The sequence below is a fragment of the Nostoc sp. FACHB-280 genome (genome assembly GCF_014697615.1).
GTDB lineage: Bacteria > Cyanobacteriota > Cyanobacteriia > Cyanobacteriales > Nostocaceae > Nostoc_B.
In genome coordinates, this window is sequence record NZ_JACJSD010000056.1 from 1 (window position 1) to 42,765 (window position 42,765).

39 protein-coding genes and 2 pseudogenes are annotated in these 42,765 nt (G+C 42.0%); 22 read left to right on the top strand and 19 right to left on the bottom strand.

The genetic code is table 11. The features are described 5' to 3' along the window. Positions 1 to 262: 262 nt before the first annotated feature. From H6G75_RS33235 to H6G75_RS33645, 7 genes are all read left to right on the top strand, one after another. Positions 263 to 448 (top strand): hypothetical protein, encoded by a 186-nt coding sequence (locus H6G75_RS33235; protein ID WP_242051666.1) that lies wholly within the window; start codon positions 263 to 265, stop codon positions 446 to 448. Positions 449 to 586: 138 nt separating this feature from the next. Continuing rightward, complete coding sequence (locus tag H6G75_RS33240) at positions 587 to 1,045, top strand: transposase (RefSeq protein ID WP_313934916.1); 459 nt, start codon at positions 587 to 589, stop codon at positions 1,043 to 1,045. A 71-nt stretch (positions 1,046 to 1,116) separates the two neighbouring features. After that, positions 1,117 to 2,562: a F0F1 ATP synthase subunit beta gene (atpD, locus tag H6G75_RS28110; RefSeq protein ID WP_190983193.1), complete on the top strand. Its 1,446-nt coding sequence runs from the start codon at positions 1,117 to 1,119 to the stop codon at positions 2,560 to 2,562. A 93-nt stretch (positions 2,563 to 2,655) separates the two neighbouring features. Continuing rightward, a complete protein-coding gene (gene atpC, locus H6G75_RS28115; RefSeq protein WP_190983194.1) occupies positions 2,656 to 3,069 on the top strand; it encodes an ATP synthase F1 subunit epsilon in 414 nt (137 codons plus the stop codon). A gap of 239 nt (positions 3,070 to 3,308) precedes the next feature. After that, positions 3,309 to 3,545: a hypothetical protein gene (locus tag H6G75_RS28120; RefSeq protein WP_190592924.1), complete on the top strand. Its 237-nt coding sequence runs from the start codon at positions 3,309 to 3,311 to the stop codon at positions 3,543 to 3,545. A gap of 3 nt (positions 3,546 to 3,548) precedes the next feature. Continuing rightward, complete coding sequence (locus tag H6G75_RS33640) at positions 3,549 to 3,671, top strand: hypothetical protein (protein WP_277880547.1); 123 nt, start codon at positions 3,549 to 3,551, stop codon at positions 3,669 to 3,671. Between the two features lie 111 nt (positions 3,672 to 3,782). Then, a complete protein-coding gene (locus H6G75_RS33645; protein ID WP_277884114.1) occupies positions 3,783 to 3,905 on the top strand; it encodes a hypothetical protein in 123 nt (40 codons plus the stop codon). A gap of 68 nt (positions 3,906 to 3,973) precedes the next feature. On the opposite strand, the gene H6G75_RS28130 is transcribed toward H6G75_RS33645, so the two are convergent. Continuing rightward, positions 3,974 to 4,369, bottom strand: a complete 396-nt coding sequence (locus tag H6G75_RS28130; RefSeq protein ID WP_190983195.1) for a type II toxin-antitoxin system VapC family toxin — start codon at positions 4,367 to 4,369, stop codon at positions 3,974 to 3,976. Next, positions 4,366 to 4,605, bottom strand: coding sequence for a hypothetical protein (locus H6G75_RS28135; protein WP_190870903.1), 240 nt, complete (start codon positions 4,603 to 4,605; stop codon positions 4,366 to 4,368). The genes H6G75_RS28130 and H6G75_RS28135 overlap by 4 nt, the downstream gene beginning before the upstream one ends. A gap of 56 nt (positions 4,606 to 4,661) precedes the next feature. Here H6G75_RS28135 and H6G75_RS33650 point away from each other — a divergent pair, with 56 nt between their 5' ends. Genes H6G75_RS33650 through H6G75_RS28145 form a run of 3 tightly spaced genes read left to right on the top strand, consistent with a single transcriptional unit; the run spans position 4,662 to position 5,310 of the window. Then, positions 4,662 to 4,784, top strand: a complete 123-nt coding sequence (locus H6G75_RS33650) for a hypothetical protein (RefSeq protein WP_277880548.1) — start codon at positions 4,662 to 4,664, stop codon at positions 4,782 to 4,784. Beyond that, positions 4,785 to 5,060: a BrnT family toxin gene (locus H6G75_RS28140; protein WP_190983196.1), complete on the top strand. Its 276-nt coding sequence runs from the start codon at positions 4,785 to 4,787 to the stop codon at positions 5,058 to 5,060. Beyond that, positions 5,044 to 5,310 (top strand): BrnA antitoxin family protein, encoded by a 267-nt coding sequence (locus tag H6G75_RS28145; RefSeq protein WP_190983197.1) that lies wholly within the window; start codon positions 5,044 to 5,046, stop codon positions 5,308 to 5,310. Before H6G75_RS28140 ends, H6G75_RS28145 begins: the two co-directional genes overlap by 17 nt. Before the next feature lie 256 nt (positions 5,311 to 5,566). Here H6G75_RS28145 and H6G75_RS28150 read toward each other — a convergent pair whose 3' ends face one another. Beyond that, the gene (locus H6G75_RS28150; RefSeq protein ID WP_190983198.1) at positions 5,567 to 8,620 is read right to left on the bottom strand and encodes a tetratricopeptide repeat protein; all 3,054 of its coding nucleotides are present in this window, start codon (positions 8,618 to 8,620) and stop codon (positions 5,567 to 5,569) included. A gap of 235 nt (positions 8,621 to 8,855) precedes the next feature. On the opposite strand from H6G75_RS28150, the gene H6G75_RS28155 reads away from it, so the two are divergent. The 5 genes from H6G75_RS28155 to H6G75_RS28175 all read left to right on the top strand — a co-directional run bounded on the left by H6G75_RS28155 (position 8,856) and on the right by H6G75_RS28175 (position 13,606). After that, entirely contained in the window at positions 8,856 to 10,187 is a 1,332-nt protein-coding gene (locus tag H6G75_RS28155) for an AAA-like domain-containing protein (RefSeq protein WP_190983199.1), read from the top strand. 151 nt (positions 10,188 to 10,338) lie between these two features. Then, complete coding sequence (locus H6G75_RS28160; RefSeq protein WP_190983200.1) at positions 10,339 to 10,809, top strand: hypothetical protein; 471 nt, start codon at positions 10,339 to 10,341, stop codon at positions 10,807 to 10,809. 188 nt (positions 10,810 to 10,997) lie between these two features. After that, positions 10,998 to 13,085, top strand: a complete 2,088-nt coding sequence (locus H6G75_RS28165; RefSeq protein ID WP_190983201.1) for a flotillin family protein — start codon at positions 10,998 to 11,000, stop codon at positions 13,083 to 13,085. A gap of 135 nt (positions 13,086 to 13,220) precedes the next feature. Further along, a complete protein-coding gene (locus tag H6G75_RS28170) occupies positions 13,221 to 13,421 on the top strand; it encodes a hypothetical protein (RefSeq protein ID WP_190983202.1) in 201 nt (66 codons plus the stop codon). After that, positions 13,418 to 13,606 (top strand): hypothetical protein, encoded by a 189-nt coding sequence (locus tag H6G75_RS28175; protein ID WP_190968577.1) that lies wholly within the window; start codon positions 13,418 to 13,420, stop codon positions 13,604 to 13,606. Before H6G75_RS28170 ends, H6G75_RS28175 begins: the two co-directional genes overlap by 4 nt. Positions 13,607 to 13,695: 89 nt before the next feature. On the opposite strand, the gene H6G75_RS28180 is transcribed toward H6G75_RS28175, so the two are convergent. Beyond that, positions 13,696 to 14,265, bottom strand: coding sequence for a hypothetical protein (locus H6G75_RS28180; protein WP_190983203.1), 570 nt, complete (start codon positions 14,263 to 14,265; stop codon positions 13,696 to 13,698). Between the two features lie 309 nt (positions 14,266 to 14,574). Here H6G75_RS28180 and H6G75_RS33245 point away from each other — a divergent pair. Further along, positions 14,575 to 14,697: pseudogene (locus H6G75_RS33245) on the top strand (Uma2 family endonuclease); the annotation flags it as partial. A gap of 10 nt (positions 14,698 to 14,707) precedes the next feature. Here the strand turns inward: H6G75_RS33245 and H6G75_RS28185 are convergent. Then, positions 14,708 to 15,946 (bottom strand): acetate kinase, encoded by a 1,239-nt coding sequence (locus H6G75_RS28185; protein ID WP_190983204.1) that lies wholly within the window; start codon positions 15,944 to 15,946, stop codon positions 14,708 to 14,710. A 307-nt stretch (positions 15,947 to 16,253) separates the two neighbouring features. Between H6G75_RS28185 and H6G75_RS28190 the strand changes: the two genes are divergently transcribed. Further along, on the top strand, positions 16,254 to 17,825 hold the full coding sequence (locus H6G75_RS28190; protein WP_190983205.1) for an adenosine deaminase: 1,572 nt from the start codon (positions 16,254 to 16,256) through the stop codon (positions 17,823 to 17,825). A gap of 314 nt (positions 17,826 to 18,139) precedes the next feature. Here H6G75_RS28190 and H6G75_RS28195 read toward each other — a convergent pair whose 3' ends face one another. From H6G75_RS28195 to H6G75_RS33255, 7 genes and pseudogenes are all read right to left on the bottom strand, one after another. Continuing rightward, positions 18,140 to 19,132 (bottom strand): transaldolase, encoded by a 993-nt coding sequence (locus H6G75_RS28195; RefSeq protein ID WP_190983206.1) that lies wholly within the window; start codon positions 19,130 to 19,132, stop codon positions 18,140 to 18,142. Positions 19,133 to 19,281: 149 nt separating this feature from the next. After that, complete coding sequence (pyk, locus tag H6G75_RS28200) at positions 19,282 to 20,712, bottom strand: pyruvate kinase (protein ID WP_190983207.1); 1,431 nt, start codon at positions 20,710 to 20,712, stop codon at positions 19,282 to 19,284. Positions 20,713 to 20,717: 5 nt separating this feature from the next. Next, positions 20,718 to 20,870, bottom strand: a complete 153-nt coding sequence (locus H6G75_RS28205; RefSeq protein ID WP_190983208.1) for a hypothetical protein — start codon at positions 20,868 to 20,870, stop codon at positions 20,718 to 20,720. A gap of 237 nt (positions 20,871 to 21,107) precedes the next feature. Further along, entirely contained in the window at positions 21,108 to 22,145 is a 1,038-nt protein-coding gene (gap, locus tag H6G75_RS28210) for a type I glyceraldehyde-3-phosphate dehydrogenase (protein ID WP_190983209.1), read from the bottom strand. A gap of 207 nt (positions 22,146 to 22,352) precedes the next feature. Next, positions 22,353 to 24,734 (bottom strand): phosphoketolase, encoded by a 2,382-nt coding sequence (locus H6G75_RS28215; protein ID WP_190983210.1) that lies wholly within the window; start codon positions 24,732 to 24,734, stop codon positions 22,353 to 22,355. 540 nt (positions 24,735 to 25,274) lie between these two features. Beyond that, positions 25,275 to 25,475: pseudogene (locus tag H6G75_RS33250) on the bottom strand (IS630 family transposase); the annotation flags it as partial. After that, on the bottom strand, positions 25,476 to 25,676 hold the full coding sequence (locus H6G75_RS33255) for a helix-turn-helix domain-containing protein (protein ID WP_190983211.1): 201 nt from the start codon (positions 25,674 to 25,676) through the stop codon (positions 25,476 to 25,478). Between the two features lie 150 nt (positions 25,677 to 25,826). Between H6G75_RS33255 and H6G75_RS28225 the strand changes: the two genes are divergently transcribed. The 3 genes from H6G75_RS28225 (at position 25,827) to panB (ending at position 28,207) form a co-directional block, all read left to right on the top strand. Further along, positions 25,827 to 26,105 carry a hypothetical protein gene (locus H6G75_RS28225; RefSeq protein WP_190983212.1) on the top strand — a complete coding sequence of 93 codons (279 nt, stop codon included), beginning with the start codon at positions 25,827 to 25,829 and terminating at the stop codon, positions 26,103 to 26,105. 124 nt (positions 26,106 to 26,229) lie between these two features. Continuing rightward, entirely contained in the window at positions 26,230 to 27,354 is a 1,125-nt protein-coding gene (locus tag H6G75_RS28230) for a two-component regulator propeller domain-containing protein (RefSeq protein WP_190983213.1), read from the top strand. A gap of 82 nt (positions 27,355 to 27,436) precedes the next feature. Continuing rightward, entirely contained in the window at positions 27,437 to 28,207 is a 771-nt protein-coding gene (gene panB, locus H6G75_RS28235) for a 3-methyl-2-oxobutanoate hydroxymethyltransferase (protein ID WP_190983214.1), read from the top strand. Positions 28,208 to 28,321: 114 nt separating this feature from the next. On the opposite strand, the gene lepB is transcribed toward panB, so the two are convergent. The 3 genes from lepB to metH all read right to left on the bottom strand — a co-directional run bounded on the left by lepB (position 28,322) and on the right by metH (position 33,458). Next, positions 28,322 to 28,894 (bottom strand): signal peptidase I, encoded by a 573-nt coding sequence (lepB, locus tag H6G75_RS28240; protein WP_190983215.1) that lies wholly within the window; start codon positions 28,892 to 28,894, stop codon positions 28,322 to 28,324. Positions 28,895 to 29,168: 274 nt separating this feature from the next. Then, the gene (locus tag H6G75_RS28245; RefSeq protein ID WP_190983216.1) at positions 29,169 to 29,579 is read right to left on the bottom strand and encodes a hypothetical protein; all 411 of its coding nucleotides are present in this window, start codon (positions 29,577 to 29,579) and stop codon (positions 29,169 to 29,171) included. A 345-nt stretch (positions 29,580 to 29,924) separates the two neighbouring features. Next, positions 29,925 to 33,458: a methionine synthase gene (gene metH / locus H6G75_RS28250; protein WP_190983217.1), complete on the bottom strand. Its 3,534-nt coding sequence runs from the start codon at positions 33,456 to 33,458 to the stop codon at positions 29,925 to 29,927. Between the two features lie 471 nt (positions 33,459 to 33,929). Between metH and H6G75_RS28255 the strand changes: the two genes are divergently transcribed. Then, on the top strand, positions 33,930 to 34,274 hold the full coding sequence (locus H6G75_RS28255; protein WP_190983218.1) for a hypothetical protein: 345 nt from the start codon (positions 33,930 to 33,932) through the stop codon (positions 34,272 to 34,274). 207 nt (positions 34,275 to 34,481) lie between these two features. On the opposite strand, the gene trxA is transcribed toward H6G75_RS28255, so the two are convergent. From trxA to H6G75_RS28275, 4 genes are all read right to left on the bottom strand, one after another. Further along, the gene (trxA, locus tag H6G75_RS28260) at positions 34,482 to 34,814 is read right to left on the bottom strand and encodes a thioredoxin (RefSeq protein WP_190983219.1); all 333 of its coding nucleotides are present in this window, start codon (positions 34,812 to 34,814) and stop codon (positions 34,482 to 34,484) included. Positions 34,815 to 35,294: 480 nt separating this feature from the next. Beyond that, on the bottom strand, positions 35,295 to 38,414 hold the full coding sequence (locus tag H6G75_RS28265) for an MFS transporter (protein ID WP_190983220.1): 3,120 nt from the start codon (positions 38,412 to 38,414) through the stop codon (positions 35,295 to 35,297). Between the two features lie 424 nt (positions 38,415 to 38,838). Next, complete coding sequence (locus H6G75_RS28270) at positions 38,839 to 40,389, bottom strand: metallophosphoesterase (RefSeq protein ID WP_190983221.1); 1,551 nt, start codon at positions 40,387 to 40,389, stop codon at positions 38,839 to 38,841. Positions 40,390 to 40,416: 27 nt separating this feature from the next. Continuing rightward, complete coding sequence (locus H6G75_RS28275) at positions 40,417 to 41,472, bottom strand: YegS/Rv2252/BmrU family lipid kinase (RefSeq protein WP_277884115.1); 1,056 nt, start codon at positions 41,470 to 41,472, stop codon at positions 40,417 to 40,419. Positions 41,473 to 41,836: 364 nt separating this feature from the next. Here H6G75_RS28275 and H6G75_RS28280 point away from each other — a divergent pair, with 364 nt between their 5' ends. Further along, positions 41,837 to 42,499 (top strand): phytochelatin synthase family protein, encoded by a 663-nt coding sequence (locus H6G75_RS28280; protein ID WP_190983222.1) that lies wholly within the window; start codon positions 41,837 to 41,839, stop codon positions 42,497 to 42,499. Positions 42,500 to 42,765: the final 266 nt, after the last annotated feature.

Consider the following 42,765-nt stretch of genomic DNA (forward strand, 5'->3'; position numbering starts at 1 on the left):
GCGCTTCCATCTCCACCTTTTTTTTTAAGCAAACGTCGCAGACGATCTGGACTCAGTTGTACATTCCTGTTTTGAGCCAACTTTGCTGATAACTGCACACTGTTATAGGTACGGGGTTCTACCTCTATACATTGCTCTAAGTATGTCTTGTTCACAGGGTTAAAACAGCTACCCCAGGAAAAACAGAATCAGTATTAGAGTTTTGGGACTTGATGTCAGCAAGTCCTCAGTTTCGGCTTGTCTGTTGGAGACTAAGCCAGTTTTGCCACGTCAATTTTACTACGAGTGCCAGTGTCATCACTTTAATGCCAACGCCTCTGGCGTTAAAGCGATGTTAGAACTAAACCCCACTGTTGCAGTACTTGAGCCAACAGGGGTTAACTATGCCCGTCTTTGGGGATGGTTAGCGGGCGAACGTTCCTCAGTTCGTTACGATACCATGTACTAAAATTCGGTAGGTTTAAGCATTACCAGCACAGTTAAATATCACGCTCAAAGACTGTGTAACCTGCAACGAGAAGAACAAGCCATTGAAACCGAAATTTACCAACTGCTCAAAGACCCCAGGTTTAACCCTTATCGCCAAGTGTTTAGTAAATTTGGCTTTGGGCAACGGCTGGAAGCAATATTGTTAAGTCAGATTTACCCATTAGAAAGTTACTTAGTAGACGGGCAGCCGGAAGTTAGAATACGCCGCGGCCGCAACTCTGGTAAACCAACTAAACGTTATCTTTCACAGCGAAGGTTTCAGAAAGCCTTGGGTGTAGCGCCAACACTTGAATCTTCAGGCGATCGCCATCGGCAGGTGATTGGTGGATCTGATTTATGTCGAAAAGCTTTATGGCAGTGGGTTTTTACTCGCGTGGAACCAAAGCGATCGCGTCTTAAAAATGAAGTTGGGGAAAAATTAGGACGTCAACTAGATGTTGAGAAATTAGCAGGCCGTCCAGCTAGGCTGATCAGAATGAGAATTGCGGCCAAGGCCACCAAGATACTTTTTAAGGAATTGATAACAGAAATGTGTAACCCCAGAGTGTTAGAGTGAAAGATGACATTGCTTAATCTTTTGTCATCAAAGACCTCATCTGAAATATAGCTTCAATCATTAGGCTCAGCATGGTCACCGCAGAAAAAACAAACATAGGCTACATTACCCAAATCATTGGTCCTGTTGTAGACGTTAAATTCCCTAGCGGTAAATTACCGCAAATCTACAACGCTTTGACCATCAAAGGCACTAACGAAGCTGGACAGGAAATCAACCTAACCGTCGAAGTACAGCAACTGCTGGGCGACAACCAAGTTCGAGCTGTGGCGATGAGTTCCACCGACGGTCTAGTACGCGGTTTGGAAGTCGTCGATACAGGCGCTCCCATCAGTGTACCAGTGGGTAAAGCTACCCTGGGTCGGATTTTCAACGTTCTTGGCGAACCTGTGGATAACAGAGGGCCAGTCAACACGGAAGAAACCTTACCTATCCACCGTGATGCTCCCAAGCTAACTGACCTGGAAACCAAACCCTCCGTTTTCGAGACCGGAATTAAAGTCGTTGACTTGCTAACTCCCTATCGACGTGGCGGTAAGATTGGTCTGTTCGGCGGTGCAGGTGTCGGTAAGACCGTGATCATGATGGAGTTGATCAACAACATCGCTACCCAGCACGGTGGTGTATCCGTATTTGCTGGCGTGGGTGAGCGTACCCGTGAAGGGAACGACCTCTACAACGAAATGATTGAATCTGGGGTTATCAACAAAGACAACCTCAACGAATCTAAAATCGCTCTCGTTTACGGTCAGATGAACGAACCACCCGGAGCGAGAATGCGGGTTGGTTTGTCTGGTTTGACAATGGCTGAGTACTTCCGTGATGTAAACAAACAAGACGTATTGCTGTTTGTTGACAACATCTTCCGCTTTGTACAAGCAGGTTCCGAAGTATCCGCGCTACTAGGTCGGATGCCCTCTGCGGTAGGTTATCAGCCTACATTAGGTACTGACGTAGGTGCATTACAAGAACGGATTACCTCGACAACCGAAGGTTCTATCACCTCCATTCAAGCGGTTTACGTACCTGCGGACGACTTGACCGACCCCGCACCTGCAACCACCTTCGCTCACTTGGATGGTACTACAGTACTATCTCGTGGTTTGGCTGCTAAAGGTATTTACCCTGCGGTAGATCCTCTGGGTTCTACCTCAACAATGTTGCAGCCCAACATTGTGGGTGATGAACACTACAACACTGCTCGTGCTGTGCAAGCAACCTTACAACGCTACAAAGAATTACAAGACATCATCGCAATTCTCGGTTTAGATGAATTGTCTGAAGATGACCGTCTGACAGTAGCACGCGCTCGGAAGATTGAGCGTTTCTTGTCTCAGCCCTTCTTCGTAGCAGAAGTATTCACCGGTTCTCCTGGTAAATACGTAAAATTGGAAGACACCATCAAAGGCTTCCAGAAGATTCTGTCTGGTGAATTAGATGCTCTGCCAGAACAAGCCTTCTACTTGGTAGGCGATATCAACGAAGCGATCGCCAAAGCTGAAAAGCTCAAAGGTTAATACTCAGTGAACAGTCATCAGTGAACAGTCATCAGACATGAAAACTGTTCACTGATAACTAATAACTGATAACTGATAACTGATAACTGAAACATGGCATTAACCGTTCGTGTAATTTCCCCAGACAAAACAATCTGGGATGCTGAAGCTGAAGAAGTAATTTTACCCAGTACAACTGGTCAGCTAGGTATCCTCAGTGGACACGCACCACTGTTAACCGCCTTGGATACAGGTGTAATGCGTGTTCGTGCCGGCAAAAATACCAACTGGCAAGCGATCGCACTTTTGGGTGGTTTCGCAGAAGTAGAATCTGATGAAGTGACAATTCTAGTTAATGGCGCAGAACGTGGCGATCAAATTAACCTAGAAGAAGCACGCACAGCTTATAACATAGCCCAAACCCGCCTAGCTCAAGTTCCAGCAGACGATAGACAAGCTCAAATCCAAGCTAACCAAGCATACAAACGCGCCCGCGCTCGTTTTCAAGCTGCTGGCGGTTTGGTGTAAACATTGCTCATAATCTGCAATTTTGTAGAGTAGGCTATCTGCTTGCTCTACAAATTTTTTTGAGGAAGTTTTGTGATGAACATCTAACAACCAAACGCGATAACTTCGTTAAGCTGCGCTAACGCACTCCCAATCAGCATTAAGGGCTATTCCTGTAAAATCTCTTGATAGCGCATATAGCGCATATATGTATTATTTCCTAGTTTATAATTGGTGTGAATAAATCATAGTCAAACCTTATGTTGCAATCGATTGAAGGAATTTATAAAAATGGCAAAGTAGAACTTGCCGAACTACCATCAGATGTGTCAGAAAGTCGGGTAATCGTAACTTTTTTAGAACCAAGAAATTATTTGCAGCATTCACAAATAATGACATTTGGGATGTTCTCAGGGGAAAATCAATCCACGGAAGACGATTTCGGTATAGCTGAATTTCATGGAGATAGAGAAGATTATTTAGACTGGTCAAAATAATCTATGAAATATGTTGTTGATACCCATGCGCTTATCTGGTTTCTAGAAGGAAACATCGCGCAGATAGCAGAGGCTTTGGAGTTAAGTGTGGATGATGTGAAAAAAGCTGCACAAAAGTCTGAGTAAAGAAGGGGATATAAGCGATCGTACTTCCCAACATCATACAGGCGATCGCAGATCAGTTTGGGGTTACACTCAGGAAGCGCGGACGACCTGCTAAGGATGAAGAGGAAAAATATGAGCCGATTTCCATTAGATTTCATCCTACAAATCATAGCTTGGGCAAAGGAAGAAGCAGAAAAGCGAGGGATAGGCTATCAAACGGTTATCAATGAAGCACTATTGGAGAAAATAGGCTAAAACTTAACGATCGCACTTTCCCAATATTACAAATGCGTAGCCGTAAAGCTTGTAGTTAGACATCGCACTTAGCAAATTGTTTTGATGTGTGGATAGTTGAGAATTTTTTGATCGCAGGTCATAAGTTCTATATTGCGGCGGTAGGCGATCGCAACAATAATACGATCAGCTGGGTCTTTGTGGAAGTCGCCGGGTAATTGGGTGCTGGTAATTGCATCAAGTGGATCGAGTGGTTCTATGGTAATTCCAGGTCGGCTTTTGGCAAGTGCAAACCATTCATTAACGGGAAGTGGGAGTGGTAGTTTCCCATTACTATACTTAACTGCGATTTCCCAAACAGAAATAGCAGAAACAATAAGGGCATTTTGATTTTCGCCTATGGTTAATAGGTTACGACCACGCTCAGAAAGCTGATCTGGGGAATGGAGCCACCACAGCCAAATGTGGGTGTCTAGCAAAATCATTGTCCCAAAGCATCCCATAATTCAGGCATGGGTTCGTCAAAATCTGGGGGAATTGTTATGGGGATTTTGCGTAGGGGATGCTGAGGACTGCGATCGCTCTTTAAATCAATTGCATCAGGGGTTGGAGATGGCTGTGATGATGGCACTGTCAGGCTTTGAGCTAAAATTTGGAGGATGCGAATCCTTTCTGCTAAGTCGAGGCTGAGGAGTTGTTGCTCTAGTTCTTGATTGCTCATAGCTTTGCCCCTAATGGTTGTGCTATTTATTTTAGCGGAACTCTCCAATCTGTCCGATGACAGATAACGCGATCGCACTCTCTTCACTACAAACAAAAAGCGATCGCATCTATGCACTTCATCCCAAAGTCCCAGTCGTTGTAGGATGGCAAAGACAATATTTTTGGTATATACTATAAATGGGCTTTGAGTGGGACGACAACAAAGCCGAATCAAATTTTTTGAAACACGGTATCAAATTCGAGGAAGCTGTAACAGTTTTTGCCGACCCGTATCTCATGTTTACGGAAGACTCTATTCATTCTCAGGGAGAAGAAAGGGAATGGGCGATTGGTGAAATAGAAGATGGCTCAATTGTTGTGGTTGTTTTTACCATGCGAGGTGAGCGAATCAGGATAATTAGTGCAAGAAGAGCGACAAAAAGGGAGTGTCAAGAATATGAATCAGGAATCTGAGTTTCCTTTTGACAAAGCAAGACGAGTTACACCAGAGGAAAACCAAAAATTCAGAGATGCGATCGCAGATCAGTTTGGGGTTATACTCAGGAAGCGCGGACGACCTGCTAAGGATGAAGAGGAAAAGTATGAGCCGATTTCGATCAGATTTCATCCTAAAATCATAGCCTGGGCAAAGGAAGAAGCAGAAAAGCGAGGGATAGGCTATCAAACAGTTATCAATGAAGCACTATTAGAGAAAATAGGCTGAAAAAATGTGATCTCCATCTCCTCAACCAAAAAGCGATCGCACTTCTCAAAACCACCAAAATGCGATCGCACTTTCCCATAATTCCCACAAAGGTGATCGCACCTCCCCACAAATCCGAATACACGCGATCGCACTCTCCAATCAACTCTAACAAATGCGATCACACGCTTCAAAAACTAAATGCGATCACACTCTATAAAACCTAATAAAGGCGATAAGTTCTTCAAATTCTGTTAGTCCTATCTCTCCAAATGGATTAACGAGAACCAGCAGTACGTCTATGACAAATCCTTTCTTCTTGTATTTTTCGTGCAACAGATAAGCATCGTTGTTGGTAATATTCTGGTTGATAACTAAACATATATGATTCATTTCGTAAGCGGCTATATATTAAAGATAAATTATTTAATACAGTTGCCTCTAAGGCATAATCTGCTATTTCCTGTCCTATAGTTAAGCTCTCTTTATATATTTTTTCTGCTTTCTTTAACTCGCCTAAACTCGTATATACATTAGCTATATTATTGAGAAGAGAGCCTTCAAGTGAGCGATTTTTTAAGATTCTAGTAATAATCAATGATTGTTCATAGAATTTAAGAGCTTTCTGAAGATTGCCGAAATTATAATATACTCTTCCTATATTGTTTAAGATATTTACTTCACTCGATTTATCTATTACTTCTCTACTTATACTTATGGCTTCTTGATAAAACTCTAAAGCTTTAACAAAGTCACCCAAGCTTTCATAAATTACACCCATATTGTTTAGAATAGTCCCCTCATTAGCCCTATCACCTACTCGTTTAAAAATAAATAAAGCTCTCTCGTAATATTCTAATGCTTTTTGATTATCCTCAAGGTTTCGATATACAGTCCCAAGGTTACTTAAGACAATTCCTTCTAAAGCGATATCTCCGATGTATCTACTCATGCTAATTGCTTTTTGATAAAACTCTAAAGCTTTTTGATATTCTCCAAGATTACTATAAATTAGACCAATAGCATTTAGTGCTATTTTCTCTCCATCGCTATCTTTGATTCTCACAAAAATATTTAGTGATTCTTGAATAACTTCTAAAGATTTGGAATAATCTCCCGTTCTTAAATAGCCAAGTCCAAGGTTTAACAAAGCATTAGCTTCTTCCTGTGGTGACCCTGGAGACTCTTCTTTTATTATTTTTATTAATGTGTCTAATACTCTCTTCTCGGCTTCACTTATTTGCTTCTGCACTCCTCTTATCGTCAATGAATCCACAAAACTCGATACAACATTCTTAGCTTGCGGATTTTGTTTTACTATTTCCCGAAGAAGATTTTGTACGTGTTCATTAGATTGTTTAAAAATTTCTTGCTGTTGTAGTAGTATCTGGCTTTCTTTATAATTTTTTAGTTTATTTGTTATTAACTGGTACCTCGCTTGTTGTAAATCTCTTGCAGATAATTCTACTTGTTGCTTCAATATTTCTAGTTTACCTTTTTCTCGTCTTACCTGGTTTCGCGCAAGTTGTGATTCTCTTTGTGCTTTTTTCAGTTCTTTCTGAGCATTTCGTATTTGTTCTTCAATTGAACTTATTTGCTTTTCTAATTCTCGTTTGTCCCCTTGTGCTTGTCTTTCTGCTTGCTTCAAAGATACTTCTCTCTGTTGTAATTCTTGAACATATGCTGTTCTCCGATCCAATTCCTGATAGCTTTGTGTTAATTGTTTAACAGCAGTCTTTAACTTATTATTTGTATTATTTTCTTTATACTCTGCTTTCTCGGCTCTATTTTCTGCGTTGTTGGCTCTATTTTCTGCTTGTTTAGCTCTATCTTCTTGTTTTTTTACTTTATCAATGACAAATCTTGTATTATCTTCTGCCCTCACTCGTTTTTGATTAGAAATATTTGCAAAAATCAACGCAGTAACAGCTCCAAGAATAGAAATAGTAAGCGCGATCACACCAATTCTAATCTGTCTTTTTGTCTTTTTTGTAGCTTCTGTAACTTTCTCTTCAGCTTTCGCTACTTTTTGATTTAACTCAGCTTCCACACTCGCAGACAAAAACCGATAATCAACATCGCTTAACTTTCTTCCATCCACCCAAACACGAGCTTTTTCTAAATCTTCTCCCCACAATAAGCAAGTATTATCCTGATAATTACTCTCTACCCAAGCCCTTAATTTATCAGCATAAAAGCGTAACTTATCTAACTCATTCTCAACCCAACTTAAATCAAAAACATTCCTATAAATCTGGTTATAAACCCTCAGTTTACCTTGCTGCTGTACCACCAAACCCGTCAAACGCAATCGCATCTGCTCAAAGCCACTATCAGCAGTCATTTCTTTTTGTTGCAAAATCTGCTGATATAACCCCAACAAAGCCACAGAAACTTCTTCGTTAATTAGTAACCTGTCTCGAATCGTTTTTAAATGCTCTTGTTTATCGTTAGCTTCCCAATTATCAATAATTTGATTGTGAATAATTTCTTTTACTAATTCAATAATCTGATTTTCATCAACAGACCTAAAATCTCGCTTCTCGATACTTAAAGCTTTCCCCAACAATTCACAAACTCTCTGAGTTAAAAAAGGCTGTCCCCCCGTCCAAGCTAAAACCTCTTGCATCACCGCTTGGGGATTTCCTACTTTCCCTGCTAATCCCTTTGCTAAAGGTTCTATTTCGTGAATCTTAAATCCATCTAACTCAATTGCTTCGCCGATATTAAAGGGGGTTCGGGTTTTATCTTGGATTAAATCACCGGGGGTTGCTACTCCTAATAAAGCAAAAGTCAACCGTTTATAAGCTGGATTTTCAGAGCGTTTGTTATAACAACTTCTAATCAGAGCAAAAAAATCTTCGCTCGCAAATCCTAAACTCAGGGTACTATCAATTTCATCGATAAAGATAATAATCTGTCCTGGGATAGATGACAAAAGTACATCTTCAATAAATTCATCAAACTTCTGCACAGGGGAAATATCATGGCGATCGCGCCACCAAGTCCGACGAAATTCGATTGGTTTGGCAATTTGCAAATCTTTAACAATTTTGGAAACAATACCCGTATACCATTGTTCCTGAGTGACGTTATCTTTGCTACCTTGTCCAGAAACATCAATACTCGAACAAGCCACCCCTTCGTTGACAAGTCTTTGCATCACCCGAACTTTCAAGCTCGATTTACCCATCTGGCGCGAGTTAAAGACGTAACAATATTTACCAGCTTTCAAAGCATGATAAAAATCCGAGTCGGCTTTCCTCACCACATAACTAGGAGCATCCGGGGGGAGACTGGCTCCAACTTGGTATTCGTAATTGTCAACCATTACCTTTTCAATTTATCTGACTTCGGTTATCTAATTATTTTTTCTTAAAAAATAAATACGAAACAACCTCAAAAGCTTGTGTTATATAAGTTTAGCCGAAGTGGGATTGTAAAAACTTTGAATTTAAATTGAATTTAATTTGAGTTTGATTTGAGTTTTGTAAGTACGATTTTTAGGGGTTTATCTATAGCGAGAAATCCTCTAATCTGTTGGTATAGTTATTATCTATTTTTTTATGACTATCAATCCAGAACCCATTGGGGGGTTAGGTTTTAGGGTGCATCAGGACTGTATCAACAAAGTTAAAGCTGCCAACAAGACCGCTATGATGAAAATGGGCAAGAAGAATCAAGAAACCTTTGCCCATGCAATTGAAATCGCTCCATCGACATTAAGTAGTTTTCTCAATGGTAAAAATGTCGCTCTGGGAACTTTCCTGCAAATTTGTCAAAATTTAGATTTAAATTGGGAAGACATCGCCGATAGACCAAATAACCCTATTACGCCTCCAGTTCCCCAATCTTCCATAACATCAATATTAATCCTCTCCCCTGATATGTCCATCAAATATCCAGAAGGGCCAGTTGCATTAGATTCAAGTTTTTATCTTGAGCGTCCTCCCAAAGAACAGGACTGTTACCGAGAAATTAGTAAACATGGCGCATTAATTCGCATCAAAGCACCGGAACAAAGAGGGAAGACTTCATTATTAATTCGGATTTTGCACCAAGCACAAACAAATGGCGATCGCACTGTTTATATCAGTTTAAAAGAAGCAGACAATCAATGTTTTATCAACTTAGATAAATTCCTGCGTTGGTTTTGTGCAACTGTTAGCCGTAAATTAAAGTTAGAAAATCGCTTAGATGAATATTGGGAAGATGATATTAGTTGTAATATGCGATGCGAAACCTATTTTGAAGAATACATTCTCCCAGAAATAGGTCAACCATTAACCCTCGGTTTAGATGAAGTTGATAGATTGTTTGCATATCCCGATATTTACGGTGATTTTTTTGGCTTGCTGCGATATCTCCACGAAGAAGCCAGACGAGAGAATATTTGGCAAAAATTTCGGTTAGTCCTCGCTCATTCCACAGAAATTTATGTCCCTTTAGATATCAATCGTTCTCCCTTCAATGCAGGTTTCCCCGTCGATTTACCAGAATTTAATTCACAACAAATAACCGAATTAGCCCAAAAACATCAATTAAATTGGAGTGAAAAAGAAGTTACTCAAATCATGTCGATGATAGGTGGACACCCGTTTTTAGTCCGTCTTGCTTTATATCATATTGCCCGTCAAGATGTAAGTTTAGATAACTTTCTCCAAACAGCAGCCACCGACTCAGGGATTTACTCAAAACATTTACATCGTCTCATGTCCGCCCTCGAAAAACAACCAGAATTATTAGCAGCAATGCGGGAAGTTGCCAAACTTGATCGACCATTACAGTTAAGTTCTGAAATCAAATTCAAATTACAAGCAATGGGATTAGTCAAAATCACAAATGATGGTGTGATACCCAGTTGTGAATTATATCGACAATATTTTCAGAATTTTTAATCCCCTGTTTGTTGCGAATTCAGCATGAATTGAAGGTGAAAATATTCTATTTATATTCAAAAGAAAATCAAAAGAGATTTAAACCAATTTCAGTGCGAAACTCAATAGGAAGCAAGGGAAAGTAGGATTGTCGAGTTCAACAGACAATTTCATGTTACAAGCATTCAGCAACAAACAAATCAAAAACCTCACAGCAACCGCAGTCTTCGCATTTATATCCCTTTTTCCAAGCGTAGTTCGTGCAGAAGACGATCGCCCATATATTTATGAAGTCCGAAAACAATTAATAGAAGCAGCGATCGCATCTGATTTGGATGGTTACACTTTAACTCACGAACCTACCATTGATACCCTCCGTGAAGGTCGCTCCCATTATATAAACGTAAATCTGCGTGCAGGTATGTCCTATGGAATTGTGGGAGTGTGCGATCGCGATTGTCAAGATTTAGACATTTCTCTTTATGATCACCGAGGAAAATTGATTGCTTCAGATTTACAAGATGATGACATTCCCGTGATTAGCTTCAATCCCTCTCGAAGCGGTAGATATCAAATCCAAGTTGATATGGCTAATTGTAATGCTAATACTTGTTACTACGGCATAGGTGTATTTGGTCAATAAACCTAAATTGAAGGGGAGCAGGCAATTCAAAAAGGGGAGTAATATTCAAAGCCTCTCTCCGCTTCGAGGAGAGGGGTTTCAAGAAGAAGTCGCACATCGGATAAAAAATTACACCAAGTTTAAGAAAATCAGACCTTAGCAAGTGAAGTGATAAGTTAGATGATTAGTTGCCCAACAGGGCGCATAATATGAAAACTTTTCCATCTTGCTTTGGTAAGAGTCAACAAAATAAATTAGTTCGTTTGGGATTGTCCGCATTAACAGCTTTAGCCATCACAGGCGGTATACATTCAGCTAATGCAACTCCCCTAAAAATCCAAAATTCAGCAGAAATCGCTTCAGCCTCAGTCAATCTCAGCCAAACACAAACCGTTACTAATCAGCCTTCCTATCAAGCAATGCAGATAGCACCATTGATTCCCATAGTGGTGCTTGGTGGCGTTGTTATATTTGTACCGTTATTTTTTGGCGGACTCGTAGTGATTGGCGAACGGGAAGTTGGCATTGTCGTGAAAAAATTTGACCTTTCGGGACGCGGATTACCAGCTGGACGATTAATCGCCATCAACGGTGAAGCTGGTTTGCAAGCTGATACCCTTGCACCGGGTTGGCACTGGGGTTACTGGCCTTGGCAATATTCGGTTCGTAAAGAATCGGTGGTGGTAATACCCCAAGGTGAAATCGCCTTGATTGTCGCCGCAGATGGCGCACAAGTTCCTCCAGAGAGAATTTTGGGCAAAATTGTCGATTGTGATAATTTTCAAGACGCGCGGAAGTTTCTCAGCAACGGCGGTGAAAAAGGTCGGCAAATGGGTTTTCTCACCGCAGGTACTTACCGCATTAACACCGCACTGTTTCGAGTGATTATGGCGGCGAATGCTAAAAATAATGATATGAGCGCCGAAAAACTGCATGTGTACAACGTAGCATCTGATAAAGTCGGTGTTGTTACTACCTTAGATGGTTTACCAATTCCGGCTGGAGAAATTGCCGGGCCGATGATACCAGGACACGACAACTTTCAGAACGGGCAGAGATTTCTTGATGCTGGTGGACGGAGAGGTTTGCAAGAGCAAATATTACTATCAGGTTCTTGGAATTTAAATCCTTGGTTTGTGCAGGTGGAACAAGTACCAATGACCGAAATTCCCATTGGTTATGTGGGTGTGGTGATTTCTTTTGTTGGTCAGTCTCAAGAAGATGTCAGTGGTGCAGCTTTTACTCATGGTAATTTAGTTACTCCTGGGCATAAAGGCGTATGGGTTGATCCTCTATATCCAGGTAAACATCCATTGAATACCCGTGTGATGAAAGTAGAGCTAGTACCCACCATCAACATTGTGTTGAACTGGGCTGATTGGACTGAACGACATAAATATGATGCTGAACTAGAAGCTTTAACAGTACGTTCTAAAGATGGGTTTGCCTTTAGTTTGGAAGTATCGCAAATCATTCATGTTGGTGCATTGGACGCACCCAAGGTAATTTCTCGTGTTGGTTCTATGCAAAACTTGGTTGATAACGTCCTAGAACCAAGTATTGGGAATTATTTCCGCAACTCAGCCCAAGATTACACCGTGCTAGACTTTTTAAATGCCCGGAGCGAGCGGCAAGCAGAAGCGGCTGAGTATATTAGGGCGGCATTACGCGCTTATGATGTGCAAGCAATTGACACTTTAATTGGGGATATTCAACCGCCAGCATCCTTGATGCAAACCCAAACTGACCGGAAAATTGCTGAAGAACAACGCAAAACCTACGAAGTGCAGCAGGTAGCCCAAACCCAACGTCAGCAATTAGTGAGGGAAACAGCATTGGCTGATATTCAACAAGAAATGGTGAAATCAGAGCAAAGCGTCCAAATTGCTGAACTGAAAGCCCAAGCACATATTAAACAGGCGACTGGAGAAGCGGAGTCCACCAAATTGCGTGCCATCGCAGAAGCCGAAGGGATTCGCGCCACAGGTAACGCCAAAGCCGAAACTTACCGCGCTGGTGTGGAAGCCTTGGGAATGCAAGGTTATACAGCTATGCAACTGATGCAGATTATAGGCGATCGCAACGTCCGGTTGATACCAGAAGTTTTGGTTAGTGGTAACGGTAGTAATAATGGCTTGGTAGATGGTTTACTCTCAATGATTTTGTGGAATCAAACCGCCAAGCAAGGTGAAGTCACACCCACACCCTTACATCCACAACCCATAGTTGTGAATAACCCATCAGTTTCACCAAATAATAATTCGCCGATAGTTGCGGAGTTACCAACAGATAAGTAACCTGCATAATTAATTTAAATCAAACTCTTGTAAGGTGGGCATACTTCGACAAGCTCAGTACAAGTCTTGCCCGCCTTGCTCATTAAGGAAAGTCATTAAATCAAGATTAGCAATTAACACTTATGCAAAATAAAAATGAAACCAGAAACAAAAAACATTTTATCCAATGTGTACGATCAACTACAGGTGATTGCTGCACAATTATATCTAGCTGCTGATCAAGCACTTCAAAATGATGATTTTGACGATGCTAGTCTACTTCAAAGTAGAGCAGATAAAATTTATGAAGAAGCTGAAAATATTGAAATTCTGATTTCTGAACTGGAGGGTGAATGAAAACTATCGAGCAGCTAAAAACACGCATTCGGGAATTGGGACAACTTGCTGCACAGTTCAGTCAGCAAGCTGTTGAGGTAAGTAAAACTAATCGTGAACAAAGCAAAAATCTGATGAGACAAGCTAGAGAGGCTAGTAAACAGTGTCAGGTATTGATACAAGAGTTAAAAAGACATAAATATTAGAATCACGTCTGCGGAGTTACCAACAGATAAGTAACCTGTATAATTAATTTAAATCAAACTCTTGTTAGGTGGCCATCTTGCCCACCTTATTAATGAATTAATTGCTGATTTAAACTATGTTGAAAGTGAGAAAAAATAGAAACATCATATACCATAATAACCATATTTTGTTCGTACCTTGGATGTTCAGTTATTGCTATACGTCTGAAGCCATATCTTTGGTAATAACATTCTAAAATTGGATTATCCATAACACAATCTAAATATATTTTTTCAATTTCATTCTTAGTAGCGATTTTAATTATTAGCGGCAGCACTTTCCTGACAATTAAACTCGGTTTTTGTAAGTTTGTACATAAACTTTGAAGCAGCCAAATATTGTTATTTCTTCTCAGGTACTCAGGATAATAGTTTGGTAATTCATGGGAAATTGCAAATGTACCCAGCAAAAATCTGCTCTCATTTCTAATTACAAAAATTTCACCTTTACTGATATTTTGGTGTATTTTTACCAAGTCATAGCCTTTTTCCCACTGCTTGATTCCTTTGTTTTTATAGTATTCAGCAGCAAGTTTAAAAAGTTCACATATCTCTGCAAAATCAGAAATTGTTGCTTTATCTGCCAACAATTCATTAGTGATGTCATCAGCTACTTTCACGACTTTATTTATGCTGTAGTCCATAAGCCTAAACCTATTAAGAAATTTTGCACCCTTAAAAGCTGACCTTTATACTGGTCTTTTGTTATGGTTATATTCCCCAAGAACTGGTTATAGAAGTTCTATATAAGGTACTTTTATGCTAAGGACTACAAAACCTAGACTACAAATTTCAGAAAACAGTAGACATGAAACGCCATAAAAATGGAAAAGCACCCTTGATATCTGGAATTAGCATCTACGCTTTTCAAGTATGGTTTTAGAACAGTCAAAATAATTTAGGAAAAGCGTTGGATTCTTCCACTGGTTTTATTACTTGGTTGGTTAATTAATCCTAAAGACAAACAAGTAATAATTTATCGCCCTCATCAAGCACCTGAAGTTTTACAATCGGCTACAAGTTTATCTGGTGAGTATATTCTTCCTGGTTTCGCCCCATTCCCTACGCCCTACTCCCTACTTCATTTTTTTTCAGAATTTGCCAACATTGTTGTGCGATCGCCCAATCTTCTTGAGTATGTATAACTAACACCCGCGCTGTAGAATCAGGTGTGGCGATATCTTGATCAACAGGTCGATTTTGATTTTTGGCTGGGTCAATTTTCAAGCCCAAAAATCCAAAGGCTTCGCACACAGCTTGGCGAATACCTGACGAATTTTCCCCGATACCTGCGGTAAATAATAATACATCCAATCCACCCAGACTAGCCAGCATCGCACCAATTCCCGACCGTAGGCGATGGACGTACATATCCCAAGCAAGTTGGGCGCGGTCATTACCTTGGGCGATCGCTTCGATCACTTGGGGTAAGTCGCTGGAAATTCCCGAAATTCCCCGTAAACCAGAAGATTTATTTAATACATAATCCAAACTTTCGGCTGAGTAATTAGATTGGCGCAGTAGATAAATTAAAATGCCTGGGTCGATGGAACCGCAACGACTTCCCATCATTAAGCCATCTAAAGGAGTGAAACCCATTGTGGTGTCAATGCTGCGACCATCTTTAATTGCGGCTAAGGAACAACCATTACCCAAGTGACAGCTAATGATTCGCAACGATGCTAAATCTCGACCAAGAATTTGCGCCGCCCGTTCAGAACAATATTGATGACTGATACCGTGAAATCCATAACGACGAATACCTTGTTCTACCCATTCGTAAGGGCCGGGATAAATCGCCGCCGCATCTGGGAGGGTAGAATGAAAGCCTGTATCAAATACTGCGACTTGGTTAACTTCGCCTAAACTTTTTTCAATGGCTTCAATGCCTTCTAAAGCTGGCGGGTTGTGTGCGGGGGCGATATTAGAAAGACGAGCGATCGCACCTTTAACTTCTTCCGTAATCACCACACTATGGCGGTAGTCTTGCCCACCATGAACTACACGATGTCCCACCACATCAATTTCTGACACTTCATTGACTACTTTAGTCGCACCACGGCTGAGGGTATAAAGCATGTAAGCTACATGGGCTTGGCGAGAGTCACCATAAATAGACTCATGCAAAGTTTCACCGGATGCCGTTTTCACCTCAATTTCTGCCACACCTTGGTCTTGAGTCCAGTTGACTTTGCCTTCCCAAAGCGGTTTGGGTGCTGATGGGGGTAAAGCATCATCGGCTATTTCATATAGGCAACTTTTTTGGCTGCTAGAACCAGCATTTAGTACTAGGATTTTCATAAATTTGACCCTTTGTTGACAACACTTGAGGATTCGTTTTGAGGGTGCTGTTAAAGGATGATCGTTAATGTGTTCTGGTGAAGGAAATGGATTGCGTTGATTGCGATCGCCTTGAGAATTCTTCAACCTGCTAAAAGTGACGGCAAACTAGAAAATTATGCCATTTTGAGCTATTGATCAACCAAATTGAGTCAAATTTAGTCGCAAAAGCAAAGTTTTTTGAGAAACGCAATAGACTTTCATCTAATGTTAATCGAGATGTTTTTTGCTTTATTCTAAGCATCGTTTTACAAAAAAATAAATCTATATGCTTAGACGAGCGCCCTTATATTTTTTTTTAGGAATATTAACGAGTTCTAGCTGTTTCATCTTCAGTGTATCAGCCCAAGTCCCATCTGATTCGCAGCAGTCCTCAACTCGGAGTGAAGCTCAAGCTGCTAGTTGGTTTGAAGCCCATCGCTCCCAGCCAGCAGCTTTACGAGCATTTGTACAACGAATGCCGAAGGGAGGAGATATTCACAGTCATCTAAGTGGGGCTGTGTACGCAGAACATTATCTGGAGTGGGGTGCAACTGATGGGTATTGTGTGAATCCGCAAGCAGGGACTTTAGTTGAACCCAAAGCTTGTAATCAGGACAGTAGCTATTTTCCCGCTTCCGAATTGTTCAATCGAACATCTGTTTATGACTCCCTGATAAATAGATGGTCTACTCGTAACCTGCAATTTGCCGGAAAATCTGGACATGACCAATTTTTTGCGGCTTTTGCTGGATTTGGAGCAATATCAGATTCTGCTACCCGTCGGGATGATATGGTCGCGTCAGTAGCAAATCGGGCAGCTTCCCAGCATATTACCTATCTAGAGTTAATGCTAACTGTTCAGGGGAGTGAGGTTCGACAGCTAGGGCGGGAAGTGGGTTGGAATCAAGACTTCCAAGCGATGCACGAGCAATTGCTCAAACGAGGATTAACTCAACTAGTAACACTCGGCAATCAGCAATTAATACAGTTGGAGAGTGAAGTTGCGAAAACCCTTGGTTGCGGCACTCCAGCAGCACAGCCTGGATGTACAGTCACGGTGCGCTATTTGCAGCAAACTACCAGAACAAAATCACCTGTGGAAGTATTTGCTCAGTTAGCTTATGCCTTTGCACTGGCTTCATCGTCCAAGCAGGTAGTTGGGATCAATCTCGTCGCCCCAGAGGATCACCCGATCGCACTGCGTGACTACACCTTGCAAATGCAGATGCTACAATTTCTCAAACGTCAATATCCCAATGTTAAAGTTTCACTTCATGCCGGAGAGTTAACTTTAGGGTTAGTTCCAACTGAGCATTTACGTTTTCATATTCGGCAAGCTGTAGAAGTAGCACAAGCATCTCGCATTGGACATGGTGTGGATATTCTGTTTGAGGATCGTCCTTTTGAGTTGATGAAGCAGATGCAGCAACGCGGCGTGTTGGTGGAAATCTGCCTGACTAGTAATGAAGTCATTTTGAATGTCCAGGGAAATCAGCATCCTTTTATGGAGTATTGGAAAGCTGGAGTACCCATGACTCTTGCTTCCGATGATGAAGGTATTTCCCGCATTGATTTGAGTCATGAGTATCTGTTAGCCGCAACCAGATATGGGCTGGCATATAAAGACCTCAAGCGCCTGGCTCGCAATAGCTTAGAATATAGTTTCGCACCCGGAAATAGTCTTTGGAAGTCGCCTGAATTTAAGGCAATGGTTCCAGCTTGTGCCAGCGATACCCCTGGTAATACCTCTGTTTCTTCAGGATGCAGTGCTTTTTTGCAAAAGAGCGATCGCGCAAGAATACAATGGCAACTAGAGTCGGAATTTACTCGGTTTGAGTCTTTGCAAAACTGGCTTTGATGGACTTTTCCCAAAATGCTTTAATCCCACATTCCGCCTTCTCCTTTGTTAATTGGAGATGCAGAATGTGGGATTTAATCATGGAATCTAAATTCTAGTAGTTCGTCTCATTATTTGTGAGAAGTTGGTGGTAGTTAGATCCCCGACTTTTATCAAAAGTCGGGGATCTAGCAACCCAGAAAAATTAATGTGATCGACCTCTATTACAACGCGGCGGAAATCAAGATACCATTTCAAGTTAGTGAAAAGCTTGTGAAATAAGCTTTTTGACTTTTGACTTTTAACTTTTGACTTCCGCGTAGCGTTACTAGTGGCTAGACGGCTACTTCTAAACTAGATAGTCTATCTGCCAATAATTTTTCCAGGTCTTCTAAGGCTTTGGTAAATCCTTTGATACCTTCGTCTAATTTGTCGTAAGCCATTTGGTCTTCGGCGTGCATTTTGTCGAAGGTGGCTTTGTCGATGGAGATTTTGGTAATGTCCAAAGAAGTGACTTTAGAAGGATCAAGTTTGCGGGGTAGTTCGCCGATGGTGGCTTGCAATTCACCTAACAAAGAAGGAGAGATAGTGAGTAAATCACAGCCAGCCAACTCAGTGATTTCACCAACGTTGCGGAAGCTTGCGCCCATAACTTCGGTTTTGTAACCGAACTTTTTATAGTAGTTATAGATGGTGGTAACAGATACTACGCCTGGATCTTCAGCAGAGGGGTAGCTGTCGCGTCCAGTTGATTTTTTATACCAGTCAAGAATCCGACCGACGAAGGGGGAAATTAAGGTAACACCTGCTTCAGCACAAGCGATCGCTTGATGTAAGCCAAACAACAGAGTTAAGTTACAGTGAATGCCTTCTTTTTCCAGAATTTCGGCGGCGCGAATACCTTCCCAGGTACTAGCAATTTTAATCAAAATTCTTTCGGGGCCAATGCCAGCAGCTTTATACTGAGCAATGATTTCTCGACCTTTGGCAACTGTCGCTTCGGTGTCGTAAGATAAACGGGCATCAACTTCTGTAGAAACCCGACCAGGAATGATTTGCAGAATCTTCAAACCAAAGGATACAGCCAAGCGGTCAAAAGCTAAGGAAACTATTTGGGCTTTGCTTGCACCAGCACCAGCATCTTTTTTGGCTTGCAATAAAGTCTGATCAACAATATCCTGATACTCTGGCATTTGTGCCGCAGCAGTAATCAAGGAAGGGTTGGTGGTCGCGTCTCTCGGTGTAAATTTTTCAATGGCTTTAATATCGCCAGTATCAGCAACTACTACTGTAACTTCGCGCAACTGTTCTAGTAAATTTTTAGACATAATCAACTCCGCGATGGTGATTTGTGTAGGATTTACCTAATTCCCCTATGTGTTTACACTCTCTACGGTCACTAAAATTCTGATTTCGGCAATCTTTCTTAATGCTTGCTTTGTTCACTGAGCGAAGCCTCAGCCTTATTCTAGCTACGTCAAGCGAGAATAGGCTGTCCAATAGAATGCACTTTGATTAAACTAGTTGTGCCTGATTTACCAATTGGAACGCCGGAAGTAATTACCACTTTATCGCCTTCATTGACTAAACCCGTGTCTGCAACTGTGTTGACGACGTTGATAAACATTTCCTCCGCATTGTGAACTGGCGGAATGAATATAGGTTCAATTCCCCAAGATAGTGCTAGTTGGCGATAGGAATTTTCATCCGGGGTGAGGGCAATAATCGGCGCGGAAGGACGGTATTTGGACACTAATTTGGCTGTACTGCCAGAGGTGGTATTACAAAGAATTGCCTTTGCGCCTGTTTCATAAGCGATGCGACATACTGCTTCAGCCACCGATTCGGTAACGCTGAGACTACCTGCTTCGTGACACCAGGAATGTTTACCACCTTCTTGCAAAGCTTGTTCTGTGCGTAGGGCGATGTTGTGCATGGTTTGTACCGCCGCTACAGGATATTGACCGACGGCTGTTTCTCCAGAAAGCATGACGGCATCAGTACCATCCAAAATAGAGTTAGCAACGTCGGTGGCTTCGGCGCGGGTGGGGTCTGGTGAACTAATCATTGACTCCAACATTTGGGTAGCAGTAATCACGGGTTTGCCAGCCTGATTACAACGGTGAATAATATCCTTTTGAATCAGGGGAACTTCGTGAATTGGCACTTCTACCCCCAAATCACCACGGGCAATCATAATGCCGTCAGCGACTTTTAAGATGGAGTCAAAACGCTCAACTGCTTCTGGTCTTTCGATTTTGGCAATTAAACGGATGGCAGCCCCAGCAGCTTCAATCATTCTTTGGGCTGGTTCTAAATCTTGAGGCGATCGCACAAAGGAAACCGCCGCAAAATCTACACCCAACTGAATGCCAAAGCGCAAATCCATCAAGTCTTTTTCGGTGATTGAACTGACGGGTAATGGTGTTTCTGGCAGATTAACGCCCTTGTGGGTGGAAATTAACCCGCCAATTTTCACCAACGCCCGAATTTTATCGGCATCGCGATCGGTGACAATTAATTTGACGCGTCCATCATTAATTAAAATCGGTTCCCCTGGTCTAACCATTGCGAACAAAGTGGGCAAGGGTAAAGGCAGTTCGTCGATACTATTGCCTTTGTCCTGCAAAACAAATGTGACTTCTTCACCAGCTTCGACATTTAGTCCTTCTGGTGGTAAAACTCCTAAACGAATTTTCGGGCCACAAAGGTCTTGCATAATTGCCACTGGCTTTTGGCGATCGGCACTAATTTGCCGTAAATATTTAGCCGTTTGTCCGTGAAATTCATGAGCGCCGTGAGAAAAATTTAACCTCGCTACATTCATCCCAGCTTCTACAAGGGCTTGCAGTTTTTCCGGTGCAGAACTAGCAGGGCCAACAGTGCAAATAATTTTGGTTCGACGCATAGGGATTAGGGTTCGGGTCTATATTGCGATATAGAAGAGGAGACAGGAGGCACTCCGGCAAAGCCGGAGAAGTCAAAAGTAAAAAACCAAAAGTCAAAAGTATTCTTCATTTTTGCCTTTTTACTTTTGCCTTTTGACTTACCAATACCTTCAGCCATTCTCTGCATCTATATCACTTGTGCTTCATATCACTCCTTTTGTATATAAAAAAGCTTTTTATCTAGTACAGGTCGGCGTAAATAAACAGACCATCAGAAATTGCTACAAGGCTTGTGGTATCGTTATTATTTCTTTTTACTTTTGCCTTTTTACTTTTGCCTTGTTGTACTAGTCAGAGTAGGGATTAGAAGTTAGGAAATTTACCCACTCCCAACACCCTATTCCCTACTCCCTCATTAAGCTGCTACAGTCAACAGTTGTTCTTTCTGTGCCATAGATAACAACAGGTCTACCACCCGATTCGAGTAGCCCCATTCGTTGTCATACCAAGAAACAACTTTGAAGAAGTTGGCGTTTAGCTCAATTCCGGCACCTGCGTCGAAAATACTGGAATGAGTATCACCCTGAAAATCTGTAGATACGACTTCTTCGTCGGTGTAGCCTAAAATTCCGGCTAATTCACCTGTTGCAGCTTCCTTCATGGCTGCACAGATTTCTTTGTAACTGGTAGCTTTTGCAGTTTTAAAGGTGAGGTCAACCACCGAAACATCAGGAGTAGGCACACGAAAAGCCATTCCGGTTAACTTACCCTTTAACTCTGGCAATACCAAAGCCACCGCTTTTGCTGCACCCGTGGATGAAGGAATAATATTTTGGGCTGCGCCTCGACCACCCCGCCAGTCTTTTTTACTGGGGCCGTCTACGGTGGGTTGAGTGGCAGTCATGGCATGTACTGTAGTCATCAAACCTTCGGTTAAACCAAATTTATCATTGATGACTTTGGCAATGGGAGCCAGACAATTTGTAGTGCAGCTGGCATTGGAAACGATTAAATCTTTGCTGGGGTCGAATAAGTGATGATTTACACCCATTAGCAAAGTTTTAACTCTTTCTGGCTCTTTTGTAGGGGCAGAGATGACAACGCGCTTTGCACCTGCTGTTAGGTGTTTGCTTGCGCCTTCATAATCAGTGAAGAGTCCAGTAGATTCCACTACATAGTCTGCGCCTAATTTACCCCAAGGCAATTCCGCAGGATTCCGCACGGAAACACAAGGAACAAAATGTCCATCAATGACAATGCCATCTTCCTTGGCTTCCACCTTGCCTTTAAACTTACCGTGAGTGGAATCATATTTCAACAGGTAAGCGAGGTTATCTGGTGGTACTAAGTCGTTAATCCCCACAAACTCAATGTTGGGGTTATAAATGCCAGCCCGCAGCACCAGCCGACCAATACGACCAAATCCATTAATACCAACTTTTAACTTTGTCAAAATTCAACCTCCTAATTGAGAACAACCCAGGTCTGTTCTCCGTTTCAGCGCGGCATTTAGCTGGGTTAATTTTGGTCTGACTGAGCTGATCGTGACAGTCTTAGACACCTAAACGCATTTTGTTAGATATCTTTTAAGGTTTTGGGATTTTATCAGTTAGCAGTTATCAGTTCACTGTTTACTGATAACTGCTAACTGTTCACTGTTTTAATACGGCCACTGCCAGTTGCGGATTTCGGGCATATCTTCGCCGTATTGGGAAATGTAGTGTTTGTGTTCGATCAGCTTATCTTGCAGGTGTTGTTTGACATAAGCTGCTTTGTAACCTAGTTTCGGCACGCGATCGATTACATCCATAACTAAATGATAGCGATCGAGGTCATTGAGAACCACCATGTCAAAGGGTGTTGTGGTAGTACCTTCTTCTTTGTAACCACGGACATGGAGGTTATGATGATTGGTTTGCCGATAAGTTAACCGATGAATTAACCAAGGATAGCCATGAAAGGCGAAAATAATTGGTTTATCGGTTGTGAAGATTGTATCGAAGTCTTTAGGTGTTAAACCGTGAGGATGCTCACTTTTTGGCTGTAATGTCATCAAATCGACGACGTTGACAACCCTAACTTTTAAGTCTGGGAAGAATTGACGCAGCATATCCACCGCAGCCAAGGTTTCTAAGGTGGGTACATCCCCAGCACAAGCCATGACTACATCTGGTTCACTACCTTGGTCGTTACTTGCCCATTCCCAAATGCCAATACCTTTGGTGCAGTGTTTAATGGCTGCATCCATATCTAGATACTGCAAGGCTGGTTGTTTGCCTGCAATAATTACGTTGACGTAGTTCCGGCTTCTTAAGCAGTGGTCGGTGACGGAAAGTAAGGTGTTGGCATCGGGGGGAAGATAGACACGGATGACTTCTGATTTTTTGTTGACTACGTGGTCGATAAAACCAGGGTCTTGGTGCGAGAAGCCGTTGTGGTCTTGTCGCCAAACGTGAGAGGTGAGTAAGTAATTGAGGGAAGCGATTGGTCTGCGCCAGGAAATATGGCGGGTGGTTTTCAACCATTTGGCGTGCTGGTTGAACATGGAGTCAATGATATGGATAAATGCTTCGTAGCATGAGAAGAAGCCATGACGACCAGTCAGGAGATAGCCTTCTAACCAACCTTGACAATTGGTTTCGCTGAGAATTTCCATTACCCGACCGTTGGGGGAGAGGTGTTCGTCTTCGGGCAGGATTTTGGAAACCCAAGTTCTGTCGGTAACTTCAAAGATGGCATCTAAACGATTGGAGGCGGTTTCATCAGGGCCAAAAACGCGGAAATTCCGGCTGTCGAGGTTGAGTTTCATCACGTCTCGGAGGAATTTACCTGCAACTTTGGTGGCTTCTGCTTCGACTTTACCGGGGTGAGAAAAATTTACGGCGTAGTCTTGGAAGTTGGGCATTCGCAAATCACGCAACAAGATACCGCCGTTGGCGTGGGGATTATCACCCATCCGCCGTAGACCTGTGGGGGCTAATTGGGCAAGTTCGGGGATGAGTTTACCGTTAGCATCGAAGAGTTCTTCGGGCTTGTAACTCTTCATCCATTCTTCGAGTAATTTTAAATGTTCTGGCTGTTGCGCGATCGCTCCGAAGGGAACTTGATGCGATCGCCAAAAATCTTCGGTTTTCTTGCCATCTACTTCTTTTGGCCCTGTCCAGCCTTTAGGGGTTCGCAAAATAATCATCGGCCAGCGCGGACGTTCTTGAAAACCATGTACGCGGGCTTCTCTTTGGATGTTTTGAATTTCGGAAATGATTGTATCTAAGGTTGCTGCCATCTGTTGATGCACGTCTGTGGGATCAGAACCTTCGACAAAGTAAGGTTTATAGCCATAACCCACAAATAAGCTTTCTAATTCTTCGTCGCTTAACCGTGACAACACTGTGGGGTTAGCAATTTTATACCCATTGAGGTGCAGAATCGGCAAAACTGCCCCGTCATTCACTGGGTTAAGAAATTTATTGGAGTGCCAACTTGTAGCTAAAGCCCCGGTTTCGGCTTCACCATCACCCACAACCGCCGCCACAATCAAATCAGGATTGTCAAAAGCTGCACCGTAAGCGTGTACCAAGGCATAACCCAATTCCCCACCTTCGTGAATTGAACCAGGGGTTTCGGGGGCGACGTGACTGGGAATCCCACCAGGGAAAGAAAACTGTTTGAATAGCTGCTTCATTCCCTCAACATCTTGGGAAATGTTGGGATAATATTCGCTGTAAGTTCCTTCTAGGTAGGTGTTCGCCACTAAGCCAGGGCCACCATGACCAGGCCCAGCAATATAAATGATGTCCGTATCGTATTTTTTAATGATGCGATTGAGGTGGACATAAATCAAATTCAGCCCTGGTGTTGTTCCCCAATGCCCTAAAAGTCGGGGTTTGACATGTTCGAGTTTCAGGGTTTCTCTTAGCAGTGGATTATCTAGGAGATAGATTTGCCCTACTGACAAATAGTTCGCCGCCCGCCAGTAGGCATTAATTTTATGTAATTCTTCGTCTGTTAAAGGCTTTGTTTGTGGAGAGATTGCTAAAGTCATAACAAATTTCCGTAGACAACAGGATTTTGACCTTGTTTCAGTAAGCTAGTGTAGTGGTCTATTCAGTAACGGCCATCTTACTCATGACAAATTTTTCCCAGCGCCAATCTGGAAAAACTTGTACTTTGTTGTTGCGATCGCTGGTGTGAAAATTTTTAGTGAGTGATAAATAATTCCCGACTATCTCCTGCTTGAGAGAGTAGCAGATATAACCAAGATGATTCGCTAGTTTTAAGATTTTTTTAAACCATTTATGACAAATGCCAGAAATTCACTACAGAATTTGGTTTAGAAAAGATAATGTTATTAAAGAAATATTACTTTTGATAAAAAATATTAAATACTACAAAAATCATCAGCGTTGTGCTACAAGTTATAGCATTCCTAAATCATTCATGAACTAAAAGATGCCCGACTTCCTCAAGAAGTCGGGCATCTATTCATTAAAGCCATACATGAGGTTAATCACAATACTTTTCAAATAACCTCTAAAGTTTGGTTTGGGCGACATCATCAAATACATCGAGATAGTCTATAGGACTAGTGTTTGATTTTTGAAAAAGCACCGTACATTTGAAGAGTTGCAAAATCGAAGTTAGTGTGTCGGAGAAACCACTCAAACATCCACTTGAGATGAGAAAACGAAGGAATCAAAGCACAGAAACGGTGCACCCAGGTTTTAGCTTGTAACCAAATATCCTCAATTGGGTTTTGTGATGGGCAATTAGGAGCGAAGCGCAATCAGCAAATTTCATATTCCTTATAAGCCTGCTTCCAGCTTGTTATTGAACCGACAGAGACATCTAAAATTGTTTGAATTTCCTCATACTTGTAGCCTTGATAAACCAGTTTCACTGCCAAAGCTTTTCTCACCTCACGAGCATCTGGACGGCTATCTATAAATTCTTGTAATTCTGCGTTAGCGAAGCTCGCCGAAGGCATCGCCATTTCTCGATGCTGGCTTATGATTGTTCGTTATTATACAGATACTTCTGTCAGTATTATCTCGCAGTCTTTTTCAGAAATCAAATATGATTCCTATATAAGTCATTTTGTGGTAAAGACGAACAGTATTATCAATTCAGTTCGGTTATGGCTTATAGCTTTTTTAACAACAGATTTGAATTTCTTGAAGTTCCAGATATCATAAATTACTTAGATAAAAATTTCAGCACCTGTGAACGTTATTTAGTTATTACCGAATTGCTGGGTGTAAAAGTGAGAGCATTGACAGATTTAGATATTTTTCATCGACTGCCAACCGAAGATGAATATATTTTGACTAATGCTGAAGGAAAAACGTACTTAACAAATCTAGATTATTTAAAATTTCGCATCCCCGATCTCAAGTGCTTAAACCGAAATTCTTAATCAGTAATTTCTGGGAAAAATCCTGGAATACGATTTAAACAATATCAACAAAGGGAATACTGAGTTTAACCGCCAGCCAATTTAGGTAATGGCTAAACTTACTGTCTTTTGAGGAAATGTCACCGTGGTATTGTTTCGCAAGCATATAAGTTTTTTGACGACTTCGATTTTGCTGGGGTTGATGACTTTGCCAAACATTGGCCTGGTAATGATGACAAATCCAGCCAAGGCACAAACCAATAGTGAAAATCCATCAACTCTGACTCCAGATGTTAAGCGATCATCGGATGTGACTCCTTCTTACCCAGCTTCCGCACCACCACCGCAAGTCAAACCTTTACCAGATGAGAGAAATCTGGAAGAAAGGTCTATAGAGACAGATTACCGTGTCAGTAACTTACTGAAAGACTTTAAAGGAAATTTGTGGGTGGGTTATTGGCGGGGATTATCGCGGATTGACCCCAAGACAGGTAAGATATTAGCGCGGGTAAATTTACCGAATGTGGCGATCGGTGCTTTAGCTCAAGACAAAGTGGGGCGTTTATGGGTGGGAACTTATGAAGGACTGATGCGAGTTGACCCCCGGACAAATGAAATTACAGCGCAGAATTTGTTTTTACCTTCCAAACGGGTGTTGTCGATGTTAGTTGACAAGCGCGGTTACTTGTGGGTGGGAACTGATAGCGGTTTAGCTTTAATTAGTCCCGATCAAGGTTTAATTATGACGACAGTGAAAAATTTACCTGGGGTTAGTGCCAACACCTTAACTTTAGATGCAGAAGGTCAATTGTGGGTGGGGACTTTGGATGGGTTGGTCAGGGTAAATACTACCAACGCTTATATTATGAAGCGGATTGACGGTTTACCCGGTACAACAGTGCAAACCTTAGCTATTAGTCCAGAAGGGTTAATTTGGGCGGGAATGGCTAACAATTTGCTGGTAATTGACCCAAAAACAGATAAAGTATTGCGGTCTGTGACTCCATTGCGGGGACGGAATGTCACAGCAATCAAATTTGCCCAAGATGGTAGTGTTTGGGTAGGGACAAACAATGGTTTGTTACGATTAAATCCACACACAGGCGCACTTTTAGATCAAGTTCCAGGTCTCCCTTCTAGCCGAGTGCTTGCGCTTGTACCAGATATTAGTAATAAATTATGGATCGGCACTAGTGAAGGTTTAGCTTGGTTAATGCCCAAAATGGGTGGTGCAAAACCCCATCTTGCTTTCAGTCGTGCAGTGAAATGAGGGAACAGGTGATAGGTGACAGTTTACAGTAAAGAACTTTCACTTATCACCTATATCCTGTAACCTTTAACCTGTAACCTCTATGCCAGTTACTACCCAGCAATTAATTCAATGGAAACAACAGGGACGTGCGATCGCAGCGTTAACCGCTTGGGATTATGTGATTGCCCAACTGATCGACGCGGCTGGTGTAGACTTAATTTTGGTCGGAGACTCGATGGCGGTGGTTTTAGGTTATGAAACCACACTCCCAATTACCTTGGATGAGATGGTTTATCATGCTAAATCTGTGCGTCGGGGTGTGAAACGCGCTTTAGTTGTGGTTGATTTACCATTTTTGACTTATCAAGAAAGTATTGCTCAAGCTATGCACTCAGCCGGCAGGATATTGAAGGAAACTGGGGCGCAAGCAGTCAAACTAGAAGGTGGCTATCCAGCGATGGTAGAAACAATAGCACGTCTAGTCCAAGCTGGAATCCCGGTGATGGGTCATGTGGGATTGACACCCCAATCAGTTCATCAACTAGGTTTGCGCCAACAGGGAAAAACTGAAGAACAAGCAGAGAGAATTTTAAATGAGGCGATCGCCTTAGAACAAGCGGGTGTATTTTCGATTGTGTTAGAGCATATTCCCGCAGATTTGGCAAGGCAAATCACAGAAAAACTCAGCATTCCCACAATTGGGATTGGTGCTGGTTCCTACTGCGATGGTCAAGTGTTAGTGACTTCAGATGTTCTTGGTCTTTCCGCCAAGCAACCACCATTTGCTAAAACCTACACCAACCTGCGGGAAACAATTACTCAAGCTGTACAAGATTACACTATTGAAGTGCGAGAGAGAAAATTTCCGTAATTTTTATAGAGTGCTGAGTGCTGAGAGGGGGAAGACAAGGTAGAAAGATTGCTTCCTTGTCTCCCGTGTCCCCCTTGTCCTCCTTGTCCCCCAACTCCCAACTCCCACTTGAGATTAAATAAACCCAATGCGGTGTAATGGCCAAAAGCGAAATACGGCGCGACCGATGATATTTTGTCTGGGGAGAAAACCCCAATAACGGGAGTCGTTACTGTCGTTGCGGTTGTCGCCCATGACAAACAACTCATCTGGTGGAACTTGCACTGGTGGGAATGGTTGATTTGCTGGTTCAGCGATGTAATCTTCTGGCAAAAGTTGACCGTTGAGATAAACTTTACCACCAGCCACTTTAATAATTTCCCCTGGTGTCGCAATTACCCGTTTAATAAAAGCTTGGTCTTTGGGGTAGCCGCGTTTTTGTAATTCTTCGGGGGCTTGAAAAACTACGATATCCCCAGTGGCGGGAGGTTGGAAATGGTAAGAAATTTTTTCGACCACCAAGCGATCGCCTTCATATAAAGTTGGCACCATAGAATCAGAAGGGATGTAGCGAGGTTCCGCCACAAAAGTTCTGATTAATACTGCCAATAATAAAGCGATCGCTACTAAAGTTAAATTTTCTCGCCAACCATGCCATGTTTTTGATGAGGTATTAGCTGCTTTTGTATCAGTTTCCTGCGGAATCATAGAAGTTTTTAGCCAGTGCCAACAGTGGGATAAATACCTTGATATTTCTGAGATTCAAGGTGTGCTTACAAGTAAACTGGGTTTTGTTACGACCCATATAAATATTAATATTACGTTCTCAAGTATATTGGTAATTTTGTGCATAAACACACATAAGATTACGAATAAATTTCTTTGTGCTTACTTTATTACTTACCAAATAAATAGGAATACCCATCACAATTACCTCATCTCCTCAAACAAGTTCAATGATGGCTGATGATGGGTAGAAAAACTATTGCCAAGGAGAAGAAGGTAGTTGAGCAATTGACTGCACAGCACAACCTTCCAAAAATATAGGGACACGTCCACAACTAGGACATTTCATCACATCATCTTGTTGAGTATCAGGTTTATTCTTTGGTTTAGGTTTAGAATTTTGTGGTGTGAGAAAAATCACATCAATAGATAATGGGGTCGAACAATTACGACATTCACAAATGATTAATTGTCCTGCATCACTCGTTTGATAGACTTTTAGGTGTTGTGTGGGATAAAATTTTTCTGGTTTTTCTGAGCTATCTGAGCTATCTGATCTTTCGTATCTTTCTGACCTTTCGTATCGTTCTGATCTTTCTGATCTTTCGTATCGTTCTGATCTTTCGGGTTTTTCTGGTTTTGATTGTTCTTCAAGCTTTTCAGACATCGGTTTGACCATGTTTCCTTACAGAGCATTCAATTGAATTGTGAGGTACTGTTAGTGCAGCATTAACATTTAAGAGACACTGCTGTGACTTCCGATTCAGAATGCAACTAAACACTTTTAGCACGCCATACTAAATACTACAACCCCAGATTCTACTCATCCGCAGAATACAGATGTGGGAGGAAAAAGGTTATGACTGACGCACAAAGATTGTCTGTGGCGAATGGGTGTAGGGGTGTAGGGGTTTAGGGGTGTAATAGTTGTGAACACTACATCTTGGTTACTGAGCGTAGTCGAAGTACACCCCCACACCCCTATCTTTCACACCCCTACACCCTTAATTACCTATGCACTAAAGTACTTCGCTACTGGGTGGTAGGTAATAATTGCCGTTGTAGACTGTTCGGGATAAAGTTGTTCACTTTCATCCATATACAGGTTAATCCTGCCAGTCTCTAACAACTCTAACTGCTTGTACTGGTCTTGCATATTGGGACAAGCTGGATAGCCAAAACTATAGCGTGAACCGCGATAGCGTTGGGCTAAAATATCCCGAATATTATCAGGTTCTTCAGCAGTAAAACCTAACTCCTGACGAATTCTGGCGTGTGTCCACTCAGCTAAAGCTTCCGCCATCTGCACTGCTAAACCGTGGAAGTAGAGATAATCGGTGTATTGATTATCTGCAAACAGCTTTTGGGCGTATTCTGTCGCAACTTCACCCACAGTCACCGCCTGCATCGGGAAAACATCAATAATTCCCGACTCCTTGGGCGCAAAGAAATCTGCAATACACAGCCTTCTTAGAGACTTTTGCCTGGGAAACTCAAAATTTGTTCTTACCTCCGCGCCCTGACGGTTCGTTTCATACACATACAACGTATTCCCCTCAGCCTGACAAGGAAAATACCCGTAAATGACTTGAGGATGTAACAAATTCTCCTCAATAATGCGTTGCTTCCAACTTTCTAAAATTGGGTAAACTTTTGCATCTAAGAAAGCCTGATATTCTTCTTTTGATTGTTCTTTTGGCTTACGGAATTGCCATTGTCCCGCAATTAAAGCTTGCAAATCCAAATACCAGAATAATTCTTCAAAAGGAATATCCGCAGGCTGTAGTAACTTGGTTCCCCAGAACGGTGGTGTGGGACGTTCTATATCTACTGCGATCGCTTCGGAACGTCTTGTATCTACCTCAATTGTGGGGTGGGCATCTTGCCCGCCCTCTTCTGGCAGGTGTCTCACCTGCCCCACAAGAGGTTGATGTCCATTTTCCTCAACTTCATCCAAAAATCCTTGCAAGTCATCCCAATTCCCAGCAGTTTTGGCTGGCATTAATTTATCCATGAAATGCAAGTCAGAGAAAGCATCTTTGCCATAAACCACTTTACCTTTGTAAGTGTTTTGGCAATCATTATTGACAAACTTGGGAGTTAACGCCGCGCCGCCTAAAATGACTGGGACAGTAATTCCCTTTTCGTTGAATACTTCCAAGTTTTCTTTCATGAAGGCAGTGGATTTCACCAGCAAGCCACTCATAGCAATACAATCAGCTTTATGTTGATTGTAAGCTTCGATAATGTTTTCGACTGGCTGCTTAATTCCCAGGTTAATTACCTTGTAGCCGTTGTTAGAAAGAATGATGTCTACTAAGTTTTTACCAATGTCGTGGACATCACCTTTAACTGTGGCAATAATTACCTTACCTTTAGCATTATTCCCCGCTTCAGATTTTTCCATGAAGGGTTCTAGGTAAGCTACCGCCGCTTTCATGGTTTCGGCTGACTGTAAGACGAAGGGTAACTGCATTTGTCCTGAACCAAACAACTCACCAACGACTTTCATCCCATCTAGCAAGAAAGTATTGATAATTTCCAGTGGTTTGTAAGTTTCTAAGGCTTTGGTGAGGTGCTTTTCTAAACCAATGCGTTCGCCGTCAATGATGTGGCGTTTGAGAATTTCTTCAATGGGGAGGTTTTCATCAACGCCTTTTTCCCGTTTCGCACTGACTCCAGCAAATAAGGTTGTGAGTTCGGCCAAGGGGTCATAAACGCAGACATCACCCTCAAATTTCCGTTCATCGTAAATCAACTGGCGACAGACTTCTTGATGACGGGGTTCAATCTTCGCCAGTGGTAAGATTTTGTTGGCGCTAACAATTGCCGCATCCATTCCCGCCGCCATTGCTTCGTGCAGAAACATGGAGTTGAGGACGATACGCGCGGCTGTGGAAAGTCCAAAGGAAATATTCGACACACCCAAAATTACATGACATCCCGGCAATTCTTGGCGAATGCGGCGAATAGATTCAATGGTGGCTTTGCCGTTTTCTCGGTCTTCTTCAATCCCCGTAGAAATTGGTAGGGCTAAGGTATCAAAGAAGATTTCTGTAGCAGGTATACCATATTCTACAGCTTGGCGGTAGGCACGTTGAGCAATTTGGAATTTTTTCTCCGCCGTCCGCGCCATCCCATCTTCATCAATCGTACCGATGACTACACCTGCACCGTACTTTTTCGCCAACTCCAGCACTTTTAAAAAGCGCGGTTCGCCGTCTTCGTAGTTGGTGGAGTTTAACAAACATTTACCACCCGCAACTTTTAACCCCGCCTCCATTTTTTCCCATTCGGTGGAGTCGAGCATTAAGGGTAAGGTAACATTATTCACAATGCGCGAAACGAGTTCGTGCATATCTCGCACACCGTCACGCCCCACATAATCGACGTTGACATCTAAAATATGTGCGCCTTCTTTGACTTGCGCCCGCGCCATTGACACCAGTCCGTCCCAGTCTTCGGCGTTGAGTAAGTCGCGGCACTTTTTAGAACCACTGGCGTTGAGGCGTTCACCAACAATTAAGAAAGAATTGTCTTGGGTGTAAGGTTGAGTTGTATATATTGATGCCGCCGCAGGTTCGAGGCTGGGCTGTCGAACTTTTGGCTTTAATTCTTTGGCGATTTCTGCTAATTGTTGAATGTGTTCTGGACGTGTCCCACAGCAACCCCCGATCACTTGGACACCCAAATCTTCAACAAAGTGCATTAATGCCATCCGTAATTCTAGCGGTGTCAAGCGGTAGTGTGCTTGACCTCCGACGTTCTCCGGTAAACCCGCGTTAGGAATACAAGAAACCACAAACGGCGAATGTTCTGCCAAATACTTGATGTGTGGTTTCATTAAGTCTGGCCCTGTGGCACAGTTTAAACCGAGAATATCGATTTTATATGGTGCCAAAATGGTCAGGACAGCATTGATTTCTGTACCTACCAACATTGTCCCCATGCTTTCCATTGTGACAGACACCATCAACGGGATGCGATCGCCTTTTTTCGCAAAGGCTTCTTCTATCCCATTGAGTGCAGCTTTGATTTGCAATACATCTTGGCAAGTCTCGACAATTAATAAATCTACACCACCATCAATTAGGGCTTCGGCTTGTTCAGCAAAAGCAGCCTTCATGGTGTCAAAGTCAATATGTCCCAAGGTAGGGAGTTTGGTTGTGGGGCCGATGGAACCTGCAACAAACCGGGGTTTTTCGGGTGTGGAAAATTCCGCCGCCACACGCTTGGCGAGTTCGGCGGCGGTTTTGCTGAGGTAGTAAGCTTGGTCTGCTAAGTCATACTCTGCCAGTACAATCGAAGTACTGCCAAAAGTATCAGTTTCAATCACATCCGCACCCGCAGCGAGAAAATCACGATGCACTTTGGCGACAGCTTCGGGTTTGGTGTGGACTAAATATTCGTTACAACCTTCATATTGTGCGCCGCCGAAATCTTCAGCAGTCAGGTTTTGGGTTTGCAAGTTAGTACCCATCGCCCCGTCAAAAACAATCACCGGGCTATCAGGACTACGCAGGCGTTCAAGGAAAGGATGAGTCATATTTTCCCAGAAGAAATGATTTTTTAGTTGAGGAGATCCCCCCAACCCACCTTTTTAAGGAGGGCTATTTTTTTATTTATCCCCTTAAAAAGTAGAGGATTGTTTTTTAACCCCCTTTTGAAGGGGGTCGCCGTAGGCGGGGGGATCTAATTTTAGGACGCTCGAAGTTTGATCCGAGAATATTGGAAATGTAGTGAGTATTGTAATACTGCACTTAATTTATTATTTTCCCTAATTGTGGGGTAAGATGGGCGATCGCTCATAATCTCAACAGACACGCCAACGCTGAGATCCCATGTTAGAAGCCGGGGATCTGATGAATCATGAAGGATATATGACAAGACTTTATTCCCAGTTGTTAGGAAAACCCAATAAACGTTATGTTGGTGAGGTTGCGAGATTAAAATAGCTGTAGCAAGCAATCAACAACACTTGTATGAGTTCTCACGCCTTGTTTAAGGATTACAGATAATGCGACCGATCAAAAGACCCATCAAGCCAGCGACTTATATATCCTTTCTCTACATCTACGAGACTACTTGGGGAACGGCTGGTGATATCTGTTTAATCCGGGAATCCGTAGCGAATGAAAGTACAACCAAGTTTATCGGTCATAAAGTCCGGTTGGTAGCGCCGAAAAGGCTAGAACGCGATCGCGTGGCAAATTTTCCGGTAATCAAAGTTGCCGGTAATGTCGGAGAAGGACACCCGAAAGAACATCCCTATGAATGGGAATTGTATGAAGGTGTTGATCGAGAAATTGCGATCGCAGCTTTAAAACCTTGGGGCTTCAAGTTAATTGAGCCTGAGAATTAATCTCACTCACAGCTACAGGGTTGAGTTTGTTGCTTTAATTTTCTACTTTGAGGAACTGGTGAATGAGGATTTTGGCTTGATTAATCAGCTTCGGCACTTCATTAATGAGCTTTGTAACTTCATTAATGAAGTATTTTAACAGCTTTAATGAATATTTGAGCTTGATTAATGAGGTTAAAAGACTCATTAATCACTATTAGAACTTGATTAAAGAAGCTTTTTAACAGCATCGCTGTACTGTTCGTAAGCGGAAACTCCAATAATTTTTTCGACTAAATCACCATCTTTAAAGATTAAAACGGCTGGAATACTACGAAGACCATATTGTTTAAATAGTGGTTTGTTGTGATCTACGTCTACTTTAACGACTTTAGCGCGTCCGTTGTATTCTGCTGCAAGTTGTTCCATTAAGGGACTGACAAGGCGACAAGGGCCGCACCAAGTAGCAGTAAAATCAACAACTAGAATTTTCTCTTGAGTTAAAAAAGTATAAAATTCACTTTCTTGAATGTCAGCAACTGTACCTGCTTCGGTAGACATTTTTAAATTCCTCAATATTAAACTCAAATTCAATAACTAAGTAACTATACAGAGTATATAGGTAGGAGCGATCGCAAAACGGCTTTATTCTCAGTTTTCAGCGATCGCAGCAATGGAAAAAGCCATCACCCAACAGATCATTTTCATAATCTGTTGGGTGATGGCTATAAGCCAATACAGTTAAGTTAAGGTGATGAGAGTTTCAAGACAATGAGCAAGATTTGGGGGATTCTCCCCCAAGCCCCCGATTGGGGGACGGTTGCGTCCCCCAAACCCCCTCCAAAATCACTTTTTCGTTTTTATAGCAAAGTGCTGAGTGTCGAGTTGGAACTCAGTATTTTCAGGAGTTTCAGCCACAAACATAGTCCTAACAAATGCTTCGACTGCTATATTTGAAAGCTTGAATAGCAGGAATAGTAAGACTTTTCCTCCTGCCTCCTGCCTTCTGCCTTCTGCCTCCTGTCTCCTGCCTCCTGCCTTCTAACCAATAGCAGAGATAGTTAAACCTGTCACAGCTATAGCACCAGCGATCGCACTTGCAACCAGAGAGGTGAGTGCTGTCCCAAATAACCACCAAGCGGCGTTAGCAACGGTTTTCTTCGTTTCTTCGGCTTGTTTTTTCGCTTGGTGTTGGATACTGTGTAGGCGTTCCTTGGTGATTTGCTGAATGCGTTCGGCGCGTTGCAGGACACTATCGCGGGCGGATTCGATTTGGTTGATAATGCGGTTAGCGTCTTCCTGGGAAATGTCCTCGCGGGAACTGAGAACAGCAACTAAGGTATCGCGGTCAAATTGACTCAAGCGATCGCGCAAGGCTTCAAATCCGGCTTGGGGGTCATCAAACAATTTGGCAAAATCATGTCTGATCCCTTCATAATCCAGTTCAGGACGATTCAAGGAATTGAGATAGTTACGAATTCTATTTCTGACTCGTTCGGTTGCTGATTGCACACTTTGTTGAATTTGGCGATATTGTTTCACCACTACATCCCGCGCCGATAAGATTTGATCAGCAATGCGGTTAACGTCTTCTTCAGAAATATCCTCCCGTTGGGATAGTAACGCCACAATTGTGGAACGGTCAACTTGAGATAAGCGATCGCTTAAACTACCAACTCCAGCGCGGGGATCTCGCAACAGCAGTTGTAAATCACGTTTAATGCTGTCTGGGTTGAGTTCTTCTTTATTGGTGTGACGTAGATAATCTTCGAGATTTCTTTCAAAATCGACCACTTGTTGAACAGTCCGGTTTGCCAAGCGGCGCGGTGCTTTAATAATGTTAGTAATCGCCTCTTGTACTTGGTCAATTAACCGTTCTACTTGTTCTTCGCTTAAGTCTCCCCGTTGGCTGACAAGTTTAACTAAGGTTTCGCGGTCAACTTGCGACAAGCGATCGCGAATTGCAGAAATTCCTTCTCGCGGATCAACCAGCAATTTTTCTAAATCTTGGCGAATACCTTCGGGGTCAAGTTCTTCTAAGTTAGTATTACGGAGATATTCAGCAATTTGAGTTGTGGTTTGTTCGTATTGTTCTTTAGCTTTATCTGCTACAACTTGCGGGGTTTGCAAAATGTTATTTCTGACTGATTCTAGCTGATCAATAATTTGGTTAACTTCATCCTCATTCAAATCTTGACGCTGAGAAAGCAGACTGACTAAAGTATCACGATCAAATTGAGATAAACGCTGACGCAACAAGTTAAATCCGGCTTGGGGGTCTTGCAGTAAAGTGCTGAAATCGCGGCGAATACCTTCAGGATTTAATTCTTCCTTATTCGTATTTTGCAGATAATCTTCAACTCTTTGGCGTAAGTTTTCAGTTTGAGTTGTGGCTTGTTCCTGTAATTGATTTAAAACAGAGTCTCGAACACTTTCTAAATTATCTAGCAAATTATTAGCTTCTTCATCACTAAAGTCTTGACGCTGCTGTAACACTTGCAGCAAGACATCACGAGTCAATCCTTGGAAGCGTTCATTTAAATCATCAAAATTAGCGTTTAATTCTGTCAGTAATTTAGAAAAATCTCGCTCAACAGCTTCAGGTTTCAATTCTTCTTTACTTGTGGAACGCAGATAATTTTCGATGCGGTTCCGCAAATCTTGACTCTTATCTTTAACTTCCGCCTGTTGTAAAGTTGCTAAAACTTCTTGGCGAATTTCTTCCATTTGTTGAGCAATTTCTTTAACTCTGGCTTCGCTAATATCACTGCGGCGGATGAGTAAATTAGCAAACTCTTCTTGGTTGAATCCCTCTAATTCTCGCCGCATAGTTTCCGCATCGGCTTGCGGGTCATAGATAACATCGCGGAATTCATCTTTAATGGTGATGCGGTTAAAGTGCCAAGGTAAAGAATTTTGAATGTAAGATTCTACATCTTGACGGTAGTTAGAGTTTGATGAACCGCCTCGTCCTTGGGTAGTCTTTTCAAGAGTTTCTTGCAGTTGATGAGAGATGTTTTCGATATCTAAATCTTGGACTTTATCTTTGAGCTTTTGCAACTGATTGGTGATTTTGTTCACATCTATATCAGAGACATTTACTCTTTCTAAAACTACGGGTAAAGCAGCAGTTAAACCAGTTTGAATGGCTTTACTAATACCACCATTATTGCCATTACCGTTACCGCCAACAGTCACCAATTCTTGCAAGCGATCGCCTAGTTCATCTGATTGCAATTCTTCGGGAGTCGCCGAGGTAATCAAGTTAATTACTTGTTGTGCCGGGTTGCGACGCGCTAAAGTTTGGTTCCAAGCTGCTTCTAATTGGTCAGCAATTTTATTTACATCAGCTTTAGAAAAATCTGTGCGATCGCTAATTAAATCAACAAAAGTTTGACGATTGAAATTTTGCGTCAAATTATCAGGGAGAGATTGCCAATTTATATCACCGAAAATCTGATCAAATTGTTTGCGGATATTTGGCAAATCTAGTTGTGGTCTTTGCAGATTACCTAAAGAAGTTTGCAGTGTATTTTGAATACTGCCAACATCAAAACCAGAAGTTAATTCTCGGCGAACTGCGGCTGTAATATCTTCCGCAGTCGAAACCATTTGTTGTTTAGAAAAATTTGCACCAATGGCACTAGTCGCAGTTCCCATTAATGCTTTTATGCCACTATTAGCAGTATTTGCCACTGCACCAATTAATGAACCGACTGTCGAAGAACCAAACCAAACAACTATAGAAAAATAAGCAGACCAAATAACTACACCAATAATTGCGCCTAAAAATGCACTATCAATTAAGCTGAGTTTGACTGCAAAAAAGGAAGCAATAAATAATGCAATAGTGGCGCTAATTAATGCCCAAAAACCGACTTTATTCTCTACTTTACGAATTGTATCGCCTAAGCTTTCATCATCACTAGAAGATGAATCATCATTTGTGGCAGAAATTCTTAAAGCGACTGCGAAGTTAGTCAGTAACAATTGAAAGGCAAATGCCATTAAGACACCAGCCACTAATGCAACTAAAAATTTAGGCCCAGAAAAAACCACAGATGCTTGTTCTGGAGTTAGTATTTCTTGCACTTCGGTTATGGCTGCTAATCCATTATTCAGCCAATGCCATCCTAAAGAATTTTCGACAATTTGAAGCATAGTATTTTCTCATTCATGCTCATTAAATGCCAGTTAATTTGCAAACAACTGGCTACTTCCTACGCTAAGTACCAAATTCTTTAGCTGACACTTTCTTAGGGGGTAAAGTCTGTTTCCGAAAGTCGTAGTTTTATAGGAGGCGGAGAAGTCAAAAGTAAAAAGGCAAAAGTCAAAGGTATTTTTCATTTTTGCCTTATCGACATTGTGAATGTATGACCTGACATTAGCAATGTATCGCTTGACATTGCTAATGTATCGCTTGACATTGTGAATGTATCACCTGACATTGCCAATGTATTGCCTGACATTGGCAATGTATCGCCTGACATTGTGAATGTATCGACTAACTCTAAAAGATTTGTGTGTACACAGTAGCGCCTTTTAGGAAAGGGAAACTGGGAGGGAGAGGTTTGTCAAATTCCAGTTAAATCACTAAAGGTTCTAGTTGATAATTGTGCCAGTGGCGTTGATACCATTCGGCGACTAAAGGTCGGACAATAAATTTAGGACGACCTTCGCCTGTGACATCAATTCGCAAGCAGGAGTAAGGACGGCGTTTTTCCGAACCATGACCGTTACGACCAACAAACAAATGCGATCGCGCAATTAATTGATTTCCCTCAACTAAATCAGCGCCTTCAGTTCGTTGTCGCCGCAAACTAAACCCACTTCCGCCACACACAATCCAGTTAATCGCAGAGTCTGCATGTCCAGTGTTATATGTTTGCAAATATTCTAAACAATGAGCATGGCCGTTTAATACCAAATCTACTACAGCACGACCTTGAGTTACATCACCTACTGTTTCCGCTACTGCGTTGAAAACTTCACGCAAGCGACTACGAATCGCTAATGTTTGTGCTTGTTGCCATTTAGTTGCTTCCGTAACATAAGGAGGATGATGGAAATAAACTACCCTTCCCCGCACTTGGGAATTCTGCCAAGATGCGATTAATCTTTGTTTTAGCCATTCCAACTGTTCTACATCGGTGTGGGTTGCTTGTTGCGGCGCTAATTGTTTGTCAATATCAACTACTAATTCTTCAATTTGCGACAACTTGACGTATAAATCATCCAGATGTTCGGCTTCGTGGGGATTATCTGGATTCAACTTGCTGGATGTTTCTAGAATTTGCTGTTTTTCTTGTTCAAATTCCTGGCGACGTTGTTCTAAGTTTTTCCGTTGTGCGTCGCCTTCTGCGGTTTGGGGGAGTGATGGCGGATCGTTGAAGGTATTGGAATCTAAAGCAAAGAAGTCAATCCCACCATAACGAAAACTATAATAACGATTTGGCAGACGAGTAAATTTTCCCGGCTGGTAGGACAAACAGCAACCTGTATCTGTTTTGGCGGTGTAGTATGTGTCTAAATGTCGGTCTAAATCACCAGGAAACTTCAACCCGTTGAGATAATCAAGAAATGCTTTGGCGTAAGCGTCGCCTGTTCCTGAACCATGTAAACCAACATCCATATCGAGGCGCGATCGCAATAACCGACGAATTGGTAATGTTGTAACTGATAGCAAGTTAAAGACTAGGGGTAAATCGTAATAATCGTGATTTCCCGGTACAGGCAAAATCGGTACACGAAAAGTCATCTTGTCGTAGGCAATTTTTTTAGGAAAATCTCCACCGACAAGATATTCTTTGTAAGGCCGAATAAAGTTTTGCTGATAATACTCACTTGACCCCACTAAATAAATGACATCGCCTGTATGCAGCATAAAACGACAGTCATTGAGATGAGGTAATGTAAGTTCCGCTACTTGCCTTTGGGGGTTTTGTCCCCCATGTCTCCCTGAACCGCTATCTCCGACTACCAAAAACGAAAATTCAGGATTATCGGCTTGACCATCTTCCAATACCAAGTGAGTTTGGTCTATACCGCGCCTTTTCATTACAGGATCTTGCCAGCGGACTCGCTGGTTCATCTTCTGAATTTTTTTAGCGATCGCCGGATCAGAAACAAGCTTCAAAACATTTTACTCCTCTATGATCATCACTCACTGCACAGAAGATAACTCTGCCGCCTCCGCCTCAGTTTCTTGAGGATTTTTCAACTCAATGACTAAATTCGGCAATCCTTCCAGTTTTTCCGCGAGTTCAACTTCTTCTACCGTTGGTACAAATACTCGCAAACCTGCCGGGACACACTTCACTTCTATTGGTGTTGTGCCTACTATCTCGCCATCCAAGACAACTTTTTGTACTGGGTCAGTAGTGATTTTAAATTGTTTAGCGCGGAGATAGCCAATATCATCTCGTTCGGCTGCATTCCCAGAAGAAGCACTTTGAAATAAATGATATGTCGCAGCGATCGCGCCAGCTTTATTTACGGGAGCTACAATTGTGACATCAAGTAATCCATCATCATAAATTATTCCGCCTGGCCCTTGCGCCAAAACTGATGTCGGTGGTGCTGCGTTAGCAACTGTCACGGCTGCGGCAGTGGTTTTAATAATTTTTTCGTCTGTCTCAATTTCGACATCAAAACTCTGTAATTCCCGTAACTGTTGGAGTCCTGCCAAGATGTAAGCAATAATTCCAAAGCGGTTTTTCGCTTCTCGGTTAGCTTTTTCTACAGTTTCCGCCTCAAAACCCACACCAGCGAGTAATATTAATGGGCGATCGTTGCAATAAGCTACATCTACATTGCGAGTTGCACCTTGTAAAATTGTTTGACAAGCTGCATCAATGGTGTCGGGAATACCTAAAGCATTGGCAAAGGCATTGGCTGTTCCCCGTGAAATAATGCCAAAGGGAATATTCGTATTAATGACTGCGGCTGCTGCTGCTGAAAGTGTACCATCACCACCAGAGGCAATAATTTCATCCACTCCGCGCTGAACTGCGTCATAAGCCAATTGATCAGCACCGACTTCTTCGGTTGTGAAATGAATATCTAAATCAATAGTTGGTTCTAATAATGCGCGAATCTCGATTAGTTCTTGTTCTGGGTTGCCTTGACCCGCTACTGGATTGAAAATGAGGCAGGCGGAACGATTCATAAAAGTTAAATTTAAGCAGCGATCGCTAACATACCAAAATATTCCTATCATTCCCAGATCATCTTGACTTCTCTCTGACGACAGGTTGACTCATCTTCAGAAATAGGTAGTTGGTTGACCAGATCCCCGACTTCTTGAAGAAGTCGGGGATCTGACCACTGGCATTTTTTCAATTAAGGACATACTTCAGTATTTTGCGGAACTAGCTGATACATAACTCACACTTAACTTTGCTTAAATGTCTTAACTGTCTCAATTTAATTACTTAAAGGTCTTAAATTTCCTTGAATGTTTTTGCAAATACACAGAAAATGTATCAACGTAAAAACAAAAATTATTAATCATAAAAAAACAAAATTAAATATAAATTAAAAATAAAAATTTCCCACTAATAATATTTAAAGGAGTTCAAGAAATGGATATTGATAATATAGGTCAGATTTCTAAAAGAGACTTAGAAATAATTCAACTACATCAATTTCAACAACCTATTTATTGTTGCAACGTTACTGCGATCGCCTATGCTTTGACTGCACTAGGATATTTAACAACTGTCGATGAAATTTTCTATGCCACCCAACTGCCCATCGCTTCAGTTTTAGATGATGGCATGACTTTAGCAGAAACTTACGACACTTGCAAAATATATATAGAAAGAAAAGGATTGCCTTTATCAATTCGGATGGATCATTTTGACAAGCCAAGTCTGACACTTGAAGCATTCATCCGAGAAGTTGAAACTGCTGTTTGTAATGAAAATGATGTCCACATTCTTAACTTCAATACTCGGATTGCTCATGAAAATCCTAGTTTAGAAGGTGGTCACTTCTCTTTACTAGCAGATTATGACCCCCAAACTCAAGAAGTCACCATTGCAGATACCAATCCCAAGCGATATACAAGATTTTGGAAATGTCCAATTCAACGGATGTATACTGCTTGCGTAGACAAAGATTCCTCCTCAAATCGCTCTCGCGGGATGATTGTACTCCGCAGATTAGAACCAGCCAAAACAGGTAACGGCGCACTTCATCCAGCCGAACTGGCTTTGAATGCTCTTCATGCAGAAAATAGCTGAGTTTTTTTGTTAATCAATCCTCCTGAAAGTATCACAGAAACAGCACTTTAACTCCTTCATTTATGTGTGAAGGAGTTATTTTCTATCCATAGCAGGTGAGAGGTTACAGGTGACAGGTGACAGATTTCAACTCCCTACCCTGAAGGGGTGACAAAGCGGCTGAAGCCGAGGAAATAAAAGATTGTGACCGTTTTGGGGTAAAAAAAGATAGGTCAGGTATTGTCAACAAGACCTATCAAATGATAATGTTACCTAAATTCTACCAA

Excerpts from the sequence above, each read along its gene's own strand:
- H6G75_RS28185 (WP_190983204.1), bottom strand. The coding sequence starts at position 15,946 with ATGAAAATCCTAGTACTAAATGCTGGTTCTAGCAGCCAAAAAAGTTGC.
- H6G75_RS33640 (WP_277880547.1), top strand. The coding sequence starts at position 3,549 with ATGAAATATGTTGTTGATACCCATGCGCTTATCTGGTTTCTAGAAGGA.
- atpD (WP_190983193.1), top strand. The coding sequence starts at position 1,117 with ATGGTCACCGCAGAAAAAACAAACATAGGCTACATTACCCAAATCATT.
- H6G75_RS28120 (WP_190592924.1), top strand. The coding sequence starts at position 3,309 with ATGTTGCAATCGATTGAAGGAATTTATAAAAATGGCAAAGTAGAACTT.
- H6G75_RS28215 (WP_190983210.1), bottom strand. The coding sequence starts at position 24,734 with ATGACTTTAGCAATCTCTCCACAAACAAAGCCTTTAACAGACGAAGAA.
- H6G75_RS28135 (WP_190870903.1), bottom strand. The coding sequence starts at position 4,605 with ATGAGCAATCAAGAACTAGAGCAACAACTCCTCAGCCTCGACTTAGCA.
- H6G75_RS28175 (WP_190968577.1), top strand. The coding sequence starts at position 13,418 with ATGAAAACTATCGAGCAGCTAAAAACACGCATTCGGGAATTGGGACAA.
- H6G75_RS28190 (WP_190983205.1), top strand. The coding sequence starts at position 16,254 with ATGCTTAGACGAGCGCCCTTATATTTTTTTTTAGGAATATTAACGAGT.
- lepB (WP_190983215.1), bottom strand. The coding sequence starts at position 28,894 with ATGATTCCGCAGGAAACTGATACAAAAGCAGCTAATACCTCATCAAAA.
- H6G75_RS28160 (WP_190983200.1), top strand. The coding sequence starts at position 10,339 with ATGTTACAAGCATTCAGCAACAAACAAATCAAAAACCTCACAGCAACC.
- H6G75_RS28225 (WP_190983212.1), top strand. The coding sequence starts at position 25,827 with ATGGCTTATAGCTTTTTTAACAACAGATTTGAATTTCTTGAAGTTCCA.
- H6G75_RS28130 (WP_190983195.1), bottom strand. The coding sequence starts at position 4,369 with ATGATTTTGCTAGACACCCACATTTGGCTGTGGTGGCTCCATTCCCCA.
- H6G75_RS28280 (WP_190983222.1), top strand. The coding sequence starts at position 41,837 with ATGGATATTGATAATATAGGTCAGATTTCTAAAAGAGACTTAGAAATA.
- H6G75_RS28255 (WP_190983218.1), top strand. The coding sequence starts at position 33,930 with ATGCGACCGATCAAAAGACCCATCAAGCCAGCGACTTATATATCCTTT.
- H6G75_RS28145 (WP_190983197.1), top strand. The coding sequence starts at position 5,044 with ATGAATCAGGAATCTGAGTTTCCTTTTGACAAAGCAAGACGAGTTACA.
- H6G75_RS28275 (WP_277884115.1), bottom strand. The coding sequence starts at position 41,472 with ATGATAGGAATATTTTGGTATGTTAGCGATCGCTGCTTAAATTTAACT.
- H6G75_RS28155 (WP_190983199.1), top strand. The coding sequence starts at position 8,856 with ATGACTATCAATCCAGAACCCATTGGGGGGTTAGGTTTTAGGGTGCAT.
- H6G75_RS28265 (WP_190983220.1), bottom strand. The coding sequence starts at position 38,414 with ATGCTTCAAATTGTCGAAAATTCTTTAGGATGGCATTGGCTGAATAAT.
- H6G75_RS33650 (WP_277880548.1), top strand. The coding sequence starts at position 4,662 with ATGACAGATAACGCGATCGCACTCTCTTCACTACAAACAAAAAGCGAT.
- H6G75_RS33645 (WP_277884114.1), top strand. The coding sequence starts at position 3,783 with ATGAGCCGATTTCCATTAGATTTCATCCTACAAATCATAGCTTGGGCA.
- pyk (WP_190983207.1), bottom strand. The coding sequence starts at position 20,712 with ATGCGTCGAACCAAAATTATTTGCACTGTTGGCCCTGCTAGTTCTGCA.
- trxA (WP_190983219.1), bottom strand. The coding sequence starts at position 34,814 with ATGTCTACCGAAGCAGGTACAGTTGCTGACATTCAAGAAAGTGAATTT.
- metH (WP_190983217.1), bottom strand. The coding sequence starts at position 33,458 with ATGACTCATCCTTTCCTTGAACGCCTGCGTAGTCCTGATAGCCCGGTG.
- H6G75_RS28245 (WP_190983216.1), bottom strand. The coding sequence starts at position 29,579 with ATGTCTGAAAAGCTTGAAGAACAATCAAAACCAGAAAAACCCGAAAGA.
- panB (WP_190983214.1), top strand. The coding sequence starts at position 27,437 with ATGCCAGTTACTACCCAGCAATTAATTCAATGGAAACAACAGGGACGT.
- H6G75_RS28165 (WP_190983201.1), top strand. The coding sequence starts at position 10,998 with ATGAAAACTTTTCCATCTTGCTTTGGTAAGAGTCAACAAAATAAATTA.
- atpC (WP_190983194.1), top strand. The coding sequence starts at position 2,656 with ATGGCATTAACCGTTCGTGTAATTTCCCCAGACAAAACAATCTGGGAT.
- H6G75_RS28150 (WP_190983198.1), bottom strand. The coding sequence starts at position 8,620 with ATGGTTGACAATTACGAATACCAAGTTGGAGCCAGTCTCCCCCCGGAT.
- H6G75_RS28205 (WP_190983208.1), bottom strand. The coding sequence starts at position 20,870 with ATGGCTGAAGGTATTGGTAAGTCAAAAGGCAAAAGTAAAAAGGCAAAA.
- H6G75_RS28170 (WP_190983202.1), top strand. The coding sequence starts at position 13,221 with ATGAAACCAGAAACAAAAAACATTTTATCCAATGTGTACGATCAACTA.
- H6G75_RS33255 (WP_190983211.1), bottom strand. The coding sequence starts at position 25,676 with ATGCCTTCGGCGAGCTTCGCTAACGCAGAATTACAAGAATTTATAGAT.
- H6G75_RS28140 (WP_190983196.1), top strand. The coding sequence starts at position 4,785 with ATGGGCTTTGAGTGGGACGACAACAAAGCCGAATCAAATTTTTTGAAA.
- H6G75_RS28195 (WP_190983206.1), bottom strand. The coding sequence starts at position 19,132 with ATGTCTAAAAATTTACTAGAACAGTTGCGCGAAGTTACAGTAGTAGTT.